The sequence below is a fragment of the Mesomycoplasma hyorhinis ATCC 17981 genome (assembly GCF_000383515.1).
Lineage (GTDB): Bacteria > Bacillota_I > Bacilli_A > Mycoplasmatales > Metamycoplasmataceae > Mesomycoplasma > Mesomycoplasma hyorhinis.
In genome coordinates, this window is record NZ_KB911488.1 from 1 (window position 1) to 55,693 (window position 55,693).

The following is a 55,693-nucleotide window of genomic DNA, read 5'->3' on the forward strand; positions in this document are numbered from 1 at the left end:
AAATGAATGTCTCCCATTAAATTTAGGGAAACATTCATTTCAAATTATAATTAATTAAAACACTCAAAAATTTTTTCAAGAAAAGGGTATCACCTCAAAATAGAAGCTGATTTTTTAATTCAAGAATTTGTTTTACTATTTTGCTTCTTTTTTGAAGATTTTTTTAAAGTTTCACCCCAGTTTTTCAACTTTTGAGAAGAATCAAATACAAAATGCGTGAGTAATAGTTCCGATGAGTAAAACCAAGATTCAGAACAAAATTCCTAAACCAATTTGTGCGCCAGTAGATTCTACTAAATTTGTTCTTGCTAAAAAGACAACAAATATTCCACCATGTGGTGCAATAATATTAATTCCTAATAAAGCTGAAGAAATTCCTGTTACTATTCCTGCTATTATATTTGAAGGGAAAAGTACTTTTGGTTTATTAGCTGTATATGGAATTGCTCCTTCTGAAATAAAGGATAATCCAAAAACTATATTAGAATATTTACCTGCATGAATTTGCTCTTTAGTTCATAGTTTTTTATTAACAAACATAGAAAGAGAAATTCCTAATGGAGGTATCATTCCTGATAACATAGCTGCAGCCATTGAAATAGAAGAAGTTCCTCTTTGTGAAACTGTAAATGTTGCAAAAATATAAGCAGCTTTATTTACTGGTCCTCCTAAGTCAAATGCCATCATTGCTCCAATTACAAGTCCTAGTAATCACACTAAGTATGTTTTAGATTCTAAAATGGATAAGAAGATAGTAAGTCCAAAATTAACATAAATTAAAACTATATTTAAAGCTCAAAATAATAAAGCAATTGTAATAGTTGCTAATAAAGGAATTAATAAAATATTTTTAATTCCTTGTAAGTTTTTAGGTAAAGCTTTTAAAATGTAGTTATTAAATACAATAACCATAGCTGCGGCAAAAAAACCACCAAAAATTGCCCCAATAAATCCTGACCCTGTAGTTAAAATTTGATTAGCTGATAAGTTATAATCATTTGCAAGTGATGGAGCTAAAAATCCATATGATGAGGCTAATTGACCACTTGCAATCGCACCAATTACAAATCCAGGCAATAATCCTTGTCTTCCAATAAGTGAAAAACTAATAAATGCTGCTAAAATGGAAACAGCAAGTGACATTCCAATTTTTCCAACACTTAAAATTAAGTTTGAAAATGCATAGTTGCTACCAAAACTTTTTAAAAATGCAGGAGAATTAAGATTTTGCCCATAAGCAGCTCCGATAATTAGATCTAAAATAAAGGCAAAGGCGATTATGATTCCACCAAAAACAATAAATGGTAACATATATGAAATTCCTGACAATAATGAACGATACATTCTTTTGTGGAAATCATAAAATGACATTTGTGCTTCATTTTCTGAAGCATTACCACTACTTGCTGAAGCTGTTTTAAGCATTTTTCCTTTGTGTTCTAATACTTTTTTAATTTGCTCTTCAGCATTGTGAATCGCTTTTTTAGCAGAAACCTCTAAAACATTATCAAGATGAGCAAAACGAGATTTTTCAATTTCTCTATCACTTGCAATGATTAAACCCTTTGCATTTTTTAATTCAAAGTTAGTTAATTTATTTTGTACACCATCGGCACCTTGAGTTTCTACTTTAATACTTACACCCATTTTTTTAGCTGCTTCTTCTAAATTACTCTTGGCTAAGTAAGTATGCGCTATCCCTGTTGGACAAGAAGTAATAGCTACAACATCAAATTTAGAAGTAAATGTTTCTTGTGTTTTTTCTTCATTTTCTGAAGAAAAACGAGAGATTAGTTGTAGAAATTCTTCTTGAGTTTTAATTGCTTCTAATTTTTGTAAAAATTCTTTTTGCATAAACATTTTAGATAGTTGTTGAATAATTTGAATATGCAAATCAGCTTGTTCCTGATCGTTTAAAGCAATAGCAAAAATAAATTTAACTTCTTCTTGTCCTGGAGTATTATTTCAACTAATGGCTTTAGAATTTTTAATAAACATTATTGAATTTTTTACAACATTTTTGTTTCTAATATGAGGCATTGCAATAAAATCACCTAAATAGGTAGATACTTGCTCTTCTCTACTTGAAAATTCAGATTGTGTTTGTGTAAAATCAGCAATAAAATTATTAGATTTAAGTTTTAAGCTAATGAAAGAAATTGCTTCAGTTTTGTTTTTAATTTCTTGATCAATAAAAATTAAATCCTTATTAAAAAATTGTTGAATTTCCATTTTTTCCTTTCTTTTTTATTTAAAAATTATACTTTTTTATTTTGGATAAGAGAAAAAAAAGTTACAAAGTATAAATTAGTAATTTCATTTTATAAATTTAACTAAAAATAAAAATATAGTAAAATTTATTACTATGTACAATCATCTAAAAATAGAACAAAAATGACAAAAATATTGACAACAAAACAAGACTTTTAAAACAACAAATCATCATTTACAAAAATTTTATGTACTTGATATGTTTCCATATCCTTCAGCTTCTGGATTACATATAGGTCATCCACTTGGTTATACTGCAACAGATATCATTGCTAGATTTAAAAGATTAAATAATTTTGATGTGCTTCATCCAATTGGTTGAGATGCTTTTGGTCTTCCTGCTGAGCAATATGCTCTAAGTACAAAAAATCATCCAGCTAAATTCACACAAGAAAATATTCAAAATTTTAAAAAACAGCTCATTTCTTTAGGTTTTTCATATGATTGAGATAAAGAAGTTGATACAACTGATCCTTTATTTTATGAACAAACACAAAAGATTTTTGCTTTATTATACAAACATAATTTAGCTGAAATTAGAGAAGTAGAAGTAAATTGATGTCCAGAGTTAGCAACAGTTTTAGCAAATGAAGAAGTGCTTGTAAATGAAGAAGGGCAACTCGTAAGTGAAAGAGGAGGATTTTTAGTTTATCCTAAAAAAATGAAGCAATGAGTACTTAAAATTACTCAATATGCTGATAGATTATTAGAAGATTTAAAACTTGTGAATTTTCCTTCCTCACTTAAAAGTTTACAAGAGAATTGAATAGGAAAATCTCTTGGTTGAAATGTTAAGTTTAAACTACAAGATAAGCAAAAAGATGTCGATATTTTTACAACAAGATTAGACACTATTTTTGGTGCCACATTTTTAGCAATATCCCCTAATCATTGACTAGCTGAAGAACTTGCTAATCAAAATCCAGCAATTAAAACTTTTATAGAAAATTTTGCAGCTAGAGAAAAACAAAAAAATAATTCCAAAACAGGAATTGCTACAAATCTTTTTGCAATTAATCCTGTTAATAACAAAGAAATTCCTATTTTTATTTGTGATTACGTAATTGCAAATTACCAAACAGGAGCTTTAATGGGAGTTCCTTCACATGATGAAAGAGACAAAGAATTTGCATTATTAAATAACATAGAATTTATTGAAGTTATTAATGAAAAAGAGAGACTAATTAATTCAAAAAAATATAATAATTTAACAATTTTTCAAGCAAGAGCACATATTCATTTTGATTTAAAAAATGAAGGAAAATCAAGCCAAGTTAAAGCTTTTAAAATTAAAGATTGAGTTTTTTCTAGACAAAGATATTGAGGCGAACCATTTCCAATTTATTTTGATGAAGATGGCAAAATTTATTTAGAAGAAAAACTTGTTGAACTACCTTATATGGAAAATATTACTCCTTCAGGTGATGGACAATCTCCTTTAGCTAATAATAAATCTTGAGTTTTCTTTGAAAAAGAAGGAAAAAAATATAGAAGAGAAACTAATACGATGCCACAATGAGCAGGTTCTTCTTGATATTTTTTAGCTTATATTTTAAAAAATGCAGATGGTAGTTATTTAGACATTGAATCCAAAGAAGCATATCAGCGATTTGAAAAATGAATGCCAGTTGATTTATATATTGGAGGGCAAGAACATGCTGTTGGTCATCTAATTTATTCTCGTTTTTGATATAAATTTTTATATGATTTAAAAATCGTACCTACAAAAGAACCTTTTTATAAAGTTGTAAATCAAGGAATGCTTTTAGGAACAGATGGACAAAAAATGTCTAAATCCAAAGGAAACATCATTAATCCAAACGAGGTAGTTAATCAATTTGGTGCTGATTCCTTAAGAATTTATTTAATGTTTATGTCACCTTTAATCGATACTAAAGCTTGAAGTGTTGAAGGTATTCAAGGAATTAAAAAATGAGTAGATAGAATTGTAAGAATTATGCAAAAATCCTTCATTTATGAAGAAAATTACTCAAATGCTGAATTTGAATCTATCTATCATCAAAGTATAAAAGAAATTGGTGAAAATATTGAAGCTTTAAAATACAATATTGCAATTTCTAAAATGATGGTTTACATTAATCACCTTTATAAACAAGAAATTTTAAGTTCTAAAAAATATCTAGTAGATTTTCTAATTATGTTTTCAACTTTTGCTCCACACATTGCAGAAGAATTACTAGAACAATTAGAACAAAAACCAATTCATTTACAACAATGACCAACATTTGATCAATCTAAAATTTTAAGCAATATTGTTAACATTGCTGTGCAAGTTAATGGAAAATTAAGAGCTATTATTCAAAAAAATGATGAAGATTCAAAAGAAGATATTTTAAACAAAGCAAAAAGTAATGAAAATGTTTTAAAATACATCCAAAATAAAGACATTGTTAAAGAAATCTATATCAAAGATAAAATTGTTACTTTGGTTGTAAAATAGTAAAATAAATATAAAATTACTATAAAAACTAAGGAAAAAGATGAAAGTTTCGAAAACTTGATTATTTGTATTTTTAACTGTTTTTTCAATATTAATTATTTGACTTATTTTATTAGTTTATTATAAATCTGATATATCAAACTCTGCTTTTTTTACAATATTGATGTTTTTAATCTTGATTTTAATAGCAATTTTCTTCTTTGTTACTTTTCATTTTTATAAAAGATCAATCAATGTAAACAATTTTTTCTACAAGCATTTTGAAAATGTTTTATCCGAAAATGGTTTAGGAGTTGTTGTTTTTTCAACAGATGGAAAAATAGTTTGAGCTTCTGAATTTATTTACAATTTATACCAAAAAGCGCTAATTGGAAAATCAGTTGATACTTTATTTGAAAGCGAAAATTACAGGAATTTCTTCCTTTTACCTTCAAAATTCGATTTTTCTATTGGTGAGAATCATCTTAGTGTACAAATTAATACTTCTAATCGTTGATTGTCAATTCAAGATACAACTTTATTAGATTCTATTACTTCGAAATATGCTGATGATTCATGAGTTATAGGTGAAATTGAATTTGATAATTTTCAAGTTTTTTCTTCTATTTTGAACGAAGATGAAATGTTTTCAATTCAAAACAAAATTAATGTTTTCTTTGAAAATTTATTAGTTGAATATGATTTTACTTATCGACAATATATCAATGGAAAATTTTTAATTGTTCTTAATTATGCAACTTTTTTAGAATGACAACAATATAACTTTGATATTTTCCAAAAACATTTAGTAGAAAAAACAAAAATTGAATCAAATGCTAATTTAAATATCACTATTTCTACTGGTTTTGCTTTTGGAATCAAGGATTTTAAGATCTTAAATAAGTTAGCAAAAGATGCTCTAAATTTTTCTAAAACTCGTGGTGGAAATCAAACCACAATTATAAAATATGGATTTAAACCATTTTCTTATGGAAGAAATAGTCAAATTAGTGTTACTACTTCAAGAACAAATTTAAATTATGTTTCCAAAAAACTACTTAAAAAACTAGCTTCAGAAGATATTCAAAAAATTATTTTATACGGTCACATTAATGCTGATCTTGATGCTTTAGGTTCTGCTTATGCTTTAGGTTGATTTTTAGTTGAATATGCAAAAAGAGAATTCAAACTTTATAACAAAAAATTTTATCTTCAAAATGATAGCTTTGATGCTACTGCAAGAAGGTTTTTGAACTTACAAAAAGATAAAATTGATCGAAAAGTTTTTATTAAACCAAAAAAAGCAACATTACTAAACAACGCAAACACTTTAGTTATTTTATTAGATACAGCAGAAAAAGCGCGAATTGAAAATCCAGATGCTTTTAAGTATATTAATAAAGATAATATTTTCATTTTTGATCATCATGGAGTAACTTCTGGAAAACCTGATTTTTTAACTTATGGAAATGATTATATTGACACACTAGCTTCTTCAACTTGTGAGATTATAACTGAATTCATTGCTCTTAATTCTTATGATGATAAAATTGTTTCACCATTGGTTGCACAAATGCTTTTAAATGGAATTTATATGGATACAGTGCAATTTAAGAAATCATCTTCTTCAAAAACCTTTAATGCAGCAAGTATTTTATCAAGTTGAGGAGCGTCTGTTGAAGAAGCTATTAATATTTTAAAAATTTCTGAGGAAGATTTTACTATAATTAACGAGGTAATTAAAAGTTTAGAAGAAGTAAAACCTGGATATTTTTTAGCAGCTATTGATAAAGCAATTGAATCAGATTTAATTTCAATAGCAACGGATTATTTATTAAATATTTATAAAAGACAAGCAGTTTTTGTAATCGCTAAATTACCAAATTCAAATGTTTACAAAATGTCAGCTCGTTCATTACCAAATACAAATGTGCAACACATTGCAGAGTTAGTAGGGGGTGGTGGTCATTTTTCCGCAGCAGCAGCTCAATCAACCACTGAGACATTTTTAGAATTTAAAGACAACGTTATTAACGCAATTACAGGGAGAAAATAATGAAAGTAATACTTATAAAAGATTCAAAAGATGGTAAAGCAAACACAGTAATTGAAGTAAGTCCTGGATATGCTTCAAATTATCTATTTAAAAATAAAATTGCTGTTCCTTATGTTGAACAAAATATAAAAGAATTAGATCATAGAAAACAAGAAATTATCAAGCAAAAAGAAGAAAAACATCAAAAAGATTTACAACTAAAAGAACAAATTCAAGCACTTATTTTAGAATTTAAATTAAAGTTCACAAATGATCATCCACATGGTTCAATTTCAACAAAACAAGTTTTTAAAGCTCTTGAAGAAAAAGGTCTTCATCTTGAAAAACACACAGTTGAAAAAGTGCACATTACTTCTTTAGGACTTAGCATTTTAAAAGTGAAACTTTCACACGAAGTAAGTGCTAACTTAAGGATAAAGGTTCTAAAAGATGAATAAATATGATAGGTTGTACGAAACCGATTTAGAAGAAAAAATAATATCGTATATTTTATATTATCCCAATGAATGAATTAATATAGTTAATTATTTATCTATAGAAGATTTTACTAGTGCAAAATTACGTATTATCTTTAATGCTTTATCAGATTTAATGGAAAGCACAAAAACCTTTGATATTAATTTACTAATCAACGAATTATCAAGAACAAACAAGCTTCAACAAGCAGGTGGTGAGCAATATATTTTGAGTCTTTCACTAGATGAATATGTAGTTGAAGCTGAAATTATTGAATATATCAAAAAAATTTCTGAAGCAACGAAATTAAGAAAAATTCTTGAAATTTTTGAACAATCTAAAAAAGAAATTTCACAAGGAAAAAAATTAAGTGATGACATAATTGATGAATTTCAAGAAAAAATGAATCAAATTATTTCGATCAATGCTAAACAAGATTTTGACAGCATTGCACAAGTTGCACAAGATCTACTTACAATGTTGCGTAATCAGCAATATAGCTATGATATTAAAGGAATAACCACTGGATTTGATAAGTTAAATCACATGACTTCAGGTTTACAAAAAGGAGATTTAATTATTTTAGCAGCTCGTCCTTCTATGGGAAAGACTGCTTTTGCTTTAAATCTTGCTAAAAATGCATGTGATGCGAAAAAAAATGTAGTCTTTTTTTCTTTGGAAATGTCTTCACAACAACTTGTTGCACGTTTGTTGTCACTTGAAACTATGATAGATGCTTCAATTTTTAAAAAACCAGGCGCACTTACAAAAGATCACTGAATTAGAATCAAAGCTTCAATTGATAATAAAATTAATAAATACAATCTTTTAATTGAGGATTCAGGAACAATTAAATTAAATGAAATGATTTGAAAATTGCAAAGACTAAAAAGAAAAAAAGAACAAATCGATTTAATAATCATAGATTATTTACAACTAATTAATTCTAGTTCAAAAACAAGAAATGAAAATCGACAAGTTGAAGTTTCAATTATTTCAAGAAAATTAAAACAATTAGCACGTGAATTAGACACACCGATTATTGCACTATCACAACTTTCAAGAGAAGTAGAAAAAAGGGAAAAGAAAACTCCACAACTTTCAGATTTAAGAGAATCTGGTTCTATCGAGCAAGATGCTGATATTGTGATGTTTTTGCATCGTGAAAGTTATTATGCTAGCAAAAAAACAAATGATAATATTCAAGATTCACAACTAATTATTGCAAAACATAGAAACGGACCAATTGGAGAAATTTCAATGTCCTTTGATCTTGCAACAGGTAATTTTTTTGAAAAATCTAATTCCTTACAAAGCTTTGAAAACAAGGATGATTATGGAGAGTAGTTTCATAATTGTTTTATTTATTCTTACACTCTTTTTAGTTGTTTTTTCAGCTTTATTTTCTGCTTCAGAAACAGCGTATGCAAGTGTTTCTAAAGTAAAACTAGAAGAAAATTTAAAAGCAGAATCTATTGCTAAAAAATCAATTTTGCACAAGTTCTATAATTTTTCACAAACTTTTACAGTTATTTTAATTTGTAACAATATAGTCAATATCGGATTATCCATTGTTTTATCCACACTTTTAGGTGCTTTTATTATTAATGAATCATTGAGATTGATTGTTTCAATTTTGATTACTACTCCAATTATTGTTTTATTAGGTGAGTTATTTCCTAAATTAATTGCTAGAAAATTTCCGATTAAGTTTTTGAAAAATACTTGACTTTTAATAGCTATTTTTTATTATTTCTTTTATCCAATTGCCCTTGTTTTAGCCAAAATTTTCAAAGAAAATTCAGTAACTAATACAGAAATTGAACTAAAAAAAATTATTGAACAAGGAACCTATGAAGGTGTACTTGAAAAAGAAGAATCTAATTTAGCAATTAAAGCTTTGGATTTTGATTCTATTAAAACAATTAACTGTTTTACACGGATAAAAGATGTTGTTTTTGTTGAATATGATATGAGTTTAGAACAAATTTTAGATATATTTAAAGAGTCAAGGTTTTCAAGGATTCCAGTTAGAAAAAAAGGAAAATTTATAGGAATTTTATTAATTAAGGATCTTTTCTTTTTAAAGGAATTTCAAATAGATGATTACATTATTGATGTACCATTTTTATGTGCAAATGATCTTTTAAAAACTAATTATGAAAAACTCAAAAAAACTAAATCACAATTTGGTTTTATAACTAACAACAAAAACAAAAATTCACAAAATATAATAGGAATTATTACACTTGAAGATATTTTAGAGACACTTGTTGGTCCAATTTATGATGAATATGATTATCGAGATCAGCTAGAATATTATCAAATTTTTGAAGATTCAATTATTGTAAATAATGATACTAAAGTAGCTACAGTAAATGAACAATTAAATATCAATCTTGAATCATCTTTTAATACAATCGAAGCTTGATTAGAACATCATAGCAAACAAAAGTTAATTAATAATTTAAAATTTACATATGAAGATCCACAAGAAAATTTTCAAGTTACTTTCAAGGTTTTAAACAAATCACACAATGTTAGTGAAATTCAAATCACAAAGAAAAATGAAGGCTAATTATGGATAATAATACAGGATTTATTGTAGGTAGTGTTATTGTTTTATTATCTTGATTAGTAGTTTTAGTTCTTTGATTATTCTTTCACTTTCGAGCTTTATATACCAAAATCTTAAAGCAAAATAAAGGAAAAGAATATGAAAAGCAAGTAAATGATAAATTACTTCAATGAGCTATTGATAATCAAAGTTTTTTTATTAATTCTTCTATTTTAAAACAAGGAGATTTATTATTTGAAGTTGATAGTATTTTAATAACTCGGAAAGCAGTAATTGTAGTAGAAATAAAATCTTTAAATGGTTTTATTAAAGGTGATTTTTACTCTAATTATTGAACTAAAACTAGTTTTAATCACCAACATAAAATTTATAGTCCAATTGTGCAAAATAAAATGCATATTATCAAGCTACAAAAATTTTTAAATATGCCTGTTCCTTTCTTTTCTTTGGTTATTTTTTCTTCAAAAACAAAGTCTTTAGAAATTAGTAATTATTTTGATTATCAAAATGATACTTTAATAATTTTTGAACCTGATTTAAGATTTAAATTAGATTTACTAATGCAACAATTAATTAACAATTACATTGGTTATGAAGATCAAAAGAGAATTTTCCAATTAATTGAACATTTTATTGATAATTCAAGAGCTAATGTAAAAAAATTAAAGAAAGCTATCAAAGATGAATTCTAAGCTAGTTTATTTGTATAATGGTGTTGAATATGAAGTGATAATTGAAAAAAAGAATTACAAAAATTTAAAATTCACAGTTCGTTTAGATCATGGCAAATTAAGAGTGTTGACCAATTGTTCTTTAGAAAAAATCAAACAAAATCTAGAATTGTTAAAGCCAAAAATTGATGAATTATTATTAAATTCCAACAATCTTGTTCCAATTAATCTAGAACAAAAATACTTCTATTTTCTAGGTCAAAAATATAATTTTAACTTAATCAAAACTAACAATGAGTATTTTTTATATGCACAAAATTTAGTATTTAAATTAAAATCAATTAATAAAAATACTATAAAATTACAAATTATTGACAACATCAATAAAAAGCTTTTAAAGTACATAAAAACAAGAATTTTGTATTGAAGCAAAATTATGCACACACCTGATTTTGAGGTATTTATTCGAAATAAAACAAGTGCTTGAGCAACCAATCATATAAGCAAACGAAAAATTTATTTTTCCAAAAAACTTTTTCCCTTTAGTAAAAACTCCTTGGATTATGTTATTATTCATGAATTAGCACATTTTTATTTTAATAATCACAGTGATAAATTTTGAAACTTAGTAGCTCAATACAAACCTGATTATTTAGAAATTAGAAAAAAAATAAATAGAAATCAATATGACTAAAAAAGAAAATATTTACGTTTGTGGTCCAACTGTTTATGATTATATTCATATTGGCAATTTAAGACCCATTTTAACCATTGACATTTTAAACAGAGTAAAAAAATATTTCAAATATGAGTTGTTTTTTCTTCATAATATAACAAATATTGATGATAAAATCATCAAAAAAGCTATTTTAGAAAATAAAACAGAAGCAGAAATTTCTGAGTTCTATTACAAAGACTATATGAAGAAATTAAAGCTTTTTAATATTCAAAAACCAACAAAAATAGTTAAAGTTACAAATGAGCTAAATACTATCAAAAATTATATTTATTTGCTTCAAAAACAAGGATTTACTTATCAAGAAAATGATGATTTATACTTTAATACTTCAAAAGTTAAAAATTATGGTCACATTTCAGGTCAAAAAATAAATTCACTTGTTTCATCAAGCAAAACACAATACAAATCCAACGCCAATGACTTTGTTTTATGAAAAAAAACAACTCTAGGAATCAAGTATTATTCTTTGCTAGGTTTGGGACGTCCAGGATGACACACTGAATGTTCTGCTTTAATTTTTAAATATTTTAATAAACAAACAATAGATATTCACTCAGGCGGCATTGACTTGATTTTTCCACATCATGAAAATGAAAATGCACAACATTTTGCACTAACTAAGAAAAATATAACAAAAAAATGAGTTCATGTTGGCCAAATCAAAATCAATAATGAAAAAATGTCTAAGTCACTAAATAACGTTTTTTTAGTTGATAATTTTGTTGAAAAATATCATCCAGATGTTTATAGACATATTTTGCTAACTAGTTCTATTTCTGGACCAATTGATTTAACAAATGAACTTTTAGAAGCTAATAAAAACAAAATAATTCAATATAAAAAAGCTTTTTTTGAACACTTAATTAATCCAAGAAAATCTTTAAAAAAAGTATACAATCCAATATTAAAATTATTTTTACAATCAAAATTTGCACAAGCAAATAAAGAACTTAATTTACTTTTAAAAAACAAGGATTATGCTAATTTATCCTTCATTTTCAACGTTCTTGGCTTTATTTTTGCAACAAAAAAACTAAATAAAACTGATTTTGCTTTGTTAGAGAAATGAAAAAAATTAAAATCAGAAAAAAATTATCAAAAAGCTGACAAAATTAGAGAAAAATTATGAAATAAGTTTATTTTTTCATAATTTTTTCCTTTTTAGACACTAAAGGAATTAAATCATGGTTAAATACATTTGCGGTAAGAATTCTTTGTTAGACGCGATAAAAAATAACGTTCCGATTAAAAAAATTTATCTAACAAAAATAGTGCCAAATTTAAATTTAAACACTTATCAAGTGCACATAGTAGAAAAGAGTTTTTTAGATAAATTAGCTAAAGGAATTAATCATCAAGGTTTTGTAGCTGAAATTGAAAACGTTAAATATTTTCCAATCGAGTCGATTTTTAAAGATAATCCCAAAAGGATTTTGGTCTTAGATCATATTCAAGACAATCATAATTTAGGGGCAATTATTCGTAGCGCAAATGCAGCTGGAATTAAACATATTATTTTACCAAAAGATAATTGTGCCAAAATTAATGATAGTGTAATTAGAATATCATCAGGTGGATTTGTTGGGATAAAATTTATACTAGTTAATTCTTTATTAGCCACATTTGAAAAACTAAAAAAACATAATTTCTGAATTTATGCTTCAGCTCTTTCAAAAACTGCAAAACCTTTAGACCAAATTGTTTTTAATCAACCAAGCGCTATTGTTTTGGGCTCAGAAGCTAAAGGAATTTCAAAATCTTTATTAAATCAATCTGATGAAATTTTTTATATTCCAATGCAAGGAACTGTTCAATCTTTAAATGTTTCAGTTGCAGCAGGAATTATCCTTTTTAAAAATTAGGAGGTAAAAATAAAGTTTTTTTGAAATCAAAATATCACAATAAATTAATTTGAAAAACATATAATCAATACAAACACATTTTTGTAGCTAGTGCAAAAAGCGTAATTAAAATTTATAATAATATCCCATTAAACTGAGAAGATTTAGTAAATTATAGTCTTTTTAATTTAGTTGACATTGTCAATTCTTACGATAAAAATCAACAACACTCGTTTGAAAAATATCTCTTTTACAAAGTTAAATATTTAATGATTAATTATTCAAAAAAATATGTTTCAAAATCTCATCAAGTTTTAAATTTAGCTTTAAATTATGAAGAATATGAGTTTGAATTTGAAGATCCTAATTCAGATATTTATGAGCAAAGTGTTTATTCACACAATGAACCAAAACAGTGATTGCAAAAAACATTTGATATTACAAATGATTTAGAGCTAGAAATTTTAGTTCATTATTTCTTCAGTGGCTTTAAAACTAAGCAAATTTCTTCTAAAACAAATGTTAGTCCACAAAAAATAAATATTATTTTAAAAGAATTTAAAAAGAAAATTGATACTTATATATTATAATTTTATAACTTAAATTTTTTTGTTATAATGCATAAATGCCAAAATCAAAAATTTCATTAAGTTGTATAGAATGTAAAAGTAAAAACTACACAATTAATAAGTCTTCTCAAGAAAGACTGGTTTTGAAAAAGTTTTGCAAAAAATGTAACTCAAGTACAACACATAAAGAAGAAAAATAAATAGTTAGAAAGTTTTGTCAATGTTTAAATTTAAAAACAAGAAAAAGAAACCAAAAAAGTATTGAATTAGACACTTTTTTAAAGAACTAAAAAGAGTTAAATGACCAACAGGCTCATATTTAGCTAAAAATTATTTTAAAGTGTTAATTTTTATTTTAGTTGCAACTATTGTATTTTTCATTATATTAACAATAGCAACCGTGCTTTGAAATAGAACAGGAGTAGGTCTATAAAGAGAGAAATGATGACAGATTTTAAATGATATATGATTTCAACAATTTCAAATAAAGAAGATACAGCTATTGATCTTTTAAAAAACAGAATCAAATCTGAAGGTTTAGAACAGTACTTTAAAGAAATTAAAAAATTTGAAATTACAACTATTAGTGATAAAGAATATGAAAAAAAATTAAAAGGTGAAAAATACGTAGAAAAAAAAGAAAACCTATACAAAGGTTATATTTTTATTAATATGCAAATGAATGATGCAGTTTGATTTATTGTAAGAAATACTCAATATATCACAGGGCTAATTGGTTCTTCAGGAAAAGGAACAAAACCAACACCAGTTTCTGAAAAACAAATAAGAAAAATGGAAGAAAAACAAAGAGAAAAACTTGTTGAATATGCAAAGTTCGGGATTATTAATTCTCCATTTAAAGTAGGAACAGTTGTTGAAATTATTCAAGGTCCATTTATAGGTGAGATTGGTAAAATCTCTTCAGTTGACTTAGTTAATGCTTCTTCTGCTGTTCAACTTGAAGTATTAGGAAGAAAAACTGAAACTTTAATTGAAAATAAAAATCTAAAAATCATTTCTGATAAAGTTAATTCAAATTAATAATAATGTTTTAAAAAATAGCAAATTTTTGCTATTTTTTGTTTTAATTTTTTAAAAGCTATGATGAAAAAGAAAATAATCAAACACAATTAAGTAATTTTAAAAATAACAAATCAAAACGTTTGCAAATATTAAAAGATTTATCTTCTTATGTTTTAAAATTTTCCAAACAACCATTAACTCAACAACAAATCAATTTTTTAATTAATAAATATAAAGTTTCTAAAACACTCATTATCTTTTTATTTAATAAAGTTAAAAAATTAGACATTGAACAACTAAGAAAAAATTCTCAAATTATTGTTAAAAAAGTAGTAAATACAATAAAACCTTTGCTAGAAAAATATTATTTAAGTTTTTGTAAATGAGAAGAAAATCAAGACAAAACTCAAGCAAATTGAGTAAATAATTTAGCTTTAAAAAAACTTGATAATTTAGACAATTTTAGATATTACAAGAAAAAATGCTATAAAAATGAAGAACTTTTAATTGAAGTTGAATATTTAATCCATCAAGATTCTGGATTTTGAAACATAGAAAAATCATATAAATTAGTAAATGATTTTTAAACAATTTTAAAAGTAAAAAAATAGAATTTTATACTTTTGATACAGAAAATTCACAAATTATTTACAAAAGTATTTACAAACAACAAAAACTGTTACAAGTTATAAAATACAAAGTCAGTTTAAACTACTTTAAAGTACAAAGAGATTTGTAATTTAAAAAATTTCATAATTTCAGTATTTTTAGCTATATTCATTTATGATTTAACAAAGGAAATTATGATACTAAAAAATGCATTGATAACTACAAAAGACAAACAATTTTTAGGTTAAATAAGATTAAATCTAGATGGAAAAATTGAACAAATAGGACAAGGAACCACACAAGAAGAAGGAATTGACTGTAAGCAAAACGTTTTGCTTACAGCTTTTATTGATTCACATACACATGGTGGATATGGACTTTCTTTTAACAAAATTGCTGAAACTGATTTTATAAAAAAGTTCTTGAAATACAAACATAATTTGGATAAAAAAAGAAGGTATTGCTGCTGTTTGTGCAACAATAGTAACTGATTCTTGAAGCAAAATTAAATTATTTAGTGAAAAATTCAATTTAATCCATAATAATTTTGAAAACTTTATACTTAGTTGATATCTTGAAGGTCCTTTTATTTCTAAAGAAAAAAAGGTGCACATATAAAAGATTTAATTATTTCAGTTAAAAAATAACATCTAGAATATTTAAAAAATTACTTAAATTTTAGAGCCACAATTGCTATTGCGCCTGAAAATAATTCACAATCTATTTTAAAAAAATATAAAGTTGTTTTTGATTTTGCAATTGGACATTCAAATTGTTATAACTTTTCACAAAAACATAATTTAGAAACTTTTAAAAGATTTACACATTTTTACAATGCTTGTTCGATGTTTAATTAAAGGCAAGAATCATTAGTAAATTTAATTTTAGAAACAAAATTAAGTAAAAACTTTTTAGTAGAGCTAATCGCAGATGGTTTGCATATTAAAAATTCAACTTTAATTTTTACCTTAGATGGATTAAATATTGATAATGTTTGCATAGTTTCTGATTTATTGCCAGAAAAAGGTTTAAAAAATGGAATTTATGATCTTGGACCTTTAAAAGTTGATAAAAAATCAGATTTGTTCTATGTTCATAATTCTTCCACAATTGCAGATTCAGGAAAATAGTTTAATAAAGTTCTAAAAAATTTAAAACACAACACTAATATTAGTTGATTAGATTTAGTAAAAGTATCATCACACAATGTTGCTAAATCACTAAATTTAACACATTTATATGGTGATATCCAGGTAGATCAATTAGCTAATATTGCTTTAATAGATCAAAATTTCAATGTTATTTTTAGTATTATTAATAATAAAAAATATTCAAATAAAAAACTCTAAAATGTTCAAAAATAAAGCATTTTTGTAATATTTACTAAAAAATAAAGTTCTTTATTTTGCTTTTTAAATCCAAATTTTTCCTATTTTTAAAAATAATAATTATTTTTTTAAAAATTCTAATTTTTAAGCAAAATGATAATTCAAAAGTTTAAAAATTTTTTCAAAGAATAATTTAATAAAAATTCATTGTGTTTGTTTATTTTTCTTATCTTTTTTATTTTAAAATTTTAAAATAACTTATAATTTAGTAAATTTTTATAGATTAAGTTAATAAAAAAATATTTAAAAATAAATAATATATTCTATTATGCGCAACAAAGGAAAATAAAATCGATGAGTATATCGGCAAAACAAAAAGATAAGATTTTTGACAATTATTGTAAAAATAAAACTCAATGCCTGGATTTTGCAGGTAGAGAGATTATTAAAGATCACAAGAAAAATTCACAAGTACAAGAAGAAAACTCTGATCAATTTCCAGGTTTTTGAGATATTGATCATATTATTCCACAAGATATATTTGATAAAATAGATCACTCCAAAATATCTGTTATTAAAAAGTATCTCAATTCAGAAAAAAATTTGCAACCTGTGCATCGTAAGACAAATGAAGAAAAAGGTAATAATTTACACTTTGTAGCTAATAATAAAAAGTGAAGAGTTGTTATTAGTCCATATTCTCCAAATTCAACCAAAAAGCAAAAACTTGAAATAATTCCTTTTGATCAAAAGCTAATCAATAAACAAATTGATGTTCAATCATTGATAAAAGTTAAAGAAACAAAGAAAAATCAAGCACAAGGTAATCAAAAAGCTTCAAAAAATAAAAAAGTTGAAATTGAAGCTTTTAAAAACTTAAATTCATCCGGTGCACTTATTGTTAGTGAACAAAATCAAGCAACATTAGACAAACCCATTCCCACAACCAAATCACTTTTAACTTCGTATAAAAATCAGTTTCATCTTCTTTTTATATTGATAGATAGAGATTTTAATTTTGATCACTTAAATATGATTGAAGATCTTTTTAAATTAAATGATTTAAAAATTCAGTTTTACTTTTCTGAACAAAAATTTTCTAATTCAGATTTAAAATTTTTAACAATATTAGTTAAACATAAATTTAATAATAACAACTTTGGTACTATATTTGAAAGCATAATCGAAGCTTTATCTTTTCTTGAAAAAGACAAACTTAAATTTTCATTAAAAACTTATCCTATATTTTGATCAATTCAAGCAGTTGAAATTAAAGATTTAACTAATTTTAAATCCAATATCTTTGCGCAATTTTACAAATCTCAAGAATCATTTTTAGCTACTAAGAACTTTTTCACCAATGCAAATCTTTTAGTCTCAAATGAAATTAAAAATTCACTTTCTTTAATTTATAATCTTAATTTAGAGCAATGAAATACAGACAAAAATGCTAAATGGTTTTGATTGAAAAAACCATATTAAAAGAGAGAAATTATGACAAAATCAGCAACAGTTTTATTTGTAGGTGATATTTTTTCCAAAGTTGGTATAGCTTGCTTTAAAAAACATTTCCCAATACTAAATCAAAAATATCATTTTGATTTAGTTGTAGTTCAAGGCGAGAATATTTCAGGAAGAAAAGGGCTAAATGAAAAGGATTATTTAGAATTAAAACAAGCAGGTGTGGATGTTTTTACTTTAGGAAACCATGTTTGATCTAATCCTGATATTTTAAAAATAATTAACAACAACGATATGGTGCGTCCTTTAAATATTAATGGGCTTGATTACCCAGGACAAGGAAGTGTAGTTTATAGAAAAAACAACTTAAATTTCCGCATTACTTCACTTTTGGGTATTTCATTTAATGGTTTGATCAAACCGTGAAAACAAGAATATGCAAATAATTTTTTTGATGCTATTGACGCAGTGATTTTAGATGATGAAGCTGATTTTCATCTTGTTGATTTCCACGCTGAAACCACTTCAGAAAAAAATGTTTTATCTATTTACTTAAATGGAAAAATTAATGCAATAGTAGGAACACATACACATGTGCAAACTTCTGATGGAAGAAAATTATCGCAAGGAACACTTTATATAACAGATGTTGGTATGACAGGCCCTAGAAATGAAGCTATTGGTGCTGATTTTTTAAAGGTTTATCAAAAAATGCGTTATGATAAAATGATCAAATTTACAGCGTCAAATAACTACTCACAATTTAATGCTGTTGTTTTAAAATTAAATACAAAATTGGATAATCAAAGTATTGAAGTGATTAATATTATGGATGATATAAACTAAATTAAAATACTCTAAAAATTTTTTAGAGTATTTTTTATAAATGAAGAAAAAAGAAGTAAAGTTGTTCAAAATAAACAAATATGTTTACTTTGAGATTTTTAAAAAAGTCAAAAAATGATATAATTTTTAAATATAAAAAGCACTAGTTACAATTAGTAGTTAGGAGTGAAAATGTCAAATCAAAATTACGAAGCAGAAAGCATACAAACATTAGAGGGACTCGAACCAGTAAGAAAAAGACCTGGAATGTATATAGGTGGAACTGGAATTTTACCATTACATCATCTTATTTGAGAAATAGTTGATAACGCAGTTGATGAAGCTTTAGCTGGATTTGCAAATACAATTACAGTTGAAATCACAACGGATGGTTATGTAAAAGTCTCAGATAATGGTCGTGGGATTCCAGTTGGTATACATCCAAAACATAACGTCTCAGCAGCTGAAGTTGTTCTAACTGTTTTGCACGCTGGAGGAAAATTTGATGGAAGTTCTTATAAAGTTTCCGGTGGTCTTCATGGAGTTGGTGCTTCAGTAGTTAATGCTTTAAGTGCTAATTTAAAAGTATGAATTAAAAGAGATGGCAAGCTTTATTTTCAAGAGTTTGTAGATGGTGGAAAAAAAATAGACGATCTAAAAGTTATAGACACAGTACCTGATTTTTCAACAGGTACTACCATTATGTTTAAACCAGATTTTACTATTATGGAAGTAAATGATTTTCGTTTAGATATTATTTTAGATCGACTCAAGCAGACTGCTTATCTTACAAAAAACTTAAAATTTATTGTCAAAGACCAACGAAATAATTTCGAAAAAGAATTCTTATTTGCTGGTGGAATAATTGATTATGTAAGTGAATTAACAAAAGGTTCTGAAAAAGTGCATGATAATATTATTTACTCAGAAGGTGAGATTTCAACCGATCAATATCACACAAAAGCTGAAATTGCTCTACAATATGTAAAAGAAGATCGTTCTGAAGTTCTAGCTTATACAAACAACATTTACAACCGTGAAGGTGGAACACACGAAACAGGATTGTTTGATGCTTTGTCCAGAATTTTAAATAACTATGCTTTAGAAAATAAATTTTTTAAATCAGATCAAGAAAAATTTTCTCGTGAAGACATTAAAGACGGAATGTATGTTGTTGTTTCAATTAAACATTCAAATCCAATTTTTGAAGGTCAAACTAAAGGAAAATTAAACAACAAAGAAGTTCGTTCTGTAGTTAACAAAATTTTTTCTGAAGTATTTGAAAGATTTTTAGCTGAAAATCCAGATCAAGCAAGAAAAATTATTGAGCGTAACTTGCTTTCACAAAAAGCAAGAAAAGCAGCTGAGTCAGCTCGTGAAGCGATTAAAAGAAAATCACCTTTTGAAATTAATTCATTACCAGGAAAATTAGCTGATTGTACTACAAAAGATGCACAAATTAGCGAACTTTACATAGTTGAGGGTAACTCAGCTGGTGGAAGCGCTAAAATGGGTCGTGATCGTCATTTTCAAGCTATATTGCCACTTAGAGGTAAAGTAATTAATTCACAAAAAACTAATTTTGAAAAAGTGCTTAAAAACGAAGAAATTCTCTCTTTAATTACCGCTTTTGGTACAGGTATTGGTGCAGAATTTAATATCAACAAAATCCGTTATTATAAAATCATCATTATGACCGATGCCGATTCTGATGGTTCACATATTAGAACTTTACTCTTGACTTTCTTATACAGATTTTTCAAACCATTAATTGAATACGGTTTTGTTTACATAGCACAACCTCCACTTTACAAAATTTCAGCAAATAAAAAAGTTGTTTATGCATATTCAGATAAGCAAAAAGAACAAATAATTGAACAAGAATTTTCAAATCAAAAAGTTAGCATTCAAAGATACAAAGGTCTTGGAGAGATGAATCCAGATCAACTCTGAGAAACCACTATGGACCCAAAAACAAGAAAAATGATTCAAGTACAAATTCAGGATGCAATTATTGCTTCACAAGTTTTTGAAGAATTAATGGGAACAGATGTAGCTCCTAGAAAATTATTTATTGAAGAAAATGCAAAATATGCAAAAAACCTAGACTTTTAGTATTATAATTCGAAATTACAACACGTTTTTGTTGTTGTAATTTTTTATTTTTTAAATCAATTAACAAATTTTATTATTTAAGGAAATATTATGAAAATATCAAAAAAATCTTTAATTATTTTATTAGCTTCAGCTAGTGCCATTACTATTAGTTCGCTTGCTATAGGACTAGGTGTAGGATTATCAAAACAAAAAGACAAATTTGCTAATTTAGGCTATCAATTAGAATATAGCAACAGACAAGCGCAAGACAATTTATATAGCATATTTGCAAAAGTCAAATTAGATTCTAAATACAAAAATCAAGTTGTTTTTGCAAAATTTGTAAATGATACTAGTTTAGACAAAATTGTTGCCGTTTCAGTGGATAATGAATCTAATGCTTTGGTAAAGTACCCAATAGTTGAAAGCGGATTTACTAGAGTAGTTTATTTATTAAGCGGACTTTATGTTGATAATCAAGCAAAAACATTAATTAAATCTTTTGAACCAGAAGTAAATCTAAAAAACATTATTTTTAAAGCAACAAATGCAGGAAATCAACTAATTTTTAATCCAATGCTTAGTGCTAATGAAAAGTTTAAATTAACTTTTAAAGACAAAAACAATGCAAAAGAAACAACTTTTGAAGCTTCTACTAATCAAGATGGAGTCATTAATATCGATTCTGAAAAAATTAATTTACAAGGAAATTATCAACTTGTATCCGCTGTTATAGCTAAAAATAATTATTCACTTGATTTTAATTCACAAGTTATCGAAATGAGTTTTTTCAAAAAATCAAATCCTGTAGTACCGACTAGCGATGTTATGATTAAAAATGATAAAGTAGCAATAATAAATAAAATTAACACTCTAGAACTTAGTGATCATAATTTAAAATTTGAAGCTAATATTAAAGATTTTTCACAACTTGCTTTAGATTATGAAGTAGTTTTAACACTAAAAAATCAAAATAAACCTGCAGAATTATTGAAATCAACAGCTAAAATAATGGATAATAAATTAGTGTTTACTTTTGATAATCTTACTTCTAATACAAGTTACCAAATTAGTAATATTTCTTACAAAAATGATTACACAGACAAAATTCTGCTAGATCCAAGCATAAACAAAACCTTTATAACTAATTCAAAACCACTAGATTTTGATTTTTCAAATTTTGCTTTAAAAATCAAGGATAATCACTACAAAGTAAATATTAAATTATCAAGTAAAGACAATCTTTTAGAAGCAAATCAAGCAGTAAATGTTGTTTTTACAAGCGAAGATAAAACTTTGGAACATCCAGCAAAAATAACACAAGATTCTACTAATGATTACAAAATTGAGCTTGAATTAGATAATTTACAACAAGATCAAATTTATAGCTTAGAGATGATTAAACTTGCTTTAAAACCAACAAAAGCATTAAAAAATCTAGGAAAAGCACAAGACAATGTTATCTACAATGCAAAAGATGATTTTGATAAAATCAGTTTTATTAATGAAAAATGACTAAATATTACATTAACAAGAGAAGTTGATCCAAAAACATTAACTGATAAACACTCATCTTACAAAATCAAGCTTAATTTTTCAAAAATTACTCCTACATACTTAAATCATAAAATAGCTTTAGAATACCAAAGTAAAAATAATGATTTAGCTACAACTTCTGAAGTAGAAATTAAAGATTCAAGCACTTTAGATTACACTTTGGATTTAAATAATTTAGTTGTTAATAAAGAATATGAACTAAAATTCTTGATTTTAAAAGATACTAATAACAAAGTTATAAAAATTACAACAAAAGATTTAAACTTAAATGATTCTTTAAAAATCTTGCAAACATTTTCTAATTTTCAAATAAAATCAAGAACAATTAACTCACTAAATGCTAGTGTTGAAATCAATACAGATTTAAATAATTCAAAAGTGGATTTCAGTCAAAATAAACAAGTAAAAGTCTTTTACCAAGAAGTAAATAATTCATCAAACACACATCAAATAACTGGTACAATTAAAGATAACAATAACAACAATAATAAAAAACAACTGGATTTAACATTTAATAATCTAGAATTGAATAAAAAATATAAAATTACTAAACTAGAAGTTACTAATTCAGCTAATGATGCACACAATAATATTGTTTTTAATTTGTTTACCCCTTGAGAACTTGAAAATCAGTTTGAAGTTAGCTCAATTTCAGATTTGAATTTAAAAACAGGACAACTAGATTTTCAAGTCAACACTAACATTGATTTAACTAATAGTAAATACAAATTAATGTTAAAAAATCAAAACAATCAACAAGTTAAAGAGATAGTTACAAACCAAAAAGATAGTATAACTTTTAATAAACAAACTAATATAATAAGTGTGAAATTATCTTCAATTTTTAACCAAGAAGGAAAATACTTAATAGAAAAATTATTAATAGCAAATAATAATAATAATTTTACAAACGCAAAAGAAATTTCACTTTCAAATAAAAACAAAATTTTAGATATTCAAGCATTAGACAATATTGCATCTAAAGTAAAACAACAACTTGAAAAACTCTCAGATAAATCAATTCCATCTTTAGTAAATGTACAAACAGTTTCAAATTTAGTAGATGAAAAATACAAAAATCTTTTGCAATTTAGTGAATTTCAAAATGTTAATAATCAAAATGGTTCTTTGAAATTAAAATATAATATTGAATATTTAGCTAACACAAGATATTTTGATATTTCTTGAAGCAATCTTAATAAAATTATTGATGATAAAGAATTAAATAAACACTGGATTGCTGATGCAACTCAATACGGTAGTTGATGATTGCAATATTACAAACCTGAAAATGTTTTTGCAAATGGTTATTACTGATTTGCTTGACCTGGATCTGCAGATATAAAATTTTATGTAAAACCAAGATCTCAAAATCATAATTTTGTAGGTCAAATTAAACTCAAATTTAAAAATCATCCAGATTATTTCTGACCAGCAAAAGTAGGAGCAGATAAATACATTAAAGATCCTTTTATAGTAAATGTAACTAATAAAAACGGAACTACAACCAAGTTAAGTATCAAACAACAACCAATTCTATCCAGAGATAAATCTATGGTGACTTATACTTTTGATGTAAATGATTATATTAAAAATATTGAAATTGTTTTCCCAAGTGCTCATAATGTAGCTTATGTAAGTATTTTTGATATTTTCTTAACTACTACACAAAAAGATAATGTATAAAATAGAAAATATCAGTATTAAAAACAAATTACAATCTATTAAATACAACATTTAGATTTAAAACAACTACAATAAGAGAAATTGTTTATTAAAAATGTTTTAAATCTAGTAAACAAGTTTGAAATATTGCTTATTATAAGTTGTATAAGGACCAAAGCTTTTTAAAACTACTTTAAAAACGGAATTGAGATATGTTAAAAAACAAAAGTAAATCTAATTCATAGCAAGAAATTAAAGACTTTTGAAGCAGTATTAAAGGTGTTAAAAATTAAGCTTTGTGTTAATATATTTAACTAAACAAAATTAGTGAATAATTTTAAAAACACAAAGAAAAAAGAAGTATTTTCAACAAAAAAACCATCTAAAAATTAGATGGTTTTTTTGTTATTAATAAATGTTTAGTTTTGCTCAATGTGAGTTTTTTAAGTAATGATTAATTCTTAAACTATGGTGATTAATTCTTTCTAAAGATCTTAATACACGACTGTAATCAAAGTCAAGTTCTAATTGAGTTTTTCCTGAACTGGTTTTTAATTTAGCAACATTTTCTTTTGCATATTTAAATGAAAGTTCATCAAAATCGTGACTCATTTCTTCTATGTGTTTACTTTTTTCTTTTTTAAAATACTTAATTTGATCAAGAGAACTTTTTAAAATAGCTTTGTTCATTTTAAGTAATTTAGCAATGTTATCAATTACTTCTTGACTTATTAAAAATTGAGTTTTATTTTTTGGATTATAAACTTTGTCAAGTTCAGCAATAATTTCACTTCCAATATCAAGAATTTTTTCAAGAGATCTAGAAGATAAAATTAAAGACATATGAATTTCAGATTGTTGATTGCTTAGTTGTTGTTGCCCTAATTCTATTAAGTAAAAATAGAGTTTTTTTCTTGCATTGTCAACAACTTCTTCTAGTTGATTATATTGTTCTTTAATTTTGTTACTTCTTTTTTTGGTTAGTTCTTCCATTTTTTCAAGTCCATCAAAAACCATTTTGCCCATAGACATTAAAGCTTGTTTTCCTTGTTCAAGAGCTAAAAATGTATTTGTTTTAATTAGTTCTTTAGAAAGAATAAATCCAAATTTTTTCTCAAAATGGTCATCTTTGATGAGCCAATTTAAAATTTTGACAATGTATCCAATTAAGAAAATATAAATAAAAACTAAAATAGTATTAAAAAGTAAGTGAGCCATAGAAAGCTGAAGTGATGCGGCTTTTAGTGATAAAGGAATTATTAATTCAATTAGTTTACTGTAGTATCCAATAATAGTTAAAATAATTATTGAAATTGATAAGTTGGTAAATCCTCAAACAAGTGCAATTTTTTTAGAGTTTGAGTTTTTTGTTGTAAATGAAACTATAAATCCTGTTATTGTAGTTCCAACATTAGCTCCAAAAACTAAACCAATAGCTGCAGGTAAATTTAAAACTTGTGGATTTGGAATTTCTCATAATCCGGCGCTATTATAAAATTGTCCTTCATAAATACTTTGATATAAAGTAACAGTTGCTGAAGAAGATTGCATTATCCCTGTTAGTGCAAATGAGAAGAAAAATGAAGCTCACGCATTTTTGCCAACTACTTTAACAAATTCTTTAAATTGTTCTTGTTTTACAATTACTTTTGAACCAGCACTTAATAGTTTTAAAGATAAAAATATTAAACCAATAGCAAAAATAATGTAAAAAATGTTAGAAATTTTTTCTTTTTTTATTAGAAGATAGCCAAAAACACCAACTACTAGTAATAAAACAAAATATTCCGTAAAAGCAAATTTTGCCTGAAATGAGACAATTAAGGAAGTGGTAGCGGTTCCAATATTTGTTCCTAATAAAAAAGCAATAGCTCCTCTTAATTTTATTATACCAGCAGCTAAAAGCCCCATAATTAGAGCCATCGAACCATCAGAGGATTGAATAAGTGTGGTAAAAATTATACCAAACATCATTGCAACAAATCTGTTTTCTGAGATTTTAAAAATATGTTTTTTAAACTTAGGACCACTAACTTGTTTTAGTGATGTTGATAAAATTTTGGCTGAAAATATAAACAAACCTAATCCAGCTAGGCCAAAAATAATTGCAGATGCTCATGTATCAAATAACATTAATTTTTATAAATATAAAATTATATTTATGTTTTCGCTCCTTTTGAACATAAGTTCTTATTATAAAAAAATGTATTTTTGTAAAAAAACAAAGATTTTTTAAGATTGATTATTAATTTGTGTTGTTATTAACTGAGGAATTTTCTTGATTTTGTTTAATTTTTTCTTTAACTAAACTTTCTTCGTATTTATTAATTTCTGCTTGGAAATCAATTCCGATAAAACCCTTTACATTAATTCTCCTTTGTGCAAATAAAATCTTTGGATTTTTCTTTATTTGTGAAATAGGTTCTGAATAAAGTCCAGAATAAGAAAATCTAGAATCATCTGGATAGTTGATTCCATTTTCTGGATCTTGAATTCAATATAATTTAAAAATTATATTTTTTAATTCGTGATTTTGATCATCTGCTATTGTATCTTTGTCAAATTCAAAACTAGCTCTTAGTTGAACTCTAAATTGTTGATTTTGCTTAACTTTTTTATCAGCATCAAAGTTATAAACTTCTTTTTCTTTTGTAACTGTAAATTTATCTAGTTGTGCTAATAAGTCTTTTTTTCTTTGAAAATTAGCATCAAAAACTAATGGAACTAATTTAGAGTAATCAATATTTCATCAAAAAGTTCCTAAAGATCCAACAGATTGTTCAACTTTAGGATCTTGGTTTCAACCAAATATTCTAGAAAATAAGTTATATTTTTTGAAAAATGGATTATTTATGTAGAATCCATCTCCATATTTTAAGTATCAAATATTATTTTTAGCTTGATTTTCTTTTCACTTTGCTAAAAAATCACTTGCTTTTAGTTCGGAAATACCATGATAATTGTATCCATATAGAACATCGTTATTATTTTCATCTTTTATAGTAGGATTTGGTTCTTTTGAATTTGGAACTATATCCTTGTTTCTTATTCCTTTTTCAAAAATATTTTGCTGTTCTAATTGTTTTAAATAATAGTATAAAGAATAATCTAATAAATTTATATATAAGTCTTTTCCTTGATTATCTTTTACTTTAACTACATCTTCTCCTTCAATAAATAAAGGAATTTGTATTATTTGATCAAGAAGTTTTTGCTTTGTTAGATTATTTTCGAGTTCTAAAACTTCAGAATTTTGATTATTTTGACAAGAAAAAAGAAGAGCACCTGTGGTTATTGCACCTGTGCTAGCTAACAAAATTTTTAATTTTTTGAAAAACATTAAAATATTTTACTAAAAATTAAAATATTTTTATTAATTAAAATATTTAAATTTTTAAAAATTCTTTAATTTGCTTTACTTTATTTAGTCTTTCTCAAGGAAGATCAATATCATTTCTTCCAAAATGTCCATAAGTTGCTGTTTGTTTATAAATAGGTTTTCTAAGTTCTAAATCTTCTACAAAACCTTTGACACTTGTGTTAAAGACATTTTTAATACATTGAACTATTTGTTCTTCACTAAATTTTCCAGCTTGAATTTGCTCAACAGAAATAGAGATTGGCTCAGCAATTCCGATTGCAAAAGAGAGTTGAATTTCTAGTTCTTTTGCAACTCCTGCAGCTACTAAATTTTTAGCTATTCATCTTGCAAAATAAGCTCCTGAACGATCTACTTTTGTATAGTCTTTTCCACTAAAAGCACCACCACCGTGATGTGCTCTATCTCCATAAGAATCAACTATTATTTTTCTTCCTGTAAGACCTGTATCACCAATGGTTCCACCGATAACAAATTGACCACCTGGATTGATTATTGTTTCAAAATCAAGGTTCAAACCATAATCTTGTGCTATTTTTTGCATTATGTCTTTGTGAATAAATTGTTTAAATTTTTTATCATCAATTTTTGCTTCGTGTTGAACAGACATTATCATTTTTACAATTTTTGGTTGTTCCCAGTTACTAAAATCTACTTCTACTTGTGATTTCATATCAGCTTTTGCATAAGGAAATTTTTTCTTCGATCTTAATTCTTCTGCATATTTAGTTAAAGCATGGGCAAGTGAAGCAGATAAAGGATAAAAGTTTTTAGTTTCTGAACAAGCATAACCATAAACCACCCCTTGGTCTCCAGCTCCTAATGTATCTGATTTGTCAACTTTTTTTGCAATATCAGCACTTTGAGTATTAACATTTGAAATAATAGTAAAATCGTTTTCGTTATATCCAATAGCAAAAACAACTTTTCAAGCTGTTTTTACAACATCAACATATGCTTTTGTGGAAACTTCACCACCAATTATTATTAATCTATTAGAGGCCATTACTTCAACAGCAACTCTAGCGTTTGGATCTTTTGCTAAAATAGCATCTAGTATACTATCACTTATTTGATCACAAATTTTATCTGGATGTCCTTTTCCAACAGATTCAGACACAGATAAATGTCTTCTTTTTAACATTAACATTAAAAATTGTTTCCCCTTGTGTTTTTGTTGTGAATTTGCTAATTTCTATAATTGATTTTTGGCTTAGCTCTTACACACGCAATTGTTATAATTATACATATTTACTTTATTTTATAAATATTTTAAAAGGTGATTAAATGAAGTTAGTTGCACTAAATGATTTACAAATTAGTTTAAATAATTTTAGACACAATGATCTTAATTTTTTAAAAGAAAATATTTTTGAAGAAATTAAAAAAGATAACATTTTTTACAATGATTATTTAGAATTACAACAAATATAAAAACAATGGGATTTTTTGGTTATAGACTAGATTATTTTGATGTTACAAATTTAAAGTTTTTTAATACTTTTAAAAAGCTTGTTTTTTCTATTTTAATTCATGGATATGATGAAAGATTTAGCAAAATTATTGTTTTAAATCAAGGAACTAAGCATATTGTTTTAAAAGGTAACCGTGTTGTTGCTGCTTTAAAATTACTTTATAAAAATCAAATTTTTAAAAAATTAATCAAAAATATGATTATAGATACTAAGGTAAAAAATGAAATTTTTAAATTTTTAAACGAAATTGATGTTCATACTAAAAAGTATCATTTTTCCTTTAAAAATATAGAAAATATTAATGTACTTTCTTGTTTGAAAACTGAAGAAATTATTTTACTTTTAAAAGAAAATATTGAACAAAAAACAGATTGTGTTTTAAATTTAAATTATGGTAAAAAAATTTTAGACATTTACAATATTTTAACTACAAATAAGATCATAACTTATGAGCAATTATTAGAAAATAAACAAGTTCAAGATAATATTTTTCATCTTTTAGGTATTAAAGAGGATCAAATTTGAACTTTATATTTAGACTTTATTTTTATAGAAAATATTTTAAAAATTCATTATGAAAATCAAGATGATATTTTAGAAATTTTAATTAATAAAAACGTTGAAGTCTTAAGTATAAAAAATGCAAAAAAAATTTTAAACAAACTAATAACAAAGTCAAATTTTGAAGCTAATTTAGAGCAAATATTTAATGTTGAATACGATTTAATTCAAAATAAATTAGTTAATAATTGTGAGCTTGAAATAGAAATTGAAAATATTTATAACTTATTATTTAAATTATTTAAAGCAAATGAACAAATTTTCCCAATTAGTGACAATTTTATTAAAAAATTTGCACATTATTTAGGACCAAGACATAATAAAAATTCAAATTGAATTAACATAGGTCAACAAAAATTAAAAAAATGTGAAGAACTAAATTATGACTTTGAAATAAGAGAAAAGTTTTTGCAAAAATTTGAGAGTTTTTTTGATTGAAGTATATCTGAAGTTGAAATTCAGTGCCAATTTAAACATATTTGAAGCTTTTCTTTAATTATGGAGCAGCTCAAGATAAGTAGTGAACATACATATTTTTTAATTCATTAAGTGTTGGAATTCGTGCATTGTATGAATATTTAAATGAAATAATTTTAGTTAGATTTTTAATTTTATACAAAGATGATGTAGAAAAATTTGAGAATTTAATTAATTTAATTATTTTACCAAATACTAATATTGACTTTAAAAATCAAGAAATTAGATATATCTATTTAACCAAAGTTTTAAAAGTTTTTATGTTTAACAAAAAATATAATCACAATGGAATAGATAGATTAAAAAGTTGAAGTCTTTATAAAAATAAAATTAAAACTTCAAATTTGTATGTACAAGCTTTTCATTCAGTTATTAAAAAAGAAGAAACTAATAATTTAAACTTCTATGATTTTAGTCAGTGATATTTTAGTTCTAAAGATTTGTGAAATTTTCATATTCACTCATTTAAAAGTTTTGATTTTATAGAACAAGATTCATCTAATTCTATAGAACAAAAATATAAAAATATAAGAGCAAAAGCAAAGGAATTTGAAGTATTGTTATCAAACATAGATTTCAATGTTATTCAAAATTTCACCCGTGAAATTGCTTCTTTTGCTAGTGTTTTTTTGAAATATATTGAAGATTAATTCCATAAATTGATTTGGTATTTTCACTTCAGACATTTATTTTTTTATCTTTTGCTTCATTTTGAAGGTTTTTGTAGTCAGTATAAAGCTCTTTATGATTTGGATAATAGTATTTTTTCTTTGGTTTATCTACTTGAAAATATCTTAAAACAGCTAAACCATTTTTTAATAATTCAGAAGCTAAATCTTGTTTTTGAATTCTAACTTTAGCCACATATCTATCATATGGATCTTTTTCAACAATAGTTGCATAAGCCAAATTGCTTCATTTTTGAAGTAAATTAGCACTGAATTCTTTAGCTTTACGAGCATAGTAATTTGCTCTTTTTATATTAATAAATCTTGTGTTATTTTTTGGCTCAATTTCTGGAGTATCCACACCAAATAATCTAATTTTATTATCAAAAATATCTTTAAAAGTATCTCCGTCATAATTGCTTTTGATTTTAAAAAGATAGCTGTGACTAACTTGTAAACGAGTCGTTTTTTTAACAATAATTGTTTGTTCGGGTAGTTCTAATTTAGATAGTAATTCTTTTTCATTTTTAATGTTGTCAAGTACAAGGTTATTATTTGGTTGACAAGAAATAAAAGTTGTAGCTAATGTAGAAAAAAGAAGTAAAAAGAAGACTTTTCAGTGTTTAAGAATAATTTTTTAACATCTTTTCAATTTTTCTTTTTTCTTCTTTAGCTTTTTCGCTTTGACGTTTGTCGTATTTAGTTTTACCTTTTGCAAGTGCTAATTCTAGTTTAATTTTTCCTTGCTTTCAGTACAAGGATAAAGGGATTAAAGTAAGTCTATTTGTAGTTTTTTTAAAATGAATTTTTTTCAATTCACTTTTGTGCATAAGGAGTTTTCTTGTTCTTTGTTCATCACCTTTAACTGCCATGTATAAAGAAATATGTGCATTTGATCAATAAAGTTCTAAATCTTTAAAATAAGCAAAAGAATTTTTTAAATTCACTTTATTTGCTCTAATGGATTTTACTTCTCAACCCATTAAACTAATACCTGCTTCAAAAGTCTCTAAAATTTCATAATCATAGTATGCAACTTTATTTTTTGCTATTATTTTCATTATTTTAGCCTTTCTATATATTAAAAAAGTAGAATTACTATAAAATTATTTATTACTAATATTTTCATAATTTTTTTATCAAATTTAAAAAAAGTAAAAAAATATGAATTATTAAAGAAATTATAAAGATAAGTTACTAAAATAAAGGAAAAATAATGAAAAAAAATAAAGATTTAATTAAAGAAACAATTCAACATCTTGAGTTTGACAAGCTAAAAGAAATTGATATTAACAAAGGACTTACAAAACAACAAGTACTTGAACATCAAACAAAATATGGACAAAATATAATTCCAGAAAAAAAGCCAAAATCCTTATTCTGAAATATTATTGATCAACTAAAAGATCCTTTAGTTTTAATTTTGTTAATTGTTGTTATTATTTCTTTTTCAATTACTCTTTATTCTTATGTTCATAATTTATTAGAACCTAAAGAACAAGTTGTTGCTTTTGCTGAACCTTTAGTTATCTTGCTTATTATTTTTTTAAATGTTTTTTTCAAATTAATGCAAGAAATAAAAACTAAAAAAGCCATTTCTTCGTTAAAAAAAATGAATTCATCAGTTGTTAAAACTCTTCGAGATGGCCAAGAAGTTGTAATTGATACAAGTCAAATAGTAGCTGGTGATATTTTGCTTTTAGAACTTGGAAATGTTGTGCCAGCTGATGGTGTTGTAATTGAACAATCAAAATTAAAAGTACAAGAAGCTATATTAACAGGTGAGTCAGAATCAGTTTATAAAAAGAATTTTTCTTTTAAAGATAAAAACGAATTTGAACAAGATCAATACTTTTTGTTTTCTGGTTCAACTATTAGTTCAGGAAAAACAAAGCTTTTAGTAAGTGCAATTGGATCTGATACAAAATTAGGAAAAATTGCTTCATTAATATCAAATACAACCGAAGCATTATCACCTTTACAACAAAAAATTCTTAAATTTTCAAAATTTATCGGATTTTTTGCAGCTATTGTTAGCTTATTTTTTTTCTTTTTATTTATTTTTATAAAAGAGCAAGGTAATTTTGATGCTTGACAAAAAGCTTTAATTATTTCTCTTACTATAGCTATTGGAGTAATTCCAGAAGGTTTAGTTCCTTTAGTAACTATTAGTTTAATTATTGGAGTTAAAAAATTAGCGAAAGAAAAAGCCTTGGTAAAGGATATTTCTTCAATTGAAACTTTAGGTAATATTTCAGTAATTTGTACTGATAAAACAGGAACATTGACTGAAAATAAAATGAAATTAATAGATACTTTTATTTATCAATTAAGTCAGCAACAATTTTGAACATATGCAAGTTTATGTACAGATGCTGTTTATGATTTAAATAATTTAGAAAATAAATCAATTGGAGATCCTGAAGAACTTTTGATTTTAGAAGAATCTCAAAAGTTAAATATTAATAAAAATAACTTTTTAAAAAGTAATCCAAGAATTTTTGAAATACCTTTTAATTCACAAAGAAAAATGATGTCAGTTATTAATAAAATTGAACAAAAAAATATATTAATAGCAAAAGGTGCGCCTGAAATTATTCTAAAAAAATCAGTTAATGTTACTTCACAAATTTTAGAAGTATATGAAAACTTTAATAAAAAAGGTTATCGAATTTTTGCACTTGCTTATAAAGAAATTTCAACTGAAATTGAACAAAAACACTTTGAACATGAAGAAAATAATTTAACTTTTGCTGGTTTAATTATTATGCAAGACAATCCAAGAAAAGGAATCAAAGAAGTAATTGAAAAACTCAAAAATGCTAATATTAAAACAGTTATGATCACAGGTGATCATCCAACAACAGCAAGTGCTATTGCTCAACAAATTAGTTTAATTGATTCAGAACAACAAAGTCTTTCTAAAACTCAATGAGATCAATTAAATGAAGAAAAATGAAGCAAAAATGTTGAAAATTATTTAGTTTATTCAAGAACTACTCCAGAAGATAAAATCAAAATCGTATCTGCTTTACAAGATAAAAAACACATTGTTGCAATGCTTGGAGATGGAGTAAATGATGCTCCTGCACTTAAAAAATCCAATGTTGGATTTGCTATGGGAATTACAGGAACTGATGTGACAAAACAAGTTTCAAATGTAATTTTAGCTGATGATAATTTTGCAACTACTTATAAAGCAATTAAAAATGGAAGAAATGTTATTAATAACATCAAAATTTTGTTTATTTATCTCTTAATTGCGAATTTATGTGCATTGTTAATATCTTTTTTTGGTTTATTTATTTTTAAAAATAATGTTTTTTCAGCTTTACAAATTCTTTGAATTAATGTTGTTTCTGAAACATTAGGTGGTATTGCGATTGGATTATCAAATATTTCAAAATCAGTAATGAATAAAACATTTTTAGAAAATAATAGATCATTGTTTAATAAAGAAATTATTTTGAAAACTTTAATTCTTTCATTTTTTAATACAATAATCACTTTGTTAAGTTATTTTTGAGCACAAAATTTAGTTGCAAATGCAGGTTTAACTTTTGAAGATAAAAGTGTATTTGCTTCTTCGGTAGCATTTATTACTATTTCGATTTCACTTGCAATTAATAGTTTTATTCTAGTTATTCCAAAACCATTAATGCTTGAAAAATGAAGCAAAACTAAATATTTAATATCTGGTTTTTTATTAAGTGTTTTATCCATAATTTTTATTTGTTTTACACCAGGAGTTAATGAAGTATTTCATATTAATTTTTATTTTGATTTGTTAAATAACTCAGATAATATAACAACAAAAGCAATTGTGTTTTCCTTTTTTTTAGGTTTTTTAATTTTTATAGTTGATCAAATTTGAAAATTTGCAGTTTTTATTTATGGAAAAGAGAAAAAAAGTTAGTATAATTTAATACTAATAAATATTTAAATTTTTTAAAGTCAAAACTATAATTTCAAAATCTCAAAGGATTATTATGAAAAAACGTTCAATTTCAATTTTACTTGGAAGTTTAAGTGCTAGTGTGCCGATTGTTTCTTTTGTTTCTTGTTCGGAAGAAGAAGTTTCAAAAATAAGTTTAGTGAATTTGGATTCCAATTCTTTAACAATCAACTTTGACAATATTAAGCTTGAAAACAAAGATAAAACTCCAACAAAGGAAGATATTCAAGCTCTTTATAAATTTCAGCTCAAAAAAGAAAAGGATCAAGACTTTAAAACAGTAACTCCAACAATAAGTTTGATAAATCCAATTAGCTTGGCTACTTCAAATAAAACTTCTAGTTTATCTTTAACTATCTCTGGACTTGAAAAAAATACAAAATATGCTTTTAGAGTTTTAAAAGGTGATGACATTGTGTTATTACCTGCAGAATTACAAACTTTTACAACTAAACCAGCACCTGAACTAAGTAGTATAAACGGTAATATTTTAGCTTCTGACAATACAACCATCAAGTTTTTATGAGTTGATTTAAATCCAGAAGAATTTAAGAACGAAAACAACACTTTATTTTCACTTACATACAAACAAATTTCTGATAACGGTCTTCCTTTAAGTTCTTCTCCTGAACTTATTGCTCAAACAAAAATTAGTTTTCAAGAAAAACAAAATACACAACAAACAACTGCAAATCAAACACAAAACCAAACCAGCCAAGCAAATTCAAACCAAGCAAATAATAACAATATCACAACAGCACAAGAGACTCAAAATGTTTCTAGAATGCCATATTTACTCTTTAAATTACAAAATTTAAAACCAAAATCTGAATACATAATTACAAAAATTTCAAAAGAAAATTCTGCTTTGACAAATAATGCTTCCCAATCTGCTAATGCAACTGCAAACTCAAGCGAAAGTAAAAATCAAATGGATTTAACATTTGAAAAAAACCTACTTCCTTTTAGTTTTTCTACTAAACCAGAAATTGAAAATGTGCAATTATTTAGTTTAGGAAACATTAACGCAGATGGACAAACTTCTGATTTTGAATTTAAAGTAAGTTTTGCAAAAGAAATACAAGATTTTTCTAAAACTAATTATGAAATTTTCCTTCAAGTTTTCACAGCAAAAGATGAAAGTCAAAATCCAACTCCAGAAGATCAAAAAATTTATGTAGCTAGAGCTGAAAGTCCTGTAGTTACAAAAAATGCAGCTGGACAAGATGAAACAAGTAAATTTGACTATATTTTTAAAGCACAATTACCAAGAGGAAAATTCTTTAAAGTTATAAAAGCTACAAATAATAACCAAGCTGTTACCATTTCAGATGCAATTTTAGAAGTAAATTCAGATAGTTTGGAGAATAAATAATAATGAAAACTTTATCATTTGATGTAGTAATAATAGGTTCAGGAATAGTTGGAAGTGCAATTGCTTATGAACTTTCTAAATATAAAATTAAGTTAGCTGTTTTGGAAAAAAATCCTTCATTTGCAAATGAAACTACAGCAACTAATTCAGGAATTATCCATTGTGGTTTTGATGCAGAACCTAACACTTTAAAAGCAAAATTAAATGTTATTGGAAACAAATTATGACAAGAAAAAATCTTTCCAAAAGTTAAATTTCCAAGAAAACAATCTGATTCTGTTGTTATAGCATTTGATGATGAAGAAAGAGCAGAATTATTACATTTATACAACAAAGGAATTCAAAATAATTTAAATCCAAAATCACTTAAAATTCTAGATGAAAAAGCAACTAAAAAACTTTATCATAATTTAAATCCTTTAGTTGTTTCTTCACTAGTTTGTACAAATTCTTGAATAATTGATTCAAAAAAAGCATCCTTAGCCTTTTTACAAATTGCTAAAAACAACGATGCGCACTTATTTGAAAATACAAAAGTTGAAAATATAGAATTTAAAAATAATGTCTTTTTTATTCAAACAAACAATCCAGATTTTGAATTTAAAACAAAAGTTGTTATTAATGCAGCTGGAACTTTTGCAGATGAAATTTCAAAATTAGCGGGTTATCCAGAATTTGAACAAAGATTTTTAAGAGGTCAATATTTAATTCTTTCGCCTTTAAACAACGTTGATGCTAAATCTATTTTCTTTATGACTCCAACTAAATATGGTAAAGGAGTAATTGTAACTACAAAACTTAATGGTAATATTATGGTTGGACCAACTGCTGAAGAACACAATCAAAGAGATGAAGCTAAATCTGTGGATTTAAAACTAGCTAAAAACATTCAAGAAATAGGTCATAAAATCTTCCCTGATTTAAATTTTTCAAATATTATTACTACTTATGCAGCTTCACGTTCAATAGATGTTGCAACTTCAGATTTTATAATTAAAGCAACTGATAAAAACCCTTGCTTTATTAATGTTGCAGGTATGCAATCGCCAGCAATTTCTTCAGCTCCTGCTATTGCAAAAGAAGTTAAAAAACTAGTTCTAAAAGCAAAACTTACATTATCACCAAAAGAGAATTTCAAAGACAAAGCAGAAATTTTATAATAAAAAGAAGTAAATTTTATTTTACTTCTTTTTTATTTTTTATTTTATGTAAAATAATAATATGAAAAAAGAAGAGTTTATAACATATAGACATTATTATAATTTTTATACCAGCCAACCATATTTTATTTGACATAAATTAGATTCTAATACACTAGAAATTCAAGAATATGATGAAGAAAGTGAAGAAAATGAAAAAGGAATTTGAAATTTTAGTTCACTTGAAGATTTAGATGATCCAGAGTTAGAAAAACTTGATTTTTTTAAGATTAATATAAATGTTTTTAGTCAGTATCCTTGATTTTTTCAACAATATATCGAAAAAGAGTACAAGGATAAAAAAATCTACACAATCAAATCCAAATCAACAATTGATAAAATACAAGAAACACAAAGAATTTTGCAATCAGATGAATATGATATTATTTTATTTCCAGTTTTTGAATATAGAAATTGCATTGCAAGACCAGATATTCTTTTTATCAAAGAGAAAAAAATTTCTTCACTCAAACTTAGTACTTCTACAAAAAGAGTTGATTTATTAAAAGCTCATTGACAATTTTGAATAGTAAAAAGTGCTTTATATGATGTTTTTAAATTAGAAGACATTAGTATTTTTTTGCTCGATATTAATCAAGAAATGAAGAAAAATGAAGTACTTTTTAAAGAGGTTGTAAATATAAATGTTAATAAATCAGCAAAAACAACAACAAACAAAGAAGATTTTGAAGCTAAAAAAATTAGCAAACAACAAGGAATGAGTACTGAAGAATTTGAACAAAATCCAACTTGATTAAAATTATCTAATTTTGTAAAAGACAATATGATTCCAACAATTAAAGGAAAAAAACAAAAAACAATTGTTTCAGCGGGCTATTTTTTAGAAATCAATGATGCAATTGATGAAATTATCAAAGCAAAACAGGTAATATCAATTAAACCAGTTAGTGAATTAGATGATGGTTTGTTTCAAAAAAGTCCATTTTTTGTTGATATTGTCAAAGAATTAAATAGCGATTTATCAGGTTTTAGTGGACTTTTTCTTTCAGCTAAAAAAATCATAAAATGTATAGAAAATGAAGAATTTTTGCACGAAATAAAACAAAGTGATGATTATAAATTCTTCAATGAAAAAAACAAAATAGAAATTAATACAGAAAAACAAGAAGCATTACATTCGTATATTCAAAAGTTTTTACAAAAAGATGCAAGGATAATATGATTTGATTTTGAATCTATTTCCTTGCCTTTTCCAAGCATTGATTATACTTTGCCTTATCAGCAAATTGTTTTTCAAGTTTCAATTATTTCTACTATTAATGAAGAAAAAATTCAACAAAGTTTTGATGAAGTTAATTTAGTTTATGATCCTTTAACTTATCATTGAACTAATTTTGTAGATATAATAAAAAGAATTTATTCAGATAAAGCAGATTATTATGTTGTTTTTAACAAAGCATATGAAATAACTAGATTAAATGAGATGTTAGTAATTTTAAAAAAATATCATGATTTAGGTGATGCTCGAGCTAATTATTATCAATGTAAAGAATTTGTAAAACATATCACTGATAACATTATTGATTTACAAGATCCTTTTAGATTTAAATGAATAAAAGTTTCTGATCTTAAAGGTTATTATTCAATTAAGAAAATTGAAAAATTTATTACTCAATATGATTATAAAACCAAAGAAAGAATTATTCCTTACAAAGAATTAGAAGTACAAAACGGAATGCAAGCTATGAATCAAGGAACTTTTAGATATTTAAAAAAAATTGGTGATGTGGCTTGAAAAGAAGTAAAACATAATTTGCAAAAATATTGTCAAAATGACGTTTTAGCAATGTTGATGGTTTGACATTTTATAAAATTAGTACTAAAAATTAATTAGTTGTTAAAAAATAGAAAAAAATTAGTACAAATTAAAGTAAAATTAAGATGTATATATATTTATATATAGTACACAATTAATTTTTTTAAGTAGCAAATATGAAAATCAAAATTTTAGAAAAATTTAAAGCATTTACTTGACAGCAAATAGTAGCTTTAATAATATTGGCTGCAGCAGATGTTTTTGTTATTGCTGCGCCTTATTATATTAAAAATATCGTTCCTAATTTACATATTTATTTAGGAATACATGAAGATGATGTAGCTAGATTAACAGCAATTATTGGTTGGGTTACTTTAGCTACACAACTTCCTGGAGGTTTTTTAGCTAATAGATTTAGCTCGCGTAAACTTTTATTTTTAGCTGTTCTATCCACAGGAATTTTAACGTTCTGATTTGGAGCAATAATTCTCAAACACAAAGACATTGGATATCAATCAGCAATGGCACAATATTCAGTAGTCTTTGGATTATGAGGAATTAGTTCAACATTAATCTTCTGAACTCCTTTATGAAAACTTGTTTCTCAGCAAACTACAAAGGAAAATCAAGGATTAGCATATGGAATTCAAGGAACAGCGAATGGGATAATTGGTTTTATTTTTGTCTTTGTAATTGGACTTATTATTACTACAGTTTGATACAATGATAAATCCACAACCAATTCAACAGTTCCGTTTTCTGTTTATGCGTTTTTAATAGCAACATTTTTAGTAATTACTTCATTTTTGGTTCTATTTTTAGTAAAAGAAAAACCACTTGATAAATCTCAAATTACTAAAATTAGCTGAGAAAAATTTAAAGCTAGCCTTTTACAAGTTTGAACTTCATTAAAAAATTGAAAACTCTGAATGTTGTCAATTTTTGTAATGGGAATGTATACTTTCCAATCAGTTTTTGCTTATTATTTAATACAAATGCTTCAAAACGCTTTCTTAGCCCCTGTAGTTCTAGTAACAATTTTAGGTGGAGTTAGAACTTATGCACTAAGATTTGCAGTTAGTTCATACATTGGATATTTAGCTGACAAATTTAAAAGCTATATTTTATTTCTAATTTTTGCTTCTGTAATTGGTCTTTTACTTGTTTTAATTATCATTTTACTTGCTTTTATAAGTTCAAATTATTCAACAGTTGTTATTGTTTTATCATCAATTTTATTTTTATTAGTTGGTGTTTTATCTTGAGCAATGGTAACACTAAGATATTCACAAGTTGGTGAAATTGAAATAGGAAAAAATAATTATGCATCATCAGTTGGAATTCTTTCATTTATAGGATTTTCAACAGATGCTTGATTGTATGAAATTACCGGAGCAGTTGGTAAAGCATATACTGATCCAGGGCATTCAAATACTAATGTAACCGGATATCAAATTATTTTAGCAATTACATTAGGTATAACTCTACTTGGAGTATTATGTGCTTTAGTGGTATTTATAGCTAATACAATCGAAATGAAAAAATCAGGAAAAACAAACTACAGATGAAGGGAGTTACATAATGCCTAAATCAACACAATTACTTTTAGCACATAGAGGATTTTCAGCTATTGCGCCTGAAAATACAAAATTAGCTTTTGATTTAGCTTATGAATTTTGCTTTGACGGAGTTGAATTAGACGTTCACTTATCTAAAGACAAACGTTTGGTGGTAATTCATGATGAAAATACAAAAAGAACATCATTAAGAAGCAAAGAAATATCTGATAGTACTTTTCATGAATTAGAACAAGAAGATGTTGCAGCTTTTTTCAAAGTTAAAACTAGAGTACAAAAAATTCTTTCTTTAGAAGAATTTTTAGACCTTTACTTAGAAAAATTTTCAGTTATTAACATTGAAATTAAAACAGATCAAAAAGAATACAAAGGAATAGAAGGTTTAATTCATAAATTAGTTTCAAAATATGATTCAAAATTAGTTGAAAAAATTATTTTTTCTTCATTTAACTTTGAATCTTTACAAAAAATTTATGATTTAAATCCAAATTACAATTTAGGCTTTTTATTTTGGACTAAAACTCAATTAACTAAAGTTGAAAAAGAAAGAATTGTGAAAATCTGTAAATATCTTCACCCTTGAACAAAAATGTATTTAAAAGAAGCAAAATTAATTAATTCTTTTAAACTTCCACTTAATTTATGAACTTCTTCTCCAAATGAATTTGAACTATTTAAAAATGATAAAAAAGTTTACTCTCAAATTTCAAATTTCAAATTAGAAGCTTAATTTATTGCAAAAAAGCTATAAAAAAGAAGAAAAAATAAAGCAATTTTGATTGCTTTATTTTTTTATACTAATAAGATAGTCTAGTCCTTTTTGAGTAATTTTTCTACCTCTTGGTGTTTTTTCAATTAGTTCAAGTTGTAATAAAATAGGTTCGATATTATTAATAATATTTTCTTTAGTTTCCTTCATTATGCCACAAATTACATCTAAAGAAACAGTTTTTCTTTTAAAGACGTTAGCTAATAAATTTAAATATTCAATATTTTGTAGATTTAAACCATTTAAAAAAATTCCAATTCCATTAAAAGTTTTATCAATTATATCTTTTGAAATCGTTTTTGTATCTTCAACTATTGCAAAATCACGAATTCTTTTTAGTAAGTTATTGGCAATTCTTGGCGTTTTATTTGTAAAATCAACAACATAATGAACTAATTCCTCTGAGATTTCAATATTTAAAATGTTAGAAGAATTTTGAATAATTTTTTTCATTTCTTCACTTGTGTATTCATAAATTTTAGCTGTAAGACCAAATCTATTTTTTAGTGGCAAAGAAATGGAAGAAATCTTAGTAGAAGCACCAACTAATGTAAACTCAGGTAATTTCATTCGCATAATTTTACTCTCACCTTCAACACCAATTTGAATGTCTATGACAAATTCCTCCATAGCAGAATAAAGTAGTTCTTCTATATTTTTATTAATAGAATGGATTTCATCAATAAAAATAATATGACCTTTTTCAACATTGGCTAGCATAGATAAAATATCAGATTTCTTTTCTAATAAAGGACCTTGAATATATTTAATTTTTGATTGAGTTTCAGTAGCTAAAATGTTTGCTAAAGTAGTTTTTCCAGTCCCAGGTGAGCCATAAAAAAGTATGTGATCTAAAGGTTTTTTCCTCTTTCTAGAAGAAGAAATCAATACTTTTAAGGTCTCAACTAGTTTTTGTTGTCCAATGAATTGTTCAAAATTCTTTGGTCTAATTTCTAAATTCTCTTGCATTTGAAATCAACTTAATTGCTTCTTCCACTAAAAGTTCAAAGTCATTGTTAGCTTGAACTTTAGAAAGCGCATAATTAATCTGTTTCTTTTGAAATCCAAGGATTTTTAGTGTATCTTCAAGTTCTTTTGCTATTTTATCTTCTAAAACAGTTTTTGAGCTAAAGGTAACTTCTTCTTCAACGTTAATTACTTTGTCTTTGTTTAAAGTTTTTTGATAGTTTTGGAAGATTTTGATATATTTATTCTGAAATTCGAAGACAATTTGCTTTGCATTTTTGACATTTAAATATGGAAATTCACTAATTCTTTTCCAGTCTCCATCAGCTATATATGACATTGCAGTTTCTCAACCTTGATTTAGTATAGCAATTGCAGTTTTAGGTCCGATACCTTGAACTGAAATTAAATCTTCAAATAAAATACGTTCTCTAAAGTTTTCAAAACCATATGTTGTTTTTGAATATTCATTTTCATATTTATAAATATATATTTTTTTACTTTCATCTTTTTCAAATCTATCTATGTTAGGCACATAAATTAAATGACCTACATAATTTTGTTCTAAAATTAAATAATTTTTACTTTTGGATACTATTTTTCCAAATTTATAAATTTCCATATTAAGTCTCCTTTTTTTGTTTTTTTTGTTTGTTTTTTTGTGTTCTTACTAATTATTAAAAAATTTTTTACAATTAAGCTAAAAAAAGGAAAAAAATAGGAAATAAAGAATAAAAAGTATTTTATTAATAAAAAAACACATCCAATAGATGTGTTTTTTGTTGATAAAGTCAATTTTTAAGCTTTAGTTAATCATTTATCTAAGTTAGGAAAAATTCCAATAGAAAAGGCAGCGTAACCTGTATGAGTAGCAACAATTGCAGATGCAAATTGAACATTTTTTACTTCAATTTCTTCTTGTTTTAAAACAGAAACTACTTCATCAAGTAAACTAGCATTTCCAGAATAAATTAATTTAAAAATATAGTTGTGAAGATGGTTTTTCTCTGCGAATTCTTTTAATTTTGAAGCTACTTTTTTAACAGCCCCTTTTAGAGTTCTTTTAATTCCAGCAAATGCAATGTCCTTATCAGTAATTTTTAAAATTATTGAAAAGCTATTTATTGTACTTATAATCATTTTTTTAATAGATACTAGACGACCACCTTTTGTAAAGTGATCTAAATCTGAAGGAATAACAAAGTTTAATGAGTTTTTGTTGATATCTTTAATAAAGTTAATAATAAACTCGGTGGAATAATCTTTGAGTTCAGTTAAAGCAAATTTAGCAATATCTAAATATTCATCACCACAAAAGTGATTATCGATGAGATGAAATTTAGGATTATCTTTAATTAATGAGTTAAAAGTAGAGTATGTTGAAGATAAAAATGAAGGAATAAGAAGAACAATAATGTTTTCATACTCTTTTTCAAGTTTATTGATAACAGATTCCATTAATCCTATTGAAGGCATTGATGTTTTAAATTCTTTTGCTTGTTTGATTTTTAAAAATAGCTCTTCGCCTTTATAACTTTTTTGATCATCTAAGAATTCTTCACCATCTAAAATAAATTTTAAAGGAAGTAGTTCCACATCGTCAGTCTGATCTATTGTTTCTTGTGAAACACCAGAAAATGAATCTATAATAAATGCTAGTTTTTTCATAACATTGTCACAATTATTAATAAAGTAATTGTAATTCTCCTTATATTTTGTTTAATTATTATAAACTAATAAAAGTAATTAACACCTAATTTTTCATAATATTTTTCAAATTCTTTGTTCGGAAGTCCGCAATATAAATTAATTCTTTTCTTTTTTAAAAAGCTAAATAGGGATTGAACTAAAATATTGATTTTTGGATTATCTAATTTTTGAAATTTCTCTTTATTTAAGAAGATAAATGTAGGATTTAAGATTGCAATATTTAAAAAATCAATTGAGTTTATTTCATTTAATACAAAACCAATGTTTATATTTTGTACAAATTCAGGATCTTTTTGCTTTTGCTGAAAAATAATATTTTTAATGCTATTAAAGTTATCTACGTTAATTAAATATTTTAATTTGTAGTTAATTTTTTCTTTTTTAAGAAGGAAAATGAACATTTCCTGTTCAAGTAAAAGTATGTAAGGTTCGCCTTCGTGATGAAATTGTTCTAGATAGGAATTATATGTGAGTTGTTCTTTTTCGAATTTAGTGAGTTGTGAATCTAAATATGAAAAACTGTAAATTTTTTGATCAGTTGTTTTGTGATCGAGATTTTTAAAAGTATTTAAACTGGTGATTTTTATTTTGTCAAAATTTGTAATTATTTTATCTTCTTTTTTTGATTCTAATAAATTAAAATCATTTGCTAAATTTGAATTATTAAATCCTTTTAGATCTAAAAATAAAGTAGTTTTTGTTTGTTTTTCAATTTCTTTAAAAGTGTATTCAATTTTTATATTTAAATACTTTAAATCTTCACGATTTTTGCTAACAAAAGCTGAAATATATTTGTAGAAAAACTTGTATTTATTTTTTAAAAATATAGAAAATAATTTTTCTACGTAATTTTCAAATGATTTTTTCTTAGAAAATTCAAATTGTAAAGTTAAAACATCTTTTTTAAAAATAACATATTTTAAACCTCTTAAAGAAAACATATTAAATCAGTAAAATTGCTCAAATAAAGCTTCTTTTTCTTCAAAATTTGCTAATGATTTTTTGAGTTTGAAGTTTAGAAAAACAATATTTTTTTTAGTATTTGAATTAAAAACAAAATCATTTTTAATCATTTTTTTATGTTTTTTTTGTTTAAATTTTTGAATAAAAAAGTAATCAAAAATTGGTTTTTGAATTATAGAAGTTAAAATAAATGTTTTTTCTTTATTTTTTTCATTTTTAGTATCTTCAAAGTGTAATTTAAAGTTTTGAAGCTGTTTTTTATTATCGTGTTGGTTGGAAAATTCGATTACAAAATTGTTTTTATAATTATTTCATTTTGAAAATGCATCTTTTAATATTTGTAAATTTTTGTTTCCAAACAAAGCGATAAAATCACTAAACAAGACTCAGTCACCAAAAACTAATGGATTACTTTTTGAAATAAATTTAGCATATTCTAAAAAGTAACCATCTTTGATTTTAATTCTTGCTTTTCTTCCATCATAAACAAAAGGAATCATAAAAAAAGAATTCATTTGTATTTTTTTGAAGAAATATAAAGACAATAGTAATAAAACTATGATAATTAAAATAAAAACAAAAAAGATTAAATATATTCATTCTATACTCATAATTTAGCCTATGATTTAGTTATTTTTTCAATGGATTTATGATTTTTTAAGATAGTTTTTATTTTTTGTGTTTCTTCTAAATTAAAAAATTCAACATCAATTGTTTCACTTTCAACATTTAAAACAATTCCTTGCCCAAATTTGATGTGATGAACTAAATCTCCTTGATAAAAATCAGTATTTTCGCTTTTTGTATAGTTTAAATCACCTTTTAGGGTAATTCTACTAAAACTTAAAATTTGTTCAGATTTTATCTTCATTTCAGAAACAAAGCAACTAATTGGTGTTGGTCGATAATTGTTTGTTTTACTTGCTGAAAGAAAATTAGATCTTGAATAAGAGATAAAAAGTCTTTCTTTAGCTCTAGTAATTGCAACAAAAGCTAGTCTTCTTTCTTCTTCTAAAAGTTCTTGATCATAGCTTTCTAAAGTCTTTTTAGTAGGAAAAACTCCTTCAGACATACCTATTAAAAAAACATTTTGAAATTCAAGTCCTTTAGCAGCGTGAATTGTCATTAGTGAAATTGAAGTATTTGCTTCATAATCGTTATCTAAATCTGAAGATAAAACACTATCATCTAAATAATCTCTTAGTTTTTTATTTGGTTTATGTTTTTGTCACACACGCAAAGAAGCGTAGAATTTTTCTAAAGTTTCTTGAGCTTCTTTTCTTTCGCCGGTTTCATGTTTAAATGAGCTAAGATAATCAATTTGTTGTAAAAATGCTTTTAAAAGTTCATCAAATTTTTTATGCCCTTGTTCAAATAGTTTGCGATATGCCTTGATGTATGAAAGTAGATGAGTAAGTTTTTTTTGATTTTCTTTTGAAAGTGGAATTTTATCCTCTTTATCATTGACAAATTTAATTTTTTTACTATAAAAATCAATTAGAAAATCATAAAGATTTTTGTTATATTTTTCAGCTAAATAAGTTAATTTATTCAAAACTGTTGGACCAATTTTTTTTGAAGGAATATTAATTACTTGACTAAAAGCAACAACGTTTCCATCATTGATTACTCTTAAAAAATTAATTGCATCTCTGATTTCTTTTTTAGAATTAAATGAAGTATTTCCAACAATTTTATAAGCAATATTTTCTTTAAAAAGTTCATCTTCTAAGTGTTTGGCATAAAAGTGTTGTCTATATAAAATAGCAATGTTTTTAAGTTGAACTTTATTTTTTCTTAGATTATTAATTTCGCTAATAACCCAAGAAAACTCAACATTTTGATTAGCAGCGTCAAAAAATTTAATTTCTAATTCTTGTTTGTCTTGATTTGAAACTAGATTCTTTTTGATTCTGTTTTTGTTATTGGAAATAAGAATATTTGCTGCATCTAGAATTGTTTGACTAGATCTGTAGTTTCTATTTAATGTTATTGAAATTAAATTATCAAAGTCTTTTTCAAGATTTAAAATTAAATTAACATCTGCTCCTCTTCATGAATAAATGGTTTGATCTGGATCACCAACAACTATTAATTTGGTTTTTTTTGAAATTAATAGTTTAACTATTTCATATTGTATTGAAGAGGTATCTTGAAATTCATCAACTAAAACAAAGTCAAAAAAAGAAGATCATTTTTTGGCTATTTCTGGAATTTGAGTAAATAAGACTTTAACAAAGATTTGCAAATCATCAAAATCAACTACGTTTGCTTTGTTCATGTAGTAAACATAGTTTTTGTAAATTTTAACAAGTTTTTTCTCTGTAGAATTTTGAGCATTGGCTTGAATTTGCTCAAAAGTCAGTTCCTTATTTTTTACATAACTTATAAAATCAATTGCTTTTCTAAAATTAGGGATTTCTTCATTTGATAAAGAAAATTGAAGCTTTTCGTATACATCTTTTAAAATTTTTTTCTGATCTCTTTCATCAATGATGTTAAAGTTTTTATCTAGATTTTCAAATTCTTTTATTTTTTTAAATTGTTGTGATTCAATTTTTAAAATTAAATTACATAGTGAGTGGAAAGTAAAAATTTTAGTTTCATTAGCATCAGCACCAATTACGTTTTTAACCCTTTCTTTCATCTCATTTGCAGCTTTATTAGTAAAAGTAAGAGCTAAAATTTTTTTTGCCGTGGTTATTTTGGCAGCAATTAAATAAGCAATTTTTTTAGTTAAAACACTGGTTTTTCCGGTTCCAGCTCCGGCAATAATTCTCAAATGATGTTCATTTTCAAGCACTGCTGCTTTTTGATTAGTGTTTAGTCCACTAAGAATATCATTTTGCAGTTGAGAATTTTTATCTAAGTTCATTTTGTTCACTTTCCATTCATATAATTTTTTTAAAGCTAATTAGCTCTGGTTCAATTCTGTAAATTAAATCTTGGTTTTTGTCTTCTTTTTTATAGACTCAAACAGTTCTTGATTTGGAGAATAAATCATTTATACCAACTTTTTTTCTTCTTGCAATTGAGATAATTAAAACAAAACTTAATAGAGTATTAATATTTGAAAATAAAATAGGTATAGAAATTAAAAATTGTTCTCATCAAATTCAATAATTAGAATCTGTTATTTTAATTGGGTTTTTAGAAGTGTTTGATTGAACTAATTTCAAAGCGATTGAAGGGATCAAACAGCAAGCAGAGATTATAAATAATATAATTCAAATAAGTGTTGTCAGAGTTTCTTTTTTGATTTGCTGAATTAATCTTTGTTTAAATGTGTTAGCTGGTTCAAGAAAAACAATTTTGATTTTGCAAAATTTTTGACCAATCGTTTGGTTTTTGTTAAACAAAGGCAAGATTATTTTGAGTAAAAAAATAGTAACAATTATTAAAAAATATCAAAGATAGTATTTTCAGATAATAATGTTTTTTGTTACATCATCATTTACAAAAACTGCATAAGATATTAAAATTATAAAAGCAAATATGATTACTAAATCTATAATTCCGCTCAAAAATCTAATCCAAAAGTTAGCTAGTTTATTTTGTGTTTGCATTATAATTTTTTATGAATTTCTTTTCATTTATCTTGGTTTAAGTCTGATTTAATTAAAAAAGATTCTTCGTTATTTTCAAATAAGTAAAGATTAATGTTTTTGTTAAATTCCACTTTGCGCAATTTTTCTAAAAAACTAAAATATTTATCCATTAATAATTGTATTTGTGATTCTTTTCAAAGCATATGTTTGATTTTTTTAAAAAAATTACTTTTATGAAGGCCAAACATACTTGGAATAAATAATTCAAAGAAATACATTTTTGCATATTGGATCTCATTTGCAAATTTTCTTCTATTTTGAAGCATATATTCTTGAATTTCACTTCAGTTTCTATTTAAAGTATAAAAACTAATTTTATCTACTTTAATATTTTTAATAGTTAAAAAAACTTGATCTATAAACACATAAGTTTGTATATTTAATAAGATTTTATAAACTAAATTTAGTAAAAATTTTGAATTATTTTCTTTAATATTTGTGTTTTTAATTATGTTTAAAAAAGTATCTTTTTTAAAAAATTTATTAAAAAATAAAGGAAATGAATAAGCTATCACTTGTGGCTGACTTGGTAAGTTAAAAACTCGATTTTTCTTGATTCTGTTTTTGGGCATTCATTGAAAATAAGTTTTTAATTTAGGTTTGAATTCAATAACATCACAATTAAATTTTTGTTTGTATTTTGAAAATAATTCAACTAAATTGTTTTCAAAATCTAAAAAATCAGCAATGTAAACAAAATATTCACCAGATGAGAGCAAAACCATATCTAAAATTTGTTCAGATAGAATTTTGTTTTTGTCATTGATTAAAATAATTACTTGATTTTTGAAGGATTTTTTAAATTTATCTAAAGCAATTAGTTGTTGTTCTGAAGGTGAGTTTAAGCTAAGAACAAGTTCAAAATCTTTGTCAGTTTGTTTTACAAATTTTTCTAATATTTGTTCTAAATTTTGATTTTTATTATAAATAGGTAAAAAAATTGATAACATCATAAATTACATCATTAAGTTTTTATTGGTTCTTGGATATGGAATTGAATCTCTAATATTATCAACACCAGTTACATACATAATTAAACGTTCAAAACCTAAACCAAAACCAGCAGAGCTATAATTTCCAAATTTTCTAAGATCTAAATATCATTGTAAATCTTCTTGTTCCATATTTAAATCTTTTAGTCTTTGAAATAATTTGTCATATCTTACTTCTCTTTGTGATCCACCGATTAATTCACCAATTCCAGGAACTAGTAAGTCAAAAGCCGCTACTGTTTGTCCATCATCATTTTGGTGCATATAAAATGCTTTAATTTCTTTTGGATAGTTAACAATTGCAACAGGTCCTTTTACTACTTCTTCAGCTAGAAATCTTTCGTGCTCTGTTTTTAAATCAGTGCCAAATTCAATGTCTTGAAATTCAAATTTTGCTTTATTTTTCTTTAGAATTTCAATAGCTTGTCTATATTCTAAAATTGTTAATTTGTTGTTGTAAAATTGTTGTAATTTTTCAACTAAATTTGCATCAATATTTTTTTGGAAGTATTCAAACTCAGCAGGATGTTTTTTAATTGTGTTTTTAATAACAGTTTTTAAAAGCGAATCACCTAAATGAATAATGTCTTTTAGTTTATAAAAAGAAACTTCAGGTTCAATCATTCAAAATTCAGCAGCATGTTTTTTGGTATTAGATCTTTCAGCTCGAAATGTAGGCGCAAATGTATAAACCTTTTGAAAACCTAAAGCATAAGCTTCAGCATGTAGTTGCCCAGTTACCCCTAAAGTTGCTTTTTTGTTAAAAAAATCTTTTTCTTCATTATCAACAACAAAAGCTTCTCCAGCTCCTTCTCCATCATTTGAAGTAATAATAGGTGAAGAAAGGTATAAAAAGTCATGTTTTCTAAAATATTCATGAATTTCAAATGCCAAAGTTGATCTAATTCTCATCACAGCTCTAAAAAGCTTTGTTCTATGTCTAATATGTGGAATGCTTCTTAAAAATTCAGAAGACATTTCTTGATTTTGTATAGGAAATTCTGCATTTGAATGTGCCAAAATAGTAAGTTGAGAACAAAGAAGTTCACCTTTTTGCTGAGCTTGTGGTGTATATGCAAAAACACCTTTTACTTCAATAGCAGCACCTAGATTTAAAGTTTCAATTTGTTCAATGGTTGCTTTATCATTTTTTAAAACTAATTGCAGATTTTCAAAAGTTGAACCATCATTAATTTCTAAAAATTTAATTTTGGCATTTCCTCTTGAATTTGTAAGTCAGCCTTTAATACTAATGTTTTGTTGATCGTGTTTCGCAGCGGATTTTAATAGTTGTTTTATATTCATGTATATGCTCCAAAATAATATTGTTTATTTAAATAAATTACTTAAAATTATACAACAAACAAGCCTATTTTAAAACAGAGTGATAGTGAAATTGATTATTTATAAAATTTATTTTTTTAATAACTTTTTTAGCAAATATGGTATTATTTAAAAGCATTTATTGCCTCTAGTGGAAGAAAAATTTCGATAGTACCACCAAGAGAACTTATGAAAGGATGCTCGAAAATGGCAAAAAAAGAAGTAGTAAGAGTTGCTAAACTTCAATTTAACGCTGGTCAAGCCAAACCAGGTCCTGCTTTAGCTGGACTTGGAATTGTTATGCCAGAATTTACAAGACAATTCAATGATGCAACAAGAGATAGAGGAAGTGAACCAGTTCCTGTTGCTATTACAATTTACAAAGACAAAAGCTTTGATTTTAAATTATTTACTTCACCTGCTTCATACAAAATTAAGCAATTAGCTAAGATTGAATCAGGTTCTTCAAACTCTAAAACTACTAAAGTAGCAAAATTAACATTAGAACAATTAAGAGAAATTGCACAGTATAAATTAGTTGATTTAAATACCAAAAATCTTGAAAAAGCAATGTTTACAATTTATGGAACTGCAAAACAAATGGGCGTAGAAGTTGAAGGATGAGATGAATTTGTAAAACAACAGAAAGAGGCTAAATAATGAAAAAAATAGGAAAAAAACTTGCTGAAGTAAATAAATTAGTCGATAAAAACAAATTCTATACTTTAGAAGAAGCTATGGAATTAGTGAAAAAAACTTCTTATACAAAATTTGATGCTTCAGTTGATTTAGCTTTTAGATTAAATCTTGATACTAGAAAAGCAGATCAACAATTAAGAGGTAGCGTTGTTTTACCACATGGTACAGGAAAATCAATTAGAGTATTAGTTGCTACAGATTCAAGTGAATTAGCAGAAAAAGCAAAAGCTGCAGGTGCTGATTTAGTTTATACAACTCAAGAATTAGAACACGCTTTAAAAATTGACCAATTTGATTTTGATGTTATTGTAGTTGAGCCAAAATTGATGCCTGTTTTAGGAAAATATGGTAAAAAATTAGGACCAAAAGGTTTAATGCCAAATCCAAAAACCGGAACTGTTACTCCAACACCTGATAAAGCAGTTTTAGAACTTAAAAAAGGTAAAGCAAATTATAGAGCTGATAAATACGGAATTGTTCACTCTTTAATCGGAAAAGTTTCAATGCAAACAAATGCATTAGTTGATAATGCTCAAACTTTAATTACATTAATTAAAAAATTAAAACCAAGCGTTGTTAAAGGTACATATATTAAAAATCTTACTGTATCTGCTTCAATGGGACCTTCTATTAAAATTAAATTAGAAGTGTAGTTATTTAATCCAAAAAATAAGAGCTCATACTCTTATTTTTTTATTTATTTAATTTAAATATTTATAAATTAACAAACTGTATTATCATTTAAGAAATATAAAGGAAAAAATGTCTAAATTTATTTTTGTAACAGGTGGAGTACTTTCAGGTATTGGAAAAGGAATTGTTGTTTCATCTTTAGGAAATCTTTTAAAATATCGTGGTTATTCTGTTTTTATTATTAAACTTGATCCATATTTAAATGTTGATCCAGGAGTTTTATCACCTTATGAACATGGTGAAGTGTATGTAACTGAAGATGGAGGAGAAACTGATCTTGATTTGGGTCATTATGAAAGATTCACAGATGAAAATTTTTCAAAAGATTCTAACTACACATCAGGAAAAATTCTTTCTAAAATCCTTGAAAAAGAAAGACAAGGTTTTTATAATGGAAAAACTTTGCAATATATTCCACATGTTAGCGATGAAATAATTAATATCTTAAAAAATGTTGAAAAAAAATATAACACTGACTTTGTTTTAGTTGAAATAGGTGGAACTGTTGGTGATATTGAATCTAATCTCTTTTTATATGCAATTTCACAAATGGGTTATGAATCTGATTTTGAAAATTCTTATTATGTTCATTTAACTTATGTACCATTTTTAGAAACTTCTCAAGATTTTAAAACCAAACCAACACAATTTTCAGTTTCTAAATTACATGCAATGGGTATTCGCCCTAATATGATTTTTTTAAGAACTCATAAAGAATTAAACAAAGAAACAGCAATGAAAGTAGCAAAAGCTTCACTTTTACCAATTCAAAATGTTGTTTCCATTCCTGATCTTAAAAATGTTTACGAAATTCCTTTATATTTTGAAGAAAAACAAGTTGTTCAATCGATTTTAGATTATTTTAAATTAGAGCAAAGACCTGCTGATTTAACTAAATGAGAAGAATTTGAAAGTCTTTATAATGCTAAAAAAGAAGAAACTCTTAAAATCATGATGCTTGGAAAATACACAGAGTTTGTTGATGCTTACAAATCCATTGTTGAAGCATTAAGAATTTGTGCTGTGTATAACAAACTAGAAGTTGATCTTAAATTTTTAGATACAACAACAAGTGCAAAAAAACAAGAACTTAATTTAGAAAATTTAAAAACAGCTGATGGAGTTGTAATTTTACCAGGTTTTGGAAAACGTGGTTTTGAAAATAAAGTAAGAGCTGCTGCTTTTACAAAAGAACATAATATTCCGACTTTTGGAATTTGTTTAGGTATGCAAGCAATGACTGTTGCACAAGCAAGACACAAAGGAATAATCAATGCTAATTCTAAAGAATTTGCTTCAGACAAAGATGAAGTATATGTTTTAGATTTTAATACTAAAAATGGTGATAAATTACAAATAGGTGGAACTCTTCGTCTTGGAGCTTCTGAAGTTGAATTTAAAAAAGATTCCTTAATTGCTAAAATTTACAAAACAGATAAAACAACAGAAAGACATAGACACAGATACGAAGTTGTTAAAGAATTTGTTCCTATTTTAGAAGATGAAAGATTTGTTTTCTCAGCAAAACATCCACAAAGTGAATTAATTGAAGCTTGCGAAGATCCACAACATAATTTCTACATTGGAGTTCAGTATCATCCTGAATTTTTGGCCAGACCTTTGAGACCTCATCCATTATTTGATAGTTTTTTAAAAGCAGCTTTAAAATACAAACACTCTAAAAAAGAAGCTAAATTAAACAATTAACTTATAAATTATTTTATTAATATAGTCTTAAATATCTTATAGAGTTTTGAAATTACAAAAATAATTTCAAAACTTTTTTATTCTTAATTTATTCTTTTTTTAAATATAAATGATTTATTACAATTTTAATTTATAATTTTTAAACTATTTAAAAAGCATTTTAAATTTATTATTATTTTAATAATAAGTTTTTTTAAACTAATTTATCTTTATTTGTGATTATGCTTTAAAATAAATTAAGTATTGTAAATTTTTAAACTAATTTTATAAATAAATCAATAAAAGAAAGTGGGATTTATTATATGAATATAGAATTGTGAAAAAATCAAGCTAATTCAATCAATGTGTTTTTCGAAGCTGCACCTATTATTTTAATTATCTTTATAGTTTTTTCAATTTTACTTAATATTTTCTATTGATGATTAGCTAAATCTAATAAAGTTATAGTTTTAAAAAATCATAAGAAATTAGAGTTTAATAAATTCAAGTTCAAACATTATTTTATTAGCTTATCTATTTGTATTAGTGTTCTTTTTATTATTATTTTTGTTTATTTTTGAATTTGATATTTTCACATTTCTAATTGATGAAATTGAGGAAAAGAATCTGGATTTATTAGTTTAAATAGTAAAAAAATAACCACATTTACAAAAGAATTTAATACAGAAGAAAATATTAAATGACTAAATTCAATTAAATGATGATTTAATTCTTGACAAAATTGAAAATTTAGTTAGTATTATTTTTGATGAACAAAAAAAGTAAAAAATCCTTCATTTTTGAAGGATTTTCTTTAATAAATATTTCGATAGTAGAAAAATTTTTGTTTTTTTAATAATAATTTAAAATTTTTAATAGTTTATAGAAAGCAATGTATATTTATTCTATATTCTATAGCTTTTAAGTTATTTAATATTAAAAAATTAATGAAAGGAACAATATGATTTCAGATACACTACAAAAAATTAAATTACCTGATATTTCTGATATATCAAATCTTGCCTTTTTTATACCAGGAATTGCTGCTTTGGTTATTGCAGCAGTAGTTTTATCTTTTACAATTAGATTTTATATAAAACATAACGGAGCAATTCAATTTACTGTATTTATGGTCTTGATTTTTGTTAGTTTAGTACTGTTTATTATTTCAATAGCTTTACTTGTTGCTGGAGGTGCAATAATAGGTTATGAAAAAGCAAAACCTGTACTAGAGCAAAGAATAGAAGTTGAAAAGGAAAAAATTCTTGAAGAAATTCAAAGAATAATTAATGAAAAAACTAAAGGTACTATTGTAATTAACCCACCTACTCATTAATAAAAGTATTGTAAAAAACCTGGTAAAACAACAGGTTTTTTATTTAAAATAAATTAATTAATTCTAAAAATTATTCATTATTTTTTTACAGTTAATAAGATAAAAAACTTTATTTAATTTGTATGTTTGTTATATAAAAAATTAAATATCAATGTTTGTATAAAATAATTAAAATTAAAATATGTAAAATGTGAGCAGATCCCCTTTTCTTAGAAAAATAGAAAAGGGGATTTTTTATGAAATATTCATTAGAATTTAAATTAGAATGTGTAAAAAAATACAAAAAAGGAATTGAAATTAAAAAGCCTGATTTTGCTAA

At 24.9% G+C, this 55,693-nt stretch carries 47 protein-coding genes; 33 read left to right on the forward strand and 14 right to left on the reverse strand.

What is annotated here, in order from left to right:
* Positions 1–135: 135 nt before the first annotated feature.
* Complete coding sequence (locus F801_RS0101310) at positions 136–2,232, reverse strand: PTS fructose transporter subunit IIABC (RefSeq protein ID WP_014335547.1); 2,097 nt, start codon at positions 2,230–2,232, stop codon at positions 136–138.
* A gap of 133 nt (positions 2,233–2,365) precedes the next feature.
* Between F801_RS0101310 and leuS the strand changes: the two genes are divergently transcribed.
* The 19 genes from leuS (at position 2,366) to F801_RS0101405 (ending at position 24,207) form a co-directional block, all read left to right on the forward strand.
* The gene (gene leuS, locus F801_RS0101315; RefSeq protein ID WP_014335546.1) at positions 2,366–4,732 is read left to right on the forward strand and encodes a leucine--tRNA ligase; all 2,367 of its coding nucleotides are present in this window, start codon (positions 2,366–2,368) and stop codon (positions 4,730–4,732) included.
* Positions 4,733–4,772: 40 nt separating this feature from the next.
* A complete protein-coding gene (locus F801_RS0101320; RefSeq protein ID WP_014335545.1) occupies positions 4,773–6,767 on the forward strand; it encodes a GGDEF domain-containing protein in 1,995 nt (664 codons plus the stop codon).
* Positions 6,767–7,204 carry a 50S ribosomal protein L9 gene (gene rplI / locus F801_RS0101325; protein WP_013302066.1) on the forward strand — a complete coding sequence of 146 codons (438 nt, stop codon included), beginning with the start codon at positions 6,767–6,769 and terminating at the stop codon, positions 7,202–7,204. Before F801_RS0101320 ends, rplI begins: the two co-directional genes overlap by 1 nt.
* Positions 7,197–8,570 (forward strand): replicative DNA helicase, encoded by a 1,374-nt coding sequence (gene dnaB / locus F801_RS0101330; RefSeq protein WP_013302067.1) that lies wholly within the window; start codon positions 7,197–7,199, stop codon positions 8,568–8,570. Before rplI ends, dnaB begins: the two co-directional genes overlap by 8 nt.
* A complete protein-coding gene (locus F801_RS0101335; RefSeq protein ID WP_014582557.1) occupies positions 8,560–9,801 on the forward strand; it encodes a CNNM domain-containing protein in 1,242 nt (413 codons plus the stop codon). Before dnaB ends, F801_RS0101335 begins: the two co-directional genes overlap by 11 nt.
* A 2-nt stretch (positions 9,802–9,803) precedes the next feature.
* On the forward strand, positions 9,804–10,493 hold the full coding sequence (locus tag F801_RS0101340) for a nuclease-related domain-containing protein (RefSeq protein ID WP_013302069.1): 690 nt from the start codon (positions 9,804–9,806) through the stop codon (positions 10,491–10,493).
* Positions 10,483–11,166, forward strand: a complete 684-nt coding sequence (locus F801_RS0101345) for a YgjP-like metallopeptidase domain-containing protein (RefSeq protein WP_013302070.1) — start codon at positions 10,483–10,485, stop codon at positions 11,164–11,166. Before F801_RS0101340 ends, F801_RS0101345 begins: the two co-directional genes overlap by 11 nt.
* Complete coding sequence (locus F801_RS0101350) at positions 11,159–12,361, forward strand: class I tRNA ligase family protein (protein WP_013302071.1); 1,203 nt, start codon at positions 11,159–11,161, stop codon at positions 12,359–12,361. Before F801_RS0101345 ends, F801_RS0101350 begins: the two co-directional genes overlap by 8 nt.
* A gap of 34 nt (positions 12,362–12,395) precedes the next feature.
* Positions 12,396–13,073, forward strand: coding sequence for a 23S rRNA (guanosine(2251)-2'-O)-methyltransferase RlmB (gene rlmB, locus F801_RS0101355; RefSeq protein ID WP_014335542.1), 678 nt, complete (start codon positions 12,396–12,398; stop codon positions 13,071–13,073).
* A gap of 20 nt (positions 13,074–13,093) precedes the next feature.
* Positions 13,094–13,642 carry a sigma-70 family RNA polymerase sigma factor gene (locus tag F801_RS0101360; protein WP_013302073.1) on the forward strand — a complete coding sequence of 183 codons (549 nt, stop codon included), beginning with the start codon at positions 13,094–13,096 and terminating at the stop codon, positions 13,640–13,642.
* 35 nt (positions 13,643–13,677) lie between these two features.
* Entirely contained in the window at positions 13,678–13,821 is a 144-nt protein-coding gene (rpmG, locus tag F801_RS04220) for a 50S ribosomal protein L33 (RefSeq protein ID WP_013302495.1), read from the forward strand.
* A gap of 20 nt (positions 13,822–13,841) precedes the next feature.
* Complete coding sequence (locus F801_RS0101370; RefSeq protein ID WP_014335541.1) at positions 13,842–14,054, forward strand: preprotein translocase subunit SecE; 213 nt, start codon at positions 13,842–13,844, stop codon at positions 14,052–14,054.
* Positions 14,055–14,065: 11 nt separating this feature from the next.
* A complete protein-coding gene (gene nusG, locus F801_RS0101375; RefSeq protein WP_020104530.1) occupies positions 14,066–14,662 on the forward strand; it encodes a transcription termination/antitermination protein NusG in 597 nt (198 codons plus the stop codon).
* A 122-nt stretch (positions 14,663–14,784) separates the two neighbouring features.
* Positions 14,785–15,231, forward strand: a complete 447-nt coding sequence (locus F801_RS0101380; protein WP_014335540.1) for a hypothetical protein — start codon at positions 14,785–14,787, stop codon at positions 15,229–15,231.
* 957 nt (positions 15,232–16,188) lie between these two features.
* Complete coding sequence (locus F801_RS0101385; protein WP_015084103.1) at positions 16,189–16,383, forward strand: N-acetylglucosamine-6-phosphate deacetylase; 195 nt, start codon at positions 16,189–16,191, stop codon at positions 16,381–16,383.
* 552 nt (positions 16,384–16,935) lie between these two features.
* Complete coding sequence (locus F801_RS0101390; protein ID WP_013302077.1) at positions 16,936–18,063, forward strand: hypothetical protein; 1,128 nt, start codon at positions 16,936–16,938, stop codon at positions 18,061–18,063.
* 12 nt (positions 18,064–18,075) lie between these two features.
* Positions 18,076–18,888 (forward strand): TIGR00282 family metallophosphoesterase, encoded by an 813-nt coding sequence (locus F801_RS0101395; protein ID WP_013302078.1) that lies wholly within the window; start codon positions 18,076–18,078, stop codon positions 18,886–18,888.
* A gap of 171 nt (positions 18,889–19,059) precedes the next feature.
* Complete coding sequence (locus F801_RS0101400; protein WP_013302079.1) at positions 19,060–20,982, forward strand: DNA topoisomerase subunit B; 1,923 nt, start codon at positions 19,060–19,062, stop codon at positions 20,980–20,982.
* Between the two features lie 90 nt (positions 20,983–21,072).
* On the forward strand, positions 21,073–24,207 hold the full coding sequence (locus tag F801_RS0101405) for a DUF1410 domain-containing protein (RefSeq protein WP_020104531.1): 3,135 nt from the start codon (positions 21,073–21,075) through the stop codon (positions 24,205–24,207).
* 387 nt (positions 24,208–24,594) lie between these two features.
* Here F801_RS0101405 and F801_RS0101410 read toward each other — a convergent pair whose 3' ends face one another.
* The 3 genes from F801_RS0101410 to metK form a co-directional block, all read right to left on the reverse strand.
* Complete coding sequence (locus F801_RS0101410; RefSeq protein WP_015084107.1) at positions 24,595–26,319, reverse strand: Na/Pi cotransporter family protein; 1,725 nt, start codon at positions 26,317–26,319, stop codon at positions 24,595–24,597.
* Between the two features lie 112 nt (positions 26,320–26,431).
* Positions 26,432–27,526, reverse strand: coding sequence for a hypothetical protein (locus F801_RS0101415; protein ID WP_013302082.1), 1,095 nt, complete (start codon positions 27,524–27,526; stop codon positions 26,432–26,434).
* 46 nt (positions 27,527–27,572) lie between these two features.
* Entirely contained in the window at positions 27,573–28,715 is a 1,143-nt protein-coding gene (metK, locus tag F801_RS0101420) for a methionine adenosyltransferase (protein ID WP_014335537.1), read from the reverse strand.
* Positions 28,716–28,852: 137 nt separating this feature from the next.
* On the opposite strand from metK, the gene F801_RS04355 reads away from it, so the two are divergent.
* The 3 genes from F801_RS04355 to F801_RS0101435 are packed head-to-tail and all read left to right on the forward strand — an operon-like array spanning position 28,853 to position 30,728.
* Positions 28,853–28,999: a hypothetical protein gene (locus tag F801_RS04355; RefSeq protein ID WP_014335536.1), complete on the forward strand. Its 147-nt coding sequence runs from the start codon at positions 28,853–28,855 to the stop codon at positions 28,997–28,999.
* A 5-nt stretch (positions 29,000–29,004) separates the two neighbouring features.
* Positions 29,005–30,150: a hypothetical protein gene (locus tag F801_RS0101430; RefSeq protein WP_015084108.1), complete on the forward strand. Its 1,146-nt coding sequence runs from the start codon at positions 29,005–29,007 to the stop codon at positions 30,148–30,150.
* A gap of 17 nt (positions 30,151–30,167) precedes the next feature.
* On the forward strand, positions 30,168–30,728 hold the full coding sequence (locus F801_RS0101435; RefSeq protein ID WP_014335534.1) for a hypothetical protein: 561 nt from the start codon (positions 30,168–30,170) through the stop codon (positions 30,726–30,728).
* Here the strand turns inward: F801_RS0101435 and F801_RS04495 are convergent.
* Both F801_RS04495 and smpB read right to left on the reverse strand, forming a co-directional pair.
* A complete protein-coding gene (locus F801_RS04495) occupies positions 30,697–31,380 on the reverse strand; it encodes a thermonuclease family protein (RefSeq protein ID WP_308507206.1) in 684 nt (227 codons plus the stop codon). The two genes, F801_RS0101435 and F801_RS04495, sit on opposite strands and share 32 nt — an antisense overlap.
* Entirely contained in the window at positions 31,370–31,807 is a 438-nt protein-coding gene (gene smpB / locus F801_RS0101445) for an SsrA-binding protein SmpB (RefSeq protein WP_013302087.1), read from the reverse strand. The genes F801_RS04495 and smpB overlap by 11 nt, the downstream gene beginning before the upstream one ends.
* 155 nt (positions 31,808–31,962) lie before the next feature.
* Here smpB and F801_RS0101450 point away from each other — a divergent pair, with 155 nt between their 5' ends.
* From F801_RS0101450 to F801_RS0101475, 6 genes are all read left to right on the forward strand, one after another.
* Positions 31,963–34,662 carry a cation-translocating P-type ATPase gene (locus F801_RS0101450; protein ID WP_014335532.1) on the forward strand — a complete coding sequence of 900 codons (2,700 nt, stop codon included), beginning with the start codon at positions 31,963–31,965 and terminating at the stop codon, positions 34,660–34,662.
* Positions 34,663–34,735: 73 nt separating this feature from the next.
* A complete protein-coding gene (locus tag F801_RS0101455; protein WP_014335531.1) occupies positions 34,736–36,076 on the forward strand; it encodes a hypothetical protein in 1,341 nt (446 codons plus the stop codon).
* Positions 36,077–36,078: 2 nt separating this feature from the next.
* Positions 36,079–37,236 (forward strand): type 2 glycerol-3-phosphate oxidase, encoded by a 1,158-nt coding sequence (gene glpO, locus F801_RS0101460; RefSeq protein WP_014335530.1) that lies wholly within the window; start codon positions 36,079–36,081, stop codon positions 37,234–37,236.
* 61 nt (positions 37,237–37,297) lie between these two features.
* Positions 37,298–39,130 carry a DUF2779 domain-containing protein gene (locus tag F801_RS0101465; RefSeq protein ID WP_014335529.1) on the forward strand — a complete coding sequence of 611 codons (1,833 nt, stop codon included), beginning with the start codon at positions 37,298–37,300 and terminating at the stop codon, positions 39,128–39,130.
* A 98-nt stretch (positions 39,131–39,228) separates the two neighbouring features.
* A complete protein-coding gene (locus F801_RS0101470; protein WP_015084110.1) occupies positions 39,229–40,641 on the forward strand; it encodes an MFS transporter in 1,413 nt (470 codons plus the stop codon).
* Entirely contained in the window at positions 40,634–41,359 is a 726-nt protein-coding gene (locus F801_RS0101475) for a glycerophosphodiester phosphodiesterase family protein (RefSeq protein ID WP_013302092.1), read from the forward strand. The genes F801_RS0101470 and F801_RS0101475 overlap by 8 nt, the downstream gene beginning before the upstream one ends.
* Before the next feature lie 54 nt (positions 41,360–41,413).
* Here F801_RS0101475 and ruvB read toward each other — a convergent pair whose 3' ends face one another.
* The 8 genes from ruvB to asnS form a co-directional block, all read right to left on the reverse strand.
* Positions 41,414–42,367: a Holliday junction branch migration DNA helicase RuvB gene (gene ruvB / locus F801_RS0101480; protein ID WP_014335527.1), complete on the reverse strand. Its 954-nt coding sequence runs from the start codon at positions 42,365–42,367 to the stop codon at positions 41,414–41,416.
* The gene (gene ruvA / locus F801_RS0101485; protein WP_013302094.1) at positions 42,345–42,986 is read right to left on the reverse strand and encodes a Holliday junction branch migration protein RuvA; all 642 of its coding nucleotides are present in this window, start codon (positions 42,984–42,986) and stop codon (positions 42,345–42,347) included. Before ruvA ends, ruvB begins: the two co-directional genes overlap by 23 nt.
* Before the next feature lie 176 nt (positions 42,987–43,162).
* Positions 43,163–44,032 carry a DegV family protein gene (locus tag F801_RS0101495; RefSeq protein WP_014582551.1) on the reverse strand — a complete coding sequence of 290 codons (870 nt, stop codon included), beginning with the start codon at positions 44,030–44,032 and terminating at the stop codon, positions 43,163–43,165.
* A 65-nt stretch (positions 44,033–44,097) separates the two neighbouring features.
* Positions 44,098–45,552, reverse strand: a complete 1,455-nt coding sequence (locus F801_RS0101500) for a hypothetical protein (protein WP_215743669.1) — start codon at positions 45,550–45,552, stop codon at positions 44,098–44,100.
* A gap of 104 nt (positions 45,553–45,656) precedes the next feature.
* Positions 45,657–47,912 carry an ATP-dependent helicase gene (locus tag F801_RS0101505; RefSeq protein ID WP_014582548.1) on the reverse strand — a complete coding sequence of 752 codons (2,256 nt, stop codon included), beginning with the start codon at positions 47,910–47,912 and terminating at the stop codon, positions 45,657–45,659.
* Positions 47,899–48,561 (reverse strand): RDD family protein, encoded by a 663-nt coding sequence (locus F801_RS0101510; RefSeq protein WP_230493927.1) that lies wholly within the window; start codon positions 48,559–48,561, stop codon positions 47,899–47,901. The genes F801_RS0101505 and F801_RS0101510 overlap by 14 nt, the downstream gene beginning before the upstream one ends.
* A gap of 41 nt (positions 48,562–48,602) precedes the next feature.
* On the reverse strand, positions 48,603–49,598 hold the full coding sequence (locus F801_RS0101515; protein ID WP_014335521.1) for a glycosyltransferase family 2 protein: 996 nt from the start codon (positions 49,596–49,598) through the stop codon (positions 48,603–48,605).
* A 3-nt stretch (positions 49,599–49,601) separates the two neighbouring features.
* On the reverse strand, positions 49,602–50,942 hold the full coding sequence (gene asnS / locus F801_RS0101520) for an asparagine--tRNA ligase (protein ID WP_014335520.1): 1,341 nt from the start codon (positions 50,940–50,942) through the stop codon (positions 49,602–49,604).
* A gap of 225 nt (positions 50,943–51,167) precedes the next feature.
* Between asnS and rplK the strand changes: the two genes are divergently transcribed.
* The 5 genes from rplK to F801_RS0101545 all read left to right on the forward strand — a co-directional run bounded on the left by rplK (position 51,168) and on the right by F801_RS0101545 (position 55,374).
* Entirely contained in the window at positions 51,168–51,620 is a 453-nt protein-coding gene (gene rplK / locus F801_RS0101525) for a 50S ribosomal protein L11 (protein WP_013302101.1), read from the forward strand.
* Positions 51,617–52,312 carry a 50S ribosomal protein L1 gene (gene rplA, locus F801_RS0101530; RefSeq protein WP_276211257.1) on the forward strand — a complete coding sequence of 232 codons (696 nt, stop codon included), beginning with the start codon at positions 51,617–51,619 and terminating at the stop codon, positions 52,310–52,312. The genes rplK and rplA overlap by 4 nt, the downstream gene beginning before the upstream one ends.
* 109 nt (positions 52,313–52,421) lie before the next feature.
* Positions 52,422–54,059: a CTP synthase gene (locus F801_RS0101535; RefSeq protein ID WP_014335518.1), complete on the forward strand. Its 1,638-nt coding sequence runs from the start codon at positions 52,422–52,424 to the stop codon at positions 54,057–54,059.
* Between the two features lie 302 nt (positions 54,060–54,361).
* Complete coding sequence (locus F801_RS0101540) at positions 54,362–54,796, forward strand: hypothetical protein (RefSeq protein WP_020104534.1); 435 nt, start codon at positions 54,362–54,364, stop codon at positions 54,794–54,796.
* A gap of 203 nt (positions 54,797–54,999) precedes the next feature.
* On the forward strand, positions 55,000–55,374 hold the full coding sequence (locus F801_RS0101545) for a hypothetical protein (RefSeq protein WP_013302104.1): 375 nt from the start codon (positions 55,000–55,002) through the stop codon (positions 55,372–55,374).
* The last annotated feature ends 319 nt before the right edge of the window (positions 55,375–55,693 follow it).